This window comes from Cellulophaga sp. BC115SP, from assembly GCF_009905545.1.
Classification (GTDB): Bacteria; Bacteroidota; Bacteroidia; order Cytophagales; family Spirosomataceae; genus Flectobacillus; species Flectobacillus rivi.
Window position 1 is genome coordinate 57,672 of the sequence record NZ_JAAALB010000015.1, and the last position, 57,671, is coordinate 115,342.

A 57,671-nucleotide genomic window follows, 5' to 3' on the forward strand; every position below is an offset into this window, starting at 1 on the left:
TATTCACAAAACTCAATGATTATGAGGAAACAAACATTTACAAAAGCTAAAAAACAAAACTGGAAACCACTAAAAAGTGTAACGCCAGTTCAAATTTCTGCTAAAAATATAGAAGGGGTGAAGGTAATGGCTGCCAATACTGACTCTAAAAAATTAGTCATTGCCTAACAAAATATCTAATCTACCCTAATGTGTATTAATACAAAATAAAAATGCATTCATACACATACATTAGGCTGTAAGCCGTAAGCATTAGGCAAAAAAGGTTTACTTATTTCGTGAGAAATACTTTTTGACTTTTAGCCTAATGCATAAAGCCTAAAGCTTAATGCGGGTAAAATTATTTTAATTTTGCCCACTAACTTACTTCCCTAAATACCTCACTACAATTTGTTCCATATCCTCAATCGCCAAATTTCCCTTGCCTACCACCCTTTTCTCTTTATCCAAAATATATATTGTTGGAGTATATTGAGCATCAAACTCTTGGAAAAAATTGACATTTCCTGTTTGGTCAATCACATTTACAAAATCTTGCGTTTGATAATGTTTGATAAATTCACCCCAAGTATCCAAATCATTGCCAAAAATTGGCGCAAAAACTAGTAACCCTTTGTCGGCATATCTTCTGTGTAATTGTACTAATTGAGGAGTGAAGTTTTTACAATGCCCGCAATCTGCTGCATAAATATATAATATCGTACAATCCGCATTTTGAGCATGTAAAGTCTGTTCTTTTCCTGCTAAATCTGTCAACTTCACATCTGGTATTTTACTTCCAATCAAGAGCTTTTCTAGATAAAATACTCTTTCCTTTACTAGTTTAATAGTGTTTTCATCCCATAGTTGCGGTTCCTGCAGATAATACTTTTTCATCATGTAGACAAAAACTGCATCATGCCCCATAGTTTTGCTTGTCTCGAAAAAACCTGTTGTTTTAGTAATCAAATACTTTCGCATAGCCGTATTCCGTCCTGCTTTTTCAACAATTTTACGAGATAAACTTATCAGAGAATCAATAGGTAAATACGTGAGAGGCTCGAAATAGCTTGCTACATTTTGATGAATATAGGGTGTGCGAATCATTCGGTCATCGGTCAAGTCAAAATTGTCGAAAAAATGATTGACAAAAAACTTATTAGACCAAAGCGGGTCTTCTTGTCCATTGGATAACTTTGGGGCTGGTGGTAAATCCATTGGCATAGTTGCTTTGATTAGCTTTGAGGCAAATGTACCCGCAAATGCCGTAACAAACTTTTTACGATATTGCTCTAATTCGTATTGGATTGCATACTTTTTATTTATCGAAACCGAATCTGTTTTAGCTTCTAACAGGGCTATTTTAGCACCCTCTCTCACTATTTTCTGTTGATAGCTGTAAAACAGGTCATTTTCTCTTGAGCCTGTAAACTTAATCGAATTCACCAAGTCTTTGGCGTCTGCTTCAAACGAAAACTGCTGCTCCACAACCAGAATATCAATACTTTTCCAACCTCCAATCATCAAATTATAGAGCCCTGGCTCTAAGTTCTGTTTTGCTTGAAATACGACTACTCCATTAGCATTCACTTTCGCAGAATCTTGAACATAGTTTACATCTTCGTAATAGTACGTCAAATAGCAAACAGAATCGCGAAGGTTTTTAAATTTTGCCTCAATACGATATTGAGCAAAAAGCTGGCTAGATAAACAAACGAATGAAATGGTTAGTAGGTAAAAATATTTCATATAACTAGTGATAAGTATGGTTGAAAAGGTGGTGCTAGTACTACAGCATCCAAAAATAACAAATGGCACAGCTTGGTAGGCTGTGCCATTCGAATTATTTTTTAATATTTTGTTTTTTATGAAAATCTATAAAATCTTCAATTTGTTCAAGTGGTAGTCGCTTGGCTATAATTTTTTTGTCTTTGTCCAGCACATAAATCACTGGAGTAGCGTACACATCAAAAAGATTTTTAAAATCGGTATAGTATTCTTCCTTGCCTGTCTGAGGATTTTTATGAATATCTACTCCATTGATCATTGGTTCAAATTTAAACTCCTTGATGAACTTCTTCCATTTAGGAGCACTACGATCAATAGATGCTGCTAATACTCTGATATTTTTCTGTTTGAGAGCAGGATACATTTTGGCCAATTTTGGTGCAGATTCTCTGCAATGGCTACATTCTGGGTCATAAATAAATACCACAGTATAATCAGCAGGAATACGACGAATATCAATTTCTCTTCCGAGGGTATCTGTCAAATACATATCAGGGAAAGGCTTCCCATTTAATAATGGTTTTAATATGGTAATTCTCTCCTTCATTTTGCGTACCGTACTGGTATCCCAAAGTGCTGGTTCGCCGATATAGTATTTTTCAGCCATGTGGACAAAGGCACCATCTACACCCAAAATTTTAGGGTTTTCATACGAGCTAGTGATTTTATAAATCGTGTAGCGACGAATATCTCTTCCTTTTACCTTAGCTAAGATTTTATCTGCTTCAAGCGAAATTGAATCAGCATGTTGAACCGTCAAATCTTCAAAATACCTTTCTAATTTCTTTTGATAAAATGGTGTTCTCATCAAACGTTCATCACCTAAATCGAAATTATCCCAAAAATGCGATTTGTAATAAGAGAACTGAAACTGATACATGGCGGCAGAGTCTGCTTTTGTAACAATAGGTTTGCCATAAGCTGGCACTTCTGGTTCTTGAGCAGCTTTAATCAATTTTACGACAAAAGAACCCTTGTTTTGCTCCAACCAAGTTTTTTGAAAGGTCTCAATATCGGCTTGTTGCTTTTTGAATGCAGCTTCAGATACAGCATCTTTCTTTTGGCGACGCATAGCGTCTAATTGTTTGAGTTTTTCAAACTTTGAAGACATTTCTTGTTGAAAGCCAAAAAATAATTCATTTTCTTTCGAGCCAGTTACTTTCATCTTTCCAATCAGGTTGGTTGTATCTGTTTCAAAAGAAAAATTGGTATTACCAATCACCACGTCCAAGTATTTGCCTTTGGGTAAAGCAATCAAATACAAACCTTCTGGTAATTCTTTCGTGCCTTTAAACTGAAATTGTCCGTAACTATCTACTTTTGCCGTATCTTTTATTACTTGTTGATTATACCCAAAATAGTGCGCAAGAAATACCGTGGTATCTTTAAGTCCTGCAATTTTTCCTTTTATTGAAAAACTGCTTGGTGTTTGTGCAAAGCTTTGCGTACCAAACACTAACACAAGAAGGAATAGAAAAATTTGTTTAGAATAATGCTTCATTGTATGTAATTAAGGTTGAAACAACAATTTATGTAAGTTAAGATTGAGTGTCGGGTCTAATGTGAATTTTAATTTAAATCCTGTTTACCAAACTCTCGTACAGTAATATAGAATTATGACTTGTGAGCTATCGTTCTATTACTAGGTTCTGGACTTTAGTCCTTATCATTATGGTGAAAATCTAGTCAAATGCTTTTTATGGAATATATTACCATCTTAAAAGGTATTTTTATAATATGACAAAAGCAACTAATCATTCTTTCTATTTCGCATTTGAATTTACAAATTTATCTAAACTTCCTTTCCGATGGCTAGGATATACATCAAATACTTTCAAATTTATCTGTAAGACACTTTTATCCCTATCAAACGATGTTTTTTGTCCTCTCCAAACTCTTATTTTATATATTCATGCCTATCAGTTTGATAACGATAACGCTTGTCTGGGGCATTGTCACTAAATCTTTAAAGCTTAAGAAGCTACTACTTTTGACAAGCTTGGGAATTATCCTCATTTTGGGAAACAGTACGCTCGTCAATTGGGGGTATCATTTATGGGAAACACCTCCTCCAGCTAGTCCATTCGCACAACGATATGATGTTGGAATTATTATTTCAGGCGGTATGATGATGAATCGAACAAGTACCAAAGAGCAGATTTTTACAGGAAAAACGGCCGATAGGTTTCTTCAACCTTTAAGAATGTATAAAAAAGGGCTTTTGAAAAAGATTATTATTTCGGGCGGAGATGTCAGTATTAATCCATTAAGCGATGAACATGATTCTGAGACCGCTAAAACACAACAAATCTTAATTGAATTAGGGGTAAAACCTGAAGATATTTTACTGGAAACAAAAGCGCGTAATACACGAGAAAACGCCCTTAACTGCGCACAAATTCTGCGTTCTTTTCCAGAACTCAAAACAAGTGTATTATTCACCTCTGCCTTTCATGGACGAAGAGCAATTGGTTGTTTCCGAAAAGCAGGCTTAAACACCACTCTATTCAGTTGTGCTGTGCGTGCTGTAGACATAGGATATACACCCGACACACTTATCATACCAAGTGAACAAGCCTTAGCAGAGGCTTATCAGTTAATCCATGAAATAATAGGGTTCTGTGTTTATAAGGCAATGGGGTATTGCTAAAAGAGAGGGTAAAAGTAATGCTGATCACTATCAACTTTTGAGTGAAAAGTATATAGTGAAAAACTCACTACCACTCTTCACCCGAAAAATTTTATTTTACAGAAAATCCGTAAAACTTTATTTCAGTATTGCTTGGCTAGAGCTTTGGCACAATGCCATGAGCTCTAGTTTTTGATTTAGAATCTTATCGAAGAATCGATGCCATTCTCAACAAATCACTATTGATTAATTTTTTCTTGGTAATAGTGTCGTGAAAAGGTGTGTAAATCAACTCATCATTTACGATACCAGCCATTACATTTTTCTGTCCATTCAACAACCCTTCTAACGCACCAAGACCCAAACGGCTTGATAAAATACGGTCATAGGCAGTTGGGCTTCCGCCACGTTGAATGTGACCTAAATTGGTTACGCGAATATCAACAGGCACATCGATGGTTGCCTTGATTTTGTCTGCAACCTCAGCCGCATGACCTTCTTCGTCACCCTCTGCTACAATTACAATAGAAGAAGACTTCTTTCTATCAAAACCAGCTTTCAAAACAGATACCACATCGTCGATAGTTTGTCTTTCTTCAGGAATCAAGATAGACTCAGCACCACCAGAGATACCAGACTGCATCGCAATATAACCAGAGTCACGACCCATTACTTCGATAAAGAAGATACGATCATGTGAGTCGGCTGTATCACGGATTTTATCAATAGCGTCCAAAGCTGTATTTACAGCAGTATCAAAACCGATTGTATAATCGGTACCATACAAATCGTTATCGATAGTTCCTGGCGCACCAACAGTCGGAATTTGGAATTCGTTGAAGAAAATCTCAGCTCCAGTAAAAGTACCGTTACCACCAATAGCAATCAAACCGTCGATACCATGTGCTTTTAGCTGATCATAGCCTTTTTTACGACCTTCGGGAGTCATAAACTCTTTTGAACGAGCTGATTTCAATATTGTACCACCACGTTGTACGATATTACTTACTGATTGAGAATTAAGAGGAATGATATCACCTTTGATCATTCCGTTGTAGCCTCGGATAATTCCGAACATCTCTAGGCCATAATGTAAACCTCCACGTACAACAGCTCTAATACAAGCGTTCATGCCTGGAGCATCACCCCCAGAGGTAAATACTGCGACTCTTTTCATATAGACAATTTATTATTTTTAGTCGGTTAAGCTAAATCCCAAATATTATTTGCTTTTTATGCAAATCACTGCAAATTTATTGCTTAAAAATGACGTTTCGAATCATTTTCGCAAAAAAATAGCGCAAACAGTTGCAAAAGCTCTAATTATATTATTTTTCCAATTTTTTGTATAATTTTTTCACTCCAAAAATAATACGCTTAGAAATATCCAAGACCTCACTTAAAATTATACAACAATTTTACGAGTATTTTTTGACTCTAAAAAAAATCTCTTCATTTATCCCAAATCATTATTCGATTTGTACAAGACTTCTTACATTTAGAAATTCTTCGAATTTTCGCTTAAGTTTTGGGTAGAAAATGAAAGATTTTACATACCTAAGTACCAATATTTAATCGTTTAATCAAAACGTTCTTGCAAAGTAACGGACTAATTAACGAATTTTGTCTTGAATTGGGGGTTAGAATAAAATTAAATTATCAAAAAGAAATGAAAATGCTTTATAAAATCGCCGTACAATAATGAATCCATATTTGGAGTTTAATAAACAGTTCAGCAGCATTAAAGCTCTTTCGAAAATATTAAACCAACCTTATTAAATTTGCACCCACAACTAAGTATTATATTTTTATACTCCTCACACCTACCCGTTACCCATACATAATCAAACAATAAAACAACTCATAGGCTTTATAATACATGTTTAAAAGAATAATTACCCTTCTAAGTATTTGCTTCTTGCCAATTATCTCACAAGCGCAGCAATGGTTGGGTATTGCTAATAGTAACTATGCAGGCACAAATGCAATCTATGTGAATCCAGCTAATGTTACAGATTCTCGATATAAATTTTATTTGAATATCGCAGCAAACGATGCTTTTGCCACCAATAGCTATTTTGGGTGGAATGCTCCGTATTCATATTTATCGCTATTTACTAATAGCGTTTCTAACACCTATCGTAATGCCAAAGGTGTGATTGTCTATAAAGATGAATACTTGAGTCCCAATTCCAGTCGCTCATTTGAGTCGGTGTACGCACTCACCGACACCCGTGGACCTTCGGCACTTTATACTATCAATGACACTCGTTCGGTGGCATTGACAACACGTGTGCGAGCAGGTATGAGCGCCACCAATGTAGATAGTGATTTTGCACAGGCCATGTATTATGGCATTGACAACATCCAACCAAGTATCACAGCTTACGACCTCAAAAACATGATGGTGAATCTTAATAGCTATGCAGAAGTTGGAATTACCTATGGACAAACGTTAGTCGACAATGATGAAGAATATATCAAAGTTGGTATTACGGCCAAGAGACTAGCAGGAATGTATGCGGCTTATGCCCTTATCAATGAAGCCAATTATCAAATTATTCCTGACTTCAGCAATCCAGCTAATAATATGCTATTAATCAATTCTCTAAAGCTTCAATACGGTTATACCGATGAAGATGCCCTAAAAAGTGCTAATCCATCATTAGGTTGGTTATTGGGAGGTAATTCCGCTGGTGGTGGTTGGGGTTTAGACCTCGGATTTGTGTATGAATATCGTCCAGATATCAACAAATATACCTACCGAGAAAAAGGAAAGCGAAAACTTGATGCAAGCAAAAACAAGTATAAATACAAATTGGGCGTATCCCTCAATGATATTGGTTATCTCAATTACAATAATCAATTCTACGCCAACAGTTGGGATTTAGCGATAAACAATACTGCTTTTACTCGAGATGATTTTAGAGGTTCTCGCGGATTTGATGCCTTGTTTAACCAGATCAATAACAAATTAGGAGCTGGTCCAGGCAATAATGAGCAACAATTTATGACCATTTTGCCAGCTACCTTACAAGTAACAGCAGATTATCAAGTAAAACCTCACGTATATGTGGCGGGGTATTGGGTGCAGAATCTCACAAATAGTAAAACCAGAGGTCTGCGCACACCATCTTTGCTAAGTGTGACGCCACGATATGAACGAAAATGGATAGAAGTAAGCATGCCATTGGTGTTATTTGACAATTATACCAAATTTGGTTTTGGTCTAGCAACAAGATTAGGCCCCGTATTTGTAGGCACTGATAATCTCGGTTCTTTGTTAAATTTAGGAAAACCTAAAGGATTTGATGCTTACTTTGGTGTAAATTTACCCATATTCAATGCAGGACCAACATTACCTAATTCATGCTGGTATGAAGACGAAGGTAAAAAGTCATTTTTACAAAAATTGATGTTTTGGAAGAGGTAGACAATATATTCATTAGAAAACCAAGTCCTATTTTGTAGTAAAACTACGTATGATTATGGCAACTGATACTTTCAATCAACAGGGCTTTGATTTTATTCCTCCTTTATATTCAGAGGATGAAATTCTCGAAATTGTAAATACTATTGAGGTCAATACAAAAGATAAAGCCAATTTTAGAAGGACAAATAACCTATTTGCTATTCGTAGATTTTTGTTAGAAGTACCTGAAATTCTCCCATTGGTGTTTACTCAAAAACTCAAATCTATTCTTACAGAGTTACTTGGAGAAAATTATTTTCTTGTCAAAAGTATCTATTTCGACAAGCCTGTCGATTCAAATTGGTATGTTGCCTATCATCAAGATTTGACTATTTCTGTCAATCAAAAAATAGATACCGAAGGTTTCGGACCATGGACGGTCAAACCCGATAACTATGCCGTACAACCGCCCTTAGCTATCTTAGAGCAAATGGTGACGTTGAGAATTCATTTGGATGATACTTCTGCCGAAAATGGTGCTTTATACATAATTCCAGAGTCACACAATAAGGGTATCTTAAGACCAGAGTTAATTGATTGGAGTAATACCACTGAAAAGGTTTGTCCTGTAGAAAAAGGCGGCATTATGCTCATGAAACCTTTACTACTCCATAGCTCCAAGCGAACCACCAATCTCCAACCAAGAAAAGTCATACATTTGGAATTTGCCAATGCTGAATTACCCAATGGTCTGGAATGGGCTGAAAGATGGAATTGGAAGGCATAAAAAGGTGTTAGTTTTCACTAACACCTTTTTATCTTATATACAGTAAGCTAAAATTCTAAATATGTTTTTGAATAAATAAAGGAAACAATTTACCGAAAGCTCAATGCCGACCGCCTAATCATTAAAAACCTGTTCCAAGCGCAAAGGCTTTCACGTTCACTGGCAAGTCTGCTACTTTGGTTGCTGCACCAGTTGTTAGATTGATTGTATAAAGTGCCGATGTGCTACCCACTCTCAATGCTGCATAAGCTGTGCCACTTCTACTACCAATATCAAAACCACTAGCTGATTCAACATTGATTCCCAATGCTCCAACTTCTACTTGAGTTCCGTTGTTAGGTGGATCTTGTTTCGTCAATTTGTCAGTATTTACATCAATGTTGTATAAAATTGTGGTGGTTGCCCCTGCAAAGTTATTAGTGTAAGCCGATGCTGTAATTGAAGGAGTTCCAGGGTTCAACGCGCCATCTACCGCTGCTATTGCACCCGTTTCAGGATGTAATCTCAAATTTTGACCTGTATTACTTATGCATCTGATTCTGTCCACAGTTGGGTTAAAATCAAATCCAAACGATGTACCAGAGAGTAAAGTACCAAACGGTGCTGTTCCTACGACTGTAGCCGCTCCCGACGAGGTATTGAGCACATAGAGCCTACTAGTGCTACCCAATGCATACAATTGACCATTGATTGGACGAAAATCTATACCTAATATCGACTCTCCTGTTTGCAAACCAGTAATAGCTTTTGAAACTGGCGTTCCGATATTACTTGGATTAAAGATTACTAAATTATTTGATTCATCAACAGCGTAAGCAACAGGATTGGTTGGAATAGCTAAGCCAGTAATATTACCAGATGGCAGATTGCCAATTTTAGTTAATTTCCCTGTCATCAAATCTACTTGATGCAATTCCCAAACATTATTTACTTTTACAGCTGTTAACGCTTTTGTACCGTCAGGGTTAATATCGAATCCACCAGAAGCTGATATATCAATACCTAAGGCGCCAACTTCTACCAAAGTACCATTGTTAGGTGGATCTTGCTTGTACAATTTATCTGTTTTTGAATCGATATCATACAAAATTGTTGTACTCGAACCAGCCATGTTTCCAGTATAAGCTACAGATTCAATCGTTGGACTCATTCCTCCATTAATAACACCGTCTGTAGCGGCAACAGCGCCCGTCTCAGGGTGAATACGAAGGTTCTGACCTGTGTTAGTTACCAAACGAATTCTATCCACTGTAGGGTTAAAGTCTAGGCCAACTGCTGTTCCACTGATTGTTGGGTTGAGAGCAGTTGCACCAATCACTCTTGCCATACCTGTTTCCTGATTGATTACATAGAGGCGATTCATGGTACTTACGCCATACAATTCGCCAGTGGCAGGACGAAAGTCGATAGAAGTTAGTGCATCGCCTGACATCAAGCCTGTAATTGTTACATTTGCGGTAGTCATATCTGACTGCATTGCATTGATTTTGGCTAGTTTGGTTCCGTCAACAAGAAGATAGAGGTTAACGTCAGGTTTAGGAGCTGACTCCATTTCGGTTTGTTTACACGAGGACACAAAAAATCCTGTTGACAAGCTTAGAGCCGTCAATGAAATAAGAACTGATTTTTTCATTGTTAGTAAGACAAAGTAAAGTTTGTATGTTTTGTATTAGATACGAGAGATAAGTTGTTTTGGATTTAGAAGGAATGTTTAAATTGATTAAACGGTCATGAAGAATAGAAAAGTTTACCTCCTCAGTGGATTAGGAGTTGATGGTAGAGTATTCAATAACATTGATTTGAAAGAGTACCAGCCACAGTTAGTTGAATGGATTCCTCCTCGTAATCATGAAGGTATTTCTGATTATGCTCAGCGTTTATCAGCTCGAATAGAGCCAAATTCTATCCTTATTGGGCTTTCATTTGGAGGTATGGTAGCTATTGAAATTGCTAAATATATTCCCATCCAAAAACTCATTTTAATTTCTTCTGCCTCTTATTTTAGACAAATTCCTTGGTTATTTCGACTATGGGACTGGAGCAAAATTATCAAAATTCTTCCCAAAAGCTTCATTCTCAAAGCTAACCCTGTAACATTTTGGCTATTTGGCATTACTAGACGACATGAAAAAATACTATTAAGTCAAATTTTAGCCGATACAGACTATCATTTTCTCATTTGGGCGGTTTGACAAATTACACAATGGAAAAATACTGAGGTAAACACAGAGGTTGTTCATTTGCATGGTACTAAAGACAGGCTGCTACTGAAACCTACAGAGATTTCATCTATTGCTATGTTAAAATATGGGATAGAAAATGGTGGGCATTTTATGATAATTACTCATTCCGAAGAAATAACGAGTATCATTAAGAAAGAATTAAACCAATAACAGCTAAAAACAAAAAACGGAACAAATTGCTTTGTTCCGTTTGGTACCCAGAGCCGGAGTCGAACCGGCATGCCAATGAAGGCATTGGTGTTTGAGACCAACGCGTCTACCAATTCCGCCATCTGGGCTCAATTCACATCATTTTCTGTGTGATTGTGATGCAAATTTAGAGGATTAAAATTTACTGTGCAAACGCAAAATTTAAAAAAAATAAAACTTTTTCGTAACATCTACCATAATCTTCTGATTACTATAGCCTTTATAAAACCATTATTTTTTTAAATAATTTTACATTTATACGTGTTTCAAAAAAGTGCTTGTATGGCTGGTTCATTTTATTCATATCTCAAAGATTCAATAGGATCTAATTTCGAGGCTTTACTAGCTGGGTAAAAACCTGAAAGGATTCCTACGAAGACACAGACAGCGATACCGAGGAACATCCACAACCAAGGAACAATAAAACTTGATGTTCCAGACATGATACCGCTAGCAATTACGTTTCCGATTGGGATAGCCAAAATCAAACCTGCCAAACCTCCCAAAACACATATCACAATTGCTTCAATCAAAAATTGTAAACGAATTACTCTTGGTGTTGCCCCTAATGATTTTCTGATACCGATTTCTCTTGTACGTTCAGTTACCGACACCATCATAATGTTCATCAAGGCAATTGCCGCACCAAGTAAGGTAATAAATCCGATACCAAACCCTCCTATTCGTAATACACCTGTTATACTTTCTGATTGTTTTACCAATGAATCTGAACGTTCGATACTGAAAGAATCTTCTCTACCTAACTCATCCTGACGAACGATACGCATGGCTCCACGAGCTTCCTCCATAATATTTTCAACATCTTTGATATTAGGAGCAGAAGTCACAATATCAAATGTCAGATTACGTCCTTGCGACAGTTTGCGACCCGTTTCGAGTGGCACAAAAACTACACGGTCGTCACCCCCACCCATAAAACTTCCTTTTTTCTCTAGTAAACCTACAATTTTATATTTTCCACCAGAAATCGTAATTTCTTGATTTAGTGGGTTACTATTTTTTTCAAAAAGTTGACTAATTACATCTACTCCAACAATACAAACATTGGCCGCACGCTCCAAATCACTACTTGAAAAATCACGACCACTCGCAATTTTATATCCTTTCATATCCAAGTAATTTTCGTCAGTACCGATAATTCTGGAGTTAGGATTTGTCTTTTTTGATTCGTGTTTAATTTCTGAATTGAATGTAACGTTGGTCTTCATCCCAATAATAGCCTGCTTGCCAAACAATGCTTTATACATTTTTGCCTGACGGTAGTTGATGGGTGGATAATTACGTTCTTTTTCTCCTTCTTTTCTAATTCTAAAAACATCTCTATTGCGAATATCGAATGAGTTGGCACCCAATCCCGAAAAGCTATTATCTACCGAGCTTTGAATCCCGTCTATGGCTGTCAAAATACCCACTAAAGAGGTAATGCCTATGGCAATAATCAGCGCTGTTAAGACCGTTCTCAGCATATTACCTTTGATAGAACGTAGGGCTTCTCGTATATTTTCAATAAAGTTCATATAATTGAAATTTAAGTTTTGTGCAATAATGATAATTTGTCACTATTATTTTCTGAACTAAAATTTTGTAAAACAATCCTTTATCATGTCGATGTTTGTTAAAGATTATTCTGTACAAAACAACTTCCTTTACGAATCATATTATGTGCTTTGGTGATTAGCACTATATTTGTGGTAAGGAATCCTTGCAGAGATATACATTCCACGGTAACATTTTCGTTGAAATATCAACTGTATTTATCCGCTTAGTAGCTTTTTGTACTTCTCTGGAGTAGTTTGGCTATAATAGTTTTATGACGTAACAAATTTAGGTCTTGTCAGACAAAATTCTCAAACCAATGAAGCGCCTTATATTTCCGTTTATCATATTTTTTCTTTTTTGCACCCGTGCATGGGCCTCGTACATCCTTATTCCGATGGATGATACCCAAAAAAATCACCTCAAAGCCTATGGCTTGGCCTATTGGGTTTTGAAAAACCACGAAACTGAAGTTGAATGGTTATTGAATTATCGTGGTGGTGCTTTTATGGTTCAGCAAGCACAAAAGTTTGAAAACGAATTGGTGATTCGTGGTATTAGCTATGAAGTTATTTCGGATGGTGATGCTGCTCAAATTCGTACAGAATTGAGTAGTCCTGATGTCAATATGGATGTTGTAAAATTACAAAAACCTCCAAAAGTTGCCGTTTATTCTCCCAAAACAGCCCAACCTTGGGACGATGCAGTAACCTTGGCAATGACCTACGCTGAAATTCCTTATGATTTAATTTTTGATGAGGATGTGCTAAATAACAAACTACCAGAATATGACTGGTTGCACTTACACCATGAAGATTTTACAGGTCAAATGGGTAAATTCTGGAACCAGAGTAGTCAACCTTGGTATCAGGCGCAGTTGCGTGAGGATAAGAAAAATGCGGCGAAATATGGCTTTAGCAAAGTATCTCAGTTAAAATTAGGAGTGGTCAAAAAAATTAGAGACTTTGTTGCAGGAGGAGGCTATATGTTTGCCATGTGTACTGCAACAGATACCTATGATATCGCTTTGGCAGCCGAAGGGCTTGATATCGTCGACGCCTTTTATGATGGCGATGGTTATGACCCCAATGCTGACAAAAAATTGAATTATGCCAATTCATTTGCCTTTCAAAACTTTGGGTTAGTATATCATCCTCAGGTAATCGAATTCTCTACAATCGAGGCGTATCCTAACAACGAGCGTCCAGTAAGAGAAGATAATGACTATTTTAACTTATTTCAATTTTCAGCGAAGTGGGATCCTATTCCTACGATGTTGACACAAAATCATGAAACAACCATTCATGGTTTTATGGGGCAAACAACTTCTTACAAAAAATCATTGATTAAACCAGAAGTAACGATTTTAGGGGAAAATCGCTCACTAAATGAAGCTCGTTATATTCATGGAACTTTCTTGAAAGGCTTTTGGACATTTTATGGTGGTCACGACCCTGAAGATTATCAGCACTTTGTCAACGAAGAACCTACAGATTTGAATCTTCACCCTAACTCAGCAGGTTATCGTTTGATTTTGAATAACGTTTTGTTTCCTGCAGCAAAGAAAAAGAAACAAAAGACTTAATTTAATTTGAAAATGTGCGAATTTGAAAATTTAGGGATTTGAAAATGGGAAGATTTAGAAATGCTTTAATCTGCTTTTGTAAATCTCCCCATTCCTGAATTTTTAGACATTTTTCATTTTCAAATCTTCAAATCCCCAAATCTTCAAATCACCTAATTATCTAATTTTCATAGTAAAGGCATATTTTCCAGAACCAAAGGTTTTAGAAATCCATTTACCATCTTGCTTCAAATCAGTCAAAGCTACTCCGTTATTTTTTATAGAGCTTATATCCGAAGTCGGGAAATAGACTGTTGATTCGGTATTGGCTGGTACTTCTATTTCTAGGGTCAGCAAATCCCCCTCTATTTTCCAGTTGGAAGCAATTTTACCATAAGGCGTCAAATAACTACCTTTTGCAAAAGTCAATCCTCCTCCTAGTTCAGGTTTGATAACGCTCAACTTATAGCCAGCTCCATCTGCTTCCTTGGTATCTATTCCTGCAATGGTGCGATACATCCAATCGCCAACGGCACCATAGGCATAATGATTGAAAGAGGTCATACCAGGGTCTTGGAAAGTACTATCTGGTTTCATCGAATCCCAGCGTTCCCAAATGGTAGTTGCACCATGCGACTTGATAGGATATAACCACGAAGGATAGGTATCTTGTAAAAGTAGTTTGTAGGCTATATCATTTTGCCCATAACGTGTCAAAACAGGATTTAGAAATGGCGTTCCTAAAAAGCCCGTAGTTAGATGATACTCGTAAGATTTGATATTTTCAACAAGGCGATTTACAGCGTTTTGGCGCAGTGACTCTGGTAACATATCAAACTGCAATGCCAAAATATAGGCGGTTTGCGTTTCTGAAATCAATCTTCCAGAAGCCGTCATAAATTCTTGCTGAAATGCTTTTTTGACTCTTTGTAATAAAGCCTCATAGTCTGCAACCTCCTCATTTTTCTGCAATACCTTAGCTGCTTTTATCATCAACTCAATATTATACGCATAAAAACATTGAGCTACCAAATACACATCTGTCACGGCTGATTTTTGTCCGATAGCACTTTTCGAATCATCAACTCTATACGACAACCAATCGGCAAATTGAAATCCCATATTCCAGAGGTCATTTTTTGCTAAACCTCTCACATGGTTCAAATATGCCTTCATGCTCGCATATTGGTCTTGCAAGATTTGTTTGTCGCCATAAACTACATACATGTTGTAAGGAATAATAATACCAGCATCAGACCAACCCGCAGCTCCTGTTACCTTGCCCAACACATTAGGAATCACAAATGGGATAGCGCCGTCTGGTTCTTGGTCAGCAGTTACGTCTTTGAGCCATTTAGCAAAAAATTGATTTACATTAAAATTATAGGCTGCTGTTCTTGAAAATACCTCTGCATCACCCGTCCAACCTAAGCGTTCGTCACGTTGTGGGCAATCGGTAGGAACATCCAAGAAATTGCCTCTTTGTCCCCACTGAATATTTTTTTGTAGTTGGTTCACCATTGGATTTGAGCACTCAAAACTACCCAGCGGTTTCATGTCAGAATAGAGGGTAACAGCCGTAAAATCTTCGGGATTAATTTTACCTTCTACCCCTTCTACTTTTACATATCTAAATCCAAAAAAGGTAAAATGTGGCTCAATCGTTTGATTCGGCTCGCCACTCAACACATAATGTGCCTGTGCTTTGGCTGAACGTAGGTTTTCAAAATATGGAACGCCATGTTTATCTAACATTTCGACATGATATAGCTTAATCATCTGACCTGCTTTTCCCGAAATCTTAAACTTTACCCACCCCACTACATTTTGTCCAAAATCTAAAATTGTTTCTCCTTTCGGTGAAGTCAGTACTTTGACAGGTTTAAATGTTTCATGCTTTTTGATAGGCTCATTTACGGAAGCATTCAAATAATCTGTCGCAAATGAAGCTACTTTTACATTTTGCCATTTAGAATCATCAAAATTTGCTAAATCCCAACCCTTAATTTCCTTTCTTAAATCCTGACGCTCGCCATCATATATTTCAGAAAATAAAATATGACTGGTCGTTGATTTCCAAGAATTATCAGAAACTATCCAATCCTCTGAACCATCGGCATATTTGATATGTAACTGAAATAATAAAGCGGTTTCTTTTCCATATAGGTTTTTATGATTTTCCCAAGCTAATTTCGTTCTGTACCAGCCACTCCCCAATGTAACACCAACAGCATTTTTTCCTGTACTCAATTGTTTGGTAACATCATAAGTCTGGTACTGCAAATGCTTATTATAACTTGTCCAGCCTGGTGTCAGAAAGGCATCGCCTACTCTTTTACCATTCAAACTTGCTTCATACAAACCTCTGGAGGTTACAAAAACTGTTGCGGATGCAATGGGCTTTTTTACCTCAAAAGTTTTTCTTAAATGTGGCACAATTCCATTGACTGAATCCGCCTCAATGCCCGAATTAATCCATTGCGCTTTCCATTCGTCATGACGCATCATGGCTGTTTGAAAATTGGCGGTTGCCAAGGCAGGAGTTTTCGTTTGGCTATCCCACACTTTTACTTGCCAAGTGTACTTACTATCTGACTCAAGATTTGCGCCACCATAAGGAATTTTAAGAGAATTATCGGAAGAGATCTTGCCTGTTGACCAAACCAATTTCTTTCCAGAACGAACACTAATTTCGTAGGCTGTTTGCTTAACATTTTGTTTGTCCGAATTGAGTTGCCAACTAAAGCGTGGCTGCGCTCTATCAATTCCAATTGGATTGGAGAGATTTTCTACTGTTAAATTCTGAACTGAAAGCTGTGCCCAACTACTAAAGCTCAAGAGTGAGGCAATTAAAAATGGAGGTAAATGATATTTCATAGTTTATTTTTCGACAATAAAATTTGGTTTTATTGAAAAATATAAAATATTTTTTGGTAATCTGTCTTGGTCTAGCGTATAGGGTCAGGAAAATCTAACGAGGTAAGGTTTTAACTTTTCATTGATTTCACGTATTCCTAACCCTTGTTTAAGCGCACTATAACTTGAATTGATTTTGTCCTTTTTTAAGAATCATCGTTTTCCCTTTCCAAACAAAAGTACCCTCGACTGGACTTTCTATCTGTATTTTCCATTGATTTCCTATCTGAGAATAATCACAAATTATTTTGCCTTGAGGATGTGGCATTTCTCCTTTAATTTGAGTTAAATTACCCAAATGAGGTTCTATTTTTACTTTAGAAAAACCTTGGGCGTCAGAATCAATTCCTAATATCACTCGATAAAATTCAATATTAGGACTGGCCCCCCAAGCATGACAGTCTGAACGAGCGTGTTCTATTTCTGAAATTTCTGCCCATGTAGTTAACCCTAGTTCTATATTACGTTTCCAATCGCTCAACCAAGCAATATATTCATCCCCTTTTCCCGCTTTTACCAAAGCTTGGTGCAAATAGTATTTAAAGTAAATTGAGGCTGGAGCTAAAGATTTATCATTGAGAAGTTTATTACTTACTTGTGCATAATTATTTGGAGAAATTACCTCTGTCAAAATACCAAGGCTATTAGCATGTTGAGAAAATACATCTTTATCCTCGGTATCAGCCAATATCCCTTTTGAAGCATCCCAATATTTTTGTAAAATCATTTTTTTCAATTGCAAAGCCTTCTGCGAATACATCTCAGCATAAGCTTTCATGCCCAACTGACTTTCTAGGTCGGCCGCCACTTGATACCCCCAAAGCAATTGCAAGTCTAATACAGCTGAAGAGCCATTTTTGCCATAAGGAGCTTCACCGTTACTCCATCCTTTACGGTTTTCGACCCAGTCTGTAAATATCCAGTAAGGAACCTTACGCAATGAGCCTTCAGGATTTTGGTATTTTTCAAAAAACCACAAGATGTTTCTCACACCTTGCAATTTCTCTTTGATAAAATTGGCATCTCCACGATATTTTAAATAATCCTGAAGCATACCAATATACCATAATGAAAAAGTAGGTATTTGTTGGGGAGAAAAAGAAGGGTGACGGCTCAGGGTAATTCCCTCTGCCATACGAGAATGTTCCATTTGATTCAAGGCATTGCGAGCCAAACGATCATCACCAGCATTGAAATACGACACTAACGCTTGGATACGAGCGTCGCCAATATATTGTAGCTGTTCATAATACGGACAATCCATATAAGTATCTACTGCACAAAGCCTTGCTGTACGCCAACCAATAGACAAGTAAGGTTGAAAGTCAATAGTTGCACTTTGTAATTGTGCTTTTTGGGTAAAAGGAAATCCTACAAAAGTGCTTGATATTTCCTTTATAGTAAGCGGCTCTGCTCCTGTCTGAATCTCTAATTGGACATATCTGAATGTTCGGTAAGTCAAAGATTCGAATACCTCAGAATCTTTTCCAGAAAGTAAAAGGCTATCTTTTCGACCTACGATAATTTTACCCTCAATTTCATTACGATTATTTTTCAAAATCTGTCTCTTCTTCAGTGCTTCGGCATCCATCAATGCTTCGGCATAAGTCAAACCTACTTTAGTATCTTTTCCTTTTTGAAAAATAATTTTAGGAAAAGCATTGGTCAAAAAACCTTGATCAAGCAAGATTTTCACATGTGTAATAGCAGGTATTTCCCAAGATACATTTTCAAGATTAGGGTTCGTAAGTGTCACTCCTTCAACTTTTCTAATTGCACTGAAATATTGTTTTTTATATTCCATTGCAGGCAAAGCAGAGGGTACTAACATCCAGTTATTAATATCTGATATTCCTTTGGGACAAGCGCCTCTCCAGCCAACTCGTTCAGCAGTAACCCATTGATTATCGTCAAAGTTTTCTGAATTCCAGTTGGATGGCAATGTTTTAGTGAAATCCAATAATTCACCAGCACCTGCCACATAATAGGCAGGATGACCAACGCCTTTGGACAATGGCTGATAGGCTTGATTCGAAAAGCTCTTCCAAGTTGGATTGGTATCTATAATCTTCTCGGCTGAGGTATTGCCTGTCAACACAAATGCGGTGCGGTGCGAAATTTGTCCTTCTGCCCTAAAATTCCCTTCGTTCCACACAATGGCAGCGATGGTATTTTTACCTTTTTTAAGATAAGGAGCAATATTTACGGTTTCGAAATTCCAGTAAGATAAATCTCCTCTGGCAGGTCCTTGCGAAATGACGTTACCATTGACAAACAGCTTATATCGGTTGTCCGCCGACACATGAATAATAAAATCTGAAGGTTGTTGAGGTAGCTCGAAGTTTTTCCGAAAATGATACACACCATACGCTTGCGGAACCGTTTGCGGAGCTGCAATCCAATAGGCGGGCCATATCTTGTTGAGTATATCTGGATGAATTGTTTGGGCAGTGGTAGCCAAACTCACACCAAGAAGTAAGAGGAGAAGTTTTAAGGATTGTGTTTTCATTGGATAGTTTATTTATATTTTATCATAATTATAAAACAACATGGTAAAATTCTATTTTATATTAGATTTATTCATAAATGTAAAAATCCTATTCATTCCAACTATCATTGTCAGTCCTTATTCCTTAGAGCCAAAATCAAAAAAGGCTAGAAATATCACGATAGAGGTGATTTCTAGCCTTTTTTTAAAAGAGAAAATAATTAAATTTAATTAGCTTTTCCTACTATTTTCATCAGTTGCCACTTTACATTGGCATATATACCCATGATGCTATGAGGAATCACATAGCTCATTATTACCTTTTTCAAATGCTCTGGTTTATTTGGTCTAGAAAGAACCAGTGACTTCAACGCGTAGTAACGTGATAAAATAGGGTTGTTACCATATTGAATTGAATTTGCCAACATCAAGTAATACCTAGCAATATTCTTGCGTACTCTTGTATGAAAACGATAGTCTAATTCTTGATCTATACCCTTATACATACCAATACGATTGAACAAAAATTCTGCATCCTGCTTACCATCTGTAAAACTCATACCTCCTCCATTTTTACGATAAACAGACATGACATCGTTCATGTAGTAAAATTTACCATGTTTTCCGAGCAAAATATATCTTGGGATATCGCCACTTTTAGACTCATGAAACCACTGAGGGTAAGTTTTCATGATTCCATGACGAAACATCACCGCCGAGGTTGCCATATACCAAACCTCGTCTTCGCCTACTAAATCATCAAGCGTTGTAACAACCTTCTGATCAGGCGTATTGACATATTCATCAGGATGAGAACCATCTTCAAAATGAATTAAAGCATTGTGAAAACAAGCGACAAAGTCAGGGTTAGCATCCAAAAAATCAACCTGTTTTTGTAATTTATGAGGACTTGTCCAATAATCATCGCCATCCATTGGTGCAATATACTGCCCTTTTGCTTCAGCAAGCGTTGCCATTGTATTGTTTTTCCCAAAACCACCCAAGTTTACAGGATGTAACAATGGCTTGATTAAGTGAGGATATTTTTGCTGATATTCTCTAATAATATCAGGAGTGCTATCGGGCGATGCGTCATCGCCGACAATTACTTCGTAATCAAAATTAACTTGCTGATTAACAATGCTATCGAGCGTTTGACGTATGTAATTTTCGTGCTTATATGTATGGACAATTACGCTTACTTTAATCATTGAAATGGGTATTAGGTAGCAATATCTAGAAAAGAAGAAAATACATTAACTTCTTCGAAAACTAGTACTGATTTAATTTCTATTACTTAAGTGGAAAGAATAATCGATAAAACCTTTTGTTCAAAAACAAAAGACCTGTGAGGGATGCTCACAGGTCTGCAAAGATACAAGGAATATTGTTAGGCAAAAAGTTGCTCTAATTGTTCTTTCTTAGGAAAATCTGGCGTTACCAAATTTTCTTCGGGTTTGTAAATATATGGCATTGGAAATCCTCTTTCTTGGAAAGTTGGCTCAGCCATATTATTGTAACGCAATTGGATAGACCAGCGAATGTTTTGTGTGATATTATCGCCAGAACGGTGTACCAAGAATGCTGAGAAAATCAATAAATCGCCTACTTCAAAGGAAGTTTGTACATAATCTTCTTCAGGTAATGCGTCTTGAATAGACCCTGTATAGCCAGAAGTATCAGCTTGTAACAAACCAACTGTATGACTTGCAGGAATGATTTGTAATGCACCCAAATCTGCATCGCAATCGACTAATGGGAACCACAAAACTACGCTGTCTAAAGATCCTTGACCTGTACGCCAGTCTTGGTGAGCGCCCAATTTCCAGTGACTACCACCTTTTGATAGATATCGGCTATTGAATTGCATCGCAGGACGAACAGCAATGGTCGGAAACTCATACCCAATTTCTTTCAATAGGTTTACAATACGCTCGTCTGTACCCAGACGGTGCATCGAAATCAAGTGTTGTACTTGTTTACCTGTATTGACAAAAGAAGTGAAATCGGCCTGAAAATAATCAAACATAGCTTTTTCGAAAGTATCACGGTCATTAATATCCACATCGATACCTAGAACACGCTTGATTTGAATCGCAAAAAGCTGTCTTGCTTCTGTATAAATTTTATTGATTTCTTCTTTTGAAAAGAAGTTTTTCAAAATCAAAAATCCGTCTTTATTGAATTGTTCTTTTGAGGCTGCCATAGCTTTGTGAAATGTTTGGCTAATTGCTTAGCAATGGGTTCAACAATGGCTCAAAATTATAGTACAGGATTTGGGATTTTTATGACAAATATCAAAAGCCTGAGTGACTATTTTTCTGAAACTGCATAGGCAAAACCTGATGCACCAAAGCCATTGCCATTGTACAACAAATATTTTTTGTCATTATGTTCATAATAGTGCGCATAATTTATCATGTTGTAGTCAAAATCTGCTGGATTTTCAGATTTTGCAATACCCACTAAATTATCTTTACGCTCCCATTTGATACCATCTAACGACTCTGCATAACCCATTCGATAACTTTGATCACGATTCGTACGATAGTCAACCGTATGACGATATGAGTAATACATTTTGTAAATACCATCTTCCTTGAACACACTCGGACGACCAACTGCATGTAGAAAATCGTCAAAAGCCAGTACTACATCGCCAGTTGAAGTCCAGTGAATACCATCTTTTGATTCTGCATAACGACAGTCATAGAACGGTTCTGGATACCCGTGAATATACTCACATTTTTGACCTGAAATATGCCACATTCTCCAAACCCCGTTGTCATACATTACCGAAGGCTGAGCTGCCCAGATTGGATTATGAATCGAACGATCCATGATTGGTCCACGAAACATTTTCTTGAATGACAATCCTCCGTCATGACTTATCGCCAAGCCCATCGACAAGCGATAAGAGTTATGCGTACGGTTCCAACCTGTATAATACAACCAAATATCGCCATTAGGCATATCGACAAACCAAGAAGGCATAGCTCCTGTTTCGTCGTATTCGCCAGGGCCACCCAGTTCTAAGATAGGCTTATCGTGGATATAGCGAATCTGAGTTGGGTCATCATATTCAACATCGATAAATGTAGGACGTGATTGACCTTGAGAATCTCTAGTTGAGAAATATATTCTTAAAAAATCTTCGTGTTTGTATGCAAATGGCACTTGAGCGTGCGATTGACTATGCGCCAACGAACCATCTGGTTTATAAACTACTCCTTTTTTAACCCACATAGTACTTTGATTTTGAATGATAAACGGAGAGTTGTGAACTCAAAATTTTCTACAATAAAATTCCAAACTCCAACTCTAAACTCAACACTTTTTTACGCTTTCTTTTGTGCGTTTCTCTCTGCACGAATTCTCCAGTTATCTTCAAAATCTTTTCCTGGAATTTGAAGATTTACATTTACTTCTGGAGTTTTGTCAGTTTTCTCAAACGCCAATACGTAGTATCCAAAACCAAAAATCCAATGTAACTCAAAATTATCAATATTTTTAGGAAGGTCTTCCAAAGGTACTTGATCTGCAAACATTGGGTTGGCAGACATCAACGTTTGGTAACTTGATTGGTCACGCAACCATGGCGCAACGCTTTCGTCACCTACTACTACACGACCACCAACTTTTACCACACGATTAAACTCTTCGAACGCCTCTTTACGCTCTGAGAAGGTATTGATACCTCCAAAGTGGAAAACTGCATCAAAAGTATTGTCTTCGAAAGGCAAATACGTACCGTTGGCAATAAAATAATTTACATCTACTCCTTCTGGTTGAAGACGTTGTTTTGCTAAACGTAACATATTTGGAGACAAATCCGACAAAAATGCTTGACCTCCAGGTGCAATGGCCTTGATAATCAACTCAGAATCTTTGCCTGTACCAGCACCCACTTCCAAGACTTTCATTCCAGGCTTTAGACCAAGAAGGTTCGTCATTTTTTGGCGAACAGTCGCTTCGTCAGAATTCAATGACTCAAAAACCCAAGTCACACCACGATCATAACGCTGATAAGCATCATTATAAGCTAATTGTTCTTTACGATCTTGCTCAAATAATTCCTTAGGATATGTCAAGTCAACGATGTCGTTGATTTCATAAGAAATGGGTTCTTCTGTCGAAGTATTATGTAATGTATTGCCGTCTTCTGCCAAAACCAAAGCTGTTTTAGTTTTAGGGCAAATAAATTTTTGTTCGTAGTTACTCATTGCGTTGCACGAATTTTTTCGTGATATGAATTATAAATTAATGTCTTTACTAGAAATTTTTGCTTTTTCAGCAGGATTGCCTTTATAAATACTCCAAGGCTCTGTTTTCTTTCCTGTGAAGTTAGTTCCCATAGCAAACAACGTTCCTTCTGCGATATGTACTCCATCGCGAATGGTAGCGTTTACTCCAAAAAAGCAATAAGGCTCAACCACACAACGACCCGAAAGTACCACATGAGAGGTAAAATACACATGGTCTTTAATTGTGCCATGATGCCCAATATGATTACCGCTCCAAAGCACGACATTGTTACCAATTGTCACAAAAGGTTGGATGGTATTGTCTTCGAGAATAAAGCAGTTTTCACCAATTTTGTCTGTCAGCACTGTAGCTCTTGAGCTGATATACGATATAAATTCATATCCTAAATCTTTGGCTTCTTGATAAACCTTGGCACGAACTTGGTTCATTTTTCTTTCTGACAGGGGAGCAAAAAACTTGTATTCGTTGGTCGGATACAAAGTCGTTACCTCTTCGAAAGGTACTACTGGCAAGCCACAAAAGGTTGGCTCTTTAATATACTCTTGATTTACGGTAAAGGCCACAATTTCATGGTCTGTATCAGTAGTCAAATAATAGTGGGCGAGTTCGGCCACCAGCTCTGTTCCAAAAACAACAACTTTTGCCATAGTTCGTTTAGTTTATTAGGTCAAAAAAGCTCAACCAGTCTGGTTAGTGTAAATTCATATAGATTTTTACCTTAGCAGTTATACCAATTCATACGAATCTAAAAATGTTTGTATTTGCTCGACAGAATTGAACATCAAAACATCAATAATGGATAACCAAGGAACAAAATCATTCTTTAATTGCGGATATTGAACGGGTTTACTTTTAATAAAATTTAATTGCATTCCCTTTTCTTCGAACACCTCTTTTTGATACAACTCGATACCTCCAATTGGGTTGATATAATGATTAGCCTTTTCTTGTAGACATATATCCAAGATACGAGTTTGCGCTTTCAATTCGATATTTTGGTAAATCGCCGAGCTAGGAATTATCTCCGTTGTGATGCCCAAATAAGCATTGATAAGCTTTAGATTTTCAACAATAATTTCAGAAAAAATTGTTTTTTCTTGTCCTAATGTTTGCTCTATGATTGGCCTAACCTGCTGAAAATATGGTGCTTTTTTATAGCTCTGTTCCAGCGTTTTTAACCATTTTGATTTCCAAGCATCATCCCAATTTACTTCTATTTCATTGATTAACTTATTCTGACTTGCTTCTTTCAAGGGGATAGTAAAAAGACTATCCTTGCCATTTACCAGAATTCTATTGCGATTAATCCAGCCTCTGTTGATAAAATTTACATCATCATAAATGACAAATTTATCTACTGCTTTAATCAATTGGAAATACCCTATATATGGAAAAATATAGGGTTGCATAATCGCTAGTTTCATATCGTAAGCTTCTCCAACAACCGAAGAACTTTATTTTAACTTTCTTAAATAATAATCTTCTCCTCTAGTAATCATATTCTTCATGGTCGTATCTGTTCCCAATCGAATATCCCCAGGCTGAGGTTTAATGACCTTTTTGGCGAAGAATAAATATTGTGCTTCCTTCGGAATTGGTTGAACACCTTTTTCGAAAGGATTTATAACGATCAAAGTACGGGTCAATTTTTTGCCCCATAGTGGATACTCAAAGTCATCGTTAATAGTAGCCAGCGCAACGGTGGCATCTTGAGGTACCAACTCGTCAAACTTATGATAGGCAGGCGTTATGTCAGGACGAGCCCATGTTTGAAGGTCAATTCTATCAGTATCAAAAGCAGAAGGACGCCCCAAGGCTGCAATTGGCAAACAGCGTTCATTCAAATACACAACCAAAATGGCTGATGCCGATGCCACTAATACAACAATTGCTGTATAGAATTTCAATAGTATAAACGACCCGCTTTGTAACCTCCATTTATTGCCTTCATGAAATAACAATGTCACCAATGGAACCGCATACACGGCAGTACTAATCATATAACGACCTTTCCAAGCGTCGTAAGGTGCCGTAAAACTCAGAGCTGCAAAATGCAAACAAAAGGCAACTGCCAATACATAAAACGCAATTCCTCTACGAATCAAACCAATCAACACCAATACTACCAGCGGTAAAACAATGGCAAAGCCAAATATTCCCCAGTGAGGGTTTGCATTAAAAAACTCAAACCTTACATTATACGAAAAAGGGTTAATGGTAAAGTCCGTTTCTTCTTCGAGGCGAAGATGAAGCTTTTTCTCAACTTTCTCGATAGGTTTTCTTATTAATTGATTGACCGTTTCAAATTGTTCAACATTTCTCAATCCATCCAAATTCACCATATCAATCGAATATCTCACAACATTACGAGAGCCTTGTTTGATAAGGTTTTTCAATGTTCCTGCACGTTCCACAGATTGGTGTTTTAATGCAGTAGGTGGTCCAATCGGGTGACCAAACAATTGGATATTTCTCAAATAACCTGTTGGTAAAGTAAACAGTACAATCCCAACCGTTAAGCCAACAACTAAGTGAGTCAATCTACCAAAGGTTCTTGACCAGAAATGTTGATAAGAGTCACCGAATTTATCAATAAATTTCGCTCTTAAATCTTCGCCAAAAACTGTATAAATAATAATCAAAAACAGCGGAGGGAAAGAAAAAACGAAAGTAATCTTATGTCCTAAAGCTATTCCAAAAGTCAATCCAGCAAGATATAAATAGCGTCTCCAATGTTTTTCTCTGTAAGTAAAAAGAAAATACACCAAACAAGCCAAATACGAACCTAACACGATATCGGTTTCAGTTGAAATTGACTGCATCATAACATCGGGCAATAGCCACATTACTAGAGCAGCAAAAACACTCGCCGTAAAATTTTTGGTTAATCTTTCGGCAATACCAAATACGCCAAAACCAATAATGATATAAGCGGTATGGTGAATCACCTTAAACCAATTTTCTATACGACCACTCATGAGATAATTGTAGATTTGAATCGTACAAACACTACGAGGATACGTATCAATATTCCAGTTTGTTCCTCCAAAATGAGCCATAGAACCATGACGCATATAATACATCAACCTGTTCAAATGTCCAGTCATGCTGTCCCACTCGTTTGGAACAGTATAAAAAATCAGGAAAAGATTGGTGATTTCTGTAATAATAAATGCGCCAAAAAGTAGTCCAAAAGACCATTTTAACCACACAGGAAGGTTTCCAAACCAATTCCAAACCAGTTGAGTTCGACTTCCGATTAGTTCAAAAAATGTAAACCGTTCACGTTGATCTCGACCAAATAATTTGGTGAATTGTACGTAGAATACAAAAGCTGGGATAAAAACTGACAATGCCCAAAAGCGACGATCATCGATTTTACCTATTTCAGAAAGCGCAAATCCTGTCAAAATAACACTACCACAAAACGTAATGTATGCCGTAAGTACAATATCCACCAAAGATTTCATGCAAACCCTAGAGGCTATTCTCAACACAAAGCCTATAAAACTGGCAAACAGGATTGGATAGATAAAATTCATATCAATAATTTTAGTCAATAGAAGTATTAGAGATTTTCGTTTACGATACGTGCAATTCTATACACATCTTCATGCGCCAAATCATAATATAACGGCAAAGCCAAAGCTCTTAAGGCAAAATCGTCGGAAATAGGACAAGTACTTTCTTCTGTTACGAATTTGAGTGTACTCAATGATGGGTAAAAGTAACGACGAGGCATAATCTGATTTTCAGACAAAGCATCTCTTACCTTCAGCAAAGCTGCTTCAGATTCGAAGAAAACAGGATAATACGCATAATTTTTCACCGTGTTTAGTGAAAGCTCTGGTCGACCAAGTTTCTCCCAATTTAATTCCTGATCATATATATCGAAAATTGCCTTACGAGCGGCAATAATTTCTGGCACTTTAGGAAGATTTACCAAGCCCATAGCAGCATGGAACTCAGAGTTTTTCCCATTAATTCCAATCGTAAGATAATCGTCGCCAATATGTCCAAAGCTTCTATATCTATCTAGAAGCCAAGCGTATTCGTCATTATTGGTAATCACTGCTCCACCCTCAACCGTATGGAATACTTTCGTAGCATGAAAACTACAAGTGCTAATATCACCAAAAGAAAGAAGTGATTTATCATCTACGGACGCTCCGAAAGCATGCGCTGCATCGTAAATAAGCTTAACATTATGTTTGTCAGCTATTTTCTGCAACTCATAAACTTCACAAGGATTGCCATATACGTGAGTAGCTAAAATTGCTTGTGTATTTTCGGTAATCGCAGCTTCAACCTTTTGTGGATCAATACACAAATCTGAACGCAGAATATCGGCAAAAACAGGGGTACAGCCCTCCCAAACTACAGAATGGGAAGTTGCACAGTAAGAAAATGGTGTAGTAATAACTTCTTTGGTTACTCCTAATACTTTAAGTGCTAACTGAATAGCAATAGTACCATTTGATACAAACAAGCAATGCTTTACGCCTAAATAATCCTTAATTTTTTGTTCTAATTCACGTACTAGCGGGCCATTGTTCGTGAGTTGATTTCGCTCCCAAATGCCCTTTAGGTAGGCTTCATATTCCTCATAAGGAGGTAAATATGTTTTAGTTACATTAATCATTTAGCGTAATCTGGATATAAGTTTCAATTTCGAAGTTTCTCTTTTCTAGCAAAAAGCAGAAAGCTTTAGTTAATTCAATATTAAATAGCGTTTTCGTATTCCAACTGCATAATTGGAAACTCAATTTTCGGACGTACATATCCTGGCCATTTACCATACCACACTGTTCCTTCACGATAGTCCTCAATCTCGAAAATCAACGCTTCTTCAAAATTATAAATCACAGAGGCAGTGTCTTTCACAATCATAAAAGAGAGTGAATAAGAACCATCATTTAAGAAATCACTAGGAATTTCACATTCTGCGGAGATAATACCTTTTTCAAATTTGATAGAAGGTGTACCAATATTAAAAATACACTCACCTGTCAACGAATTCACATGGAGACTAATATTCAAGTTAGCTTGATCCATGAAATTCCAAAACTCAATTTGGATTTTGAATGAAGTACGAACATCCAAATGGTTTTGGTTATCCAAATAATTAGGTACAAGTTTAACACTTTTCAAACGAACTCGGTCGTTGCCAGGTGCTTCATTCTGATTAGAATAGGTAACTTGTAAATCTGTTTTTTGAATTTGACTCAAATAGTTTGACATAATGAGATTAGTCTCTCCCATTTGAATCAATTGTCCTTTTTGCATGTACATAGCTTTATTACACAGACCTTGTACTGCTGTTAGGTTATGACTTACAAATAAAATAGTACGTCCTGAAGTCGAGGCATCCTTCATTTTGCCAAGACATTTACGCTGGAAGTCTGCATCTCCTACAGCCAACACCTCATCAACAATCATGATTTCTGGCTCCAAGTGTGCAGAAATAGCAAAACCTAATCGAACGTACATCCCTGACGAATAACGTTTTACAGGAGTGTCAAGAAATTTTTCAACACCTGCAAAATCAACGATTGCATCAAAATGCTTCTTGATTTCATCACGCTTCATGCCAAGAATAGCACCATTCAAAAAGATATTCTCACGACCTGATAATTCAGGGTGAAAGCCTGTACCAACCTCCAATAAACTGGCAACACGACCTTTGATGGTGATCTTGCCTTGAGTAGGTTCTGTGATACGGCTTAATACTTTCAAAAGTGTTGATTTTCCAGCACCATTTGAGCCTACTACCCCAACTCTATCACCTTGCTCTATTTTAAAACTTACATCTTTAAGGGCCCAGAAGTCTTCATGTTCAACTTCATCTTCTTCCCCTTTAGTAAACATATTTCTAAACGTATTGGTAATCACCTCACGAAAGGTATCTGACTTTGCATTACCTTTTTTGTGATCAATGATGTATCTCTTACTAACGTTTTGTGCCTCAATAACAGTCATTCTACTTCAATATTTTAAATGTAATCAACAAACGAGTTTTCTCTTTTTCTAAAGAAAATAATCGCAATAATTGTGGTTAGACAAACAAAAATAATGGTTGGCAAAAAGCTATCCCATGTAAAATATGGATAGTTTGGAATCAAACACCAACGGAAACCTTCAATAATACCAGCTAATGGATTCAACCAAGTATAGAAAGGATACCAAGATAGTTCTTTTATAGAGGAAGTAGAATATGCTACAGGACAAATAAAGAAACCATATTGAACAATCAATGGAACAATTTGTTGAAAATCACGGTATTGTACATTAAGAGAAGCAAAAATAATCCCCAAACTTAATGCTGCCATAAAGGCAAAAAATAGAAACACTGGCACAAAAAACAAGTGATAGTCTACCGAAATACCGCTATAAATCAAAAATGGTACTAATACAATAAAACCTACAAAAAAGTCTAACAACGGAACTGCCACTGAGCTTAAAGGCATTAGCAATCGAGGGAAATATACCTTCGAAACGAGATTGGCATTACCTGTAATACTATTACTTACTTGCTGAAAAGCAGTAGCAAAAAAGTTCCAAAAAATTACCCCAGTGAATACGATGATTTTAAAATCAACGCCTGAAGTATCTTCAATTTTGGCAACCTTATGAAAAGCAAATACAAACACCAATACCGTCATAATTGGCCTGACAACTGCCCATGCCACTCCAATCATAGTTTGTTTATAACGCACTGTGATATCACGAACTGCTAAAATCCATAGCAATTCTCTAAATCTAATAATGTCAGCCCAATAATGCTTTTCAGACCTTCCTGCCTCAATGACTGTTTCTTGCATTGTTTAATTAACTATTTATTTTTCTTATCTTTTAACTTCTGAATTACGTCGCGGCCAGCAACAAATAATAGCGCTAATACTAAACCAATGGTTCCACCGAGTTTAATTCCTTTACCTTTGAGGGTAACATCGGCGCCAATTGGCAATTCTGAATCATCGATTCTTGTAAACAGAGGAGATTCTTTCACCATCGAAAATCTCAAGTTATCAAGGTTTCTAACTGCTTCTTGATACATCCCTTGTAATTGTGCAGAATTAGTATTTAATCTTTGTTGTTCAATCATCCCTTGCTGCATAATCACTTGTTGATTTTGGTCAACAACCTGTGCATATCTTCTTTGAGTACCATATAACTGACTTTTCAACGAGTCTACACGGCGTTCCATAATACCTAGCAACTCACGTGTTTTCTTTGTCTTTGTTTCAATATAAAAGTCAGTGACTGTTTTCAAAAATAAATTTGTCCAAACATGAGACAAAGTATCGTTTCGAGTTGTCGCAGCCATTGTCATCAAAGAGGATTTCTTATTATCATTAGAAATTGATGTTAGAGGTTCTAAAAATGCTTGTAACATTCTGATTTTAGAACGCTCATTAGCTGTGAGCTTTTCGTAATTAGTTTCTTTAAATCGAAAACGCTTCATCTCTTCATTATCTTTCCACTCATCTTGCAAGCCTCCTGACTTCTCAATTAAAAAGTTACCAAAAATGACAGACTTTCCATTGACTTCAACTTTAGAGAGTATCGCTCTATTATAGATATTTTTAGTTTTCAATAATTCAAAGAAATTTTCTCCACTAAATAGGCTACTACTAGGACTAGACCCTCCACCAATACCGAAGGCACTTGCCAAATCTGAAAGCCCACCACCACCGCTCGTTCCATTATCCATATTAAATAGAATTCTAGATGTATATGTTGATGGTTTCTTTGTTAAAATATCTATCGTATATCCAATAGCCAAACCTAGTAAAGTTATCACTAAGATAGTTTTCCAATTGGCCACGATTAAATCTTTGAAAACAATGATTTTTCTTACTATATCTTCAAAAGAAAATTGATCCTCTGGTAATACATTTTGAATTTGGGACATATATCTCTTCTTATAAATGCTAAAATTTAAAAAATTATTGGATTGTTCGGATTAATAAAACAATGGTAGTTATTCCTGATAATGAAGCAGTAATTGTTGAAATAGTACTCAACAATTGTTGGGTAACAAGCTGCTTTTGATTGATTCTAGGAACTACAATTTCTGCGCCTGGGTTAACTTTAGGATAAATATTCACTAAGCCTAATAACTTACGAGTACGATCTACAGAGCCATTTGCGTAAATAACATAGGAGCGTTTACGTGCAGAAAGAGACGTAAAGCCACCTGCTTCAGAAATATAATGTTTGAATGAAGCTCCACTAATGAATCTAGTAGAAGTAGGATATAGGATTTCACCTTGCATTCTTACAGTTTGAGGCTCCTTAGGAATTCTAATAATATCACCATCTTGTAACAATAAATTCGATTTTGAACTTTCATCAGACAACACATCTACTAGGTCTATCCCAATAGATTCTTCATAAACTTGCTTGACAGGTTCTACTCTTAAAGTTGCATCAGTATTATTATCATTTAATTCTTGTAGCTGTTTTGACTTTCTTTCTACCTCTTGATCTGTAAGTCTTACCTTTCTAATCAAAGTAGCACCGGCTGGGTATGCTTGAGCGTTTAGTCCCCCAGCACGTTTGACAACATCATATAATTTTTCGTCTTTTCTCTCCAAGGCATAAACTCCTGGAAAAATTACTTGCCCCTCAATTGATACAAATTGCTGTCTTTCGTAATTAGGAGAAGAACGTACAAATACCTCGTCAAATGGCTCTAATATAAATTTAGATGCTGAAGGGCTTATCGACAAATCTGGATTAATTCCAAATTGAAATTTCTCGCCAATGGTAGGAGTAATTTGAGACGGGTCATCTTTCCAAATATTCTTTTTTCTTCTAATTACTTCTACTCTACCTGTTGCAGCAGATTCCTTTAACCCACCAGCTTTAACAATCAAATCTTCAACAGTCATATTTTTAACATATGGGAATGTCCCAACAGAAGGTGTTTCTGTATTCGATGGTAACGCTCCCACTGATGTAGATCCAGAAGCAAACCTTTCTGCTAATTTCTCTCTCGCAATCAAATTAATTTCACCTTGTATCCTTACAGTATAGGTTTCCATCATTTCGATCCCAGAGTATACTGTAATCTCATCCTCTCTTTTAAGAGTAACATCTGGAATGACTCCTGATAAAATGTCTCGGTAATTAATAGCAATATTTTCTTTTGTTAAATCATCTTTAAGACGGACTAACGTAATACGATCTAGAAAAGCATCCTCTTTAAAACCATCAGCTCGTTTAATCAACTTAGTTAACGTTGGATTATCATTTAATGAATAACGCCCAGGTCGGAAAATAGCGCCTTTCAAATTAATAGCATTCTCGTATCTATTGAAGAGAATTTGGTCTATTGTGATAAAATCACCTGATTTTGGAAAGAATGAAGCAAGTATATCTCCACTAAGATCTATTAGTTTTCTTTCTTTATCAGTAAATCTAGTAACTTTAAACACACCCTTATATGCTTCAGGTAAAAATCCACCAGCATAATCATTGATTATCATTTCTAAATTTTCACCAGGTAGAACCTCAAAAATTGCAGGTTTCTTTACTTTCCCAACAATTTCAATACGTGACTTATATGGTGTAACTTGAATAATGTCTTGATCTTGTAATGCTATATCTTGACGTAAATTTCCAGTTGTTAATAAATCATACAAATCCACACGAGCTACTAGCTTTTTACCCCTAATTACTTTGATTTCACGGAATGTACCATTTTCGTTAGGTCCTCCTGCTTGATATAGTACATTAAACACTTTAGCCAATGATGGAACAGCATATGTACCAGGAGCAATAACCTCACCTATAACCGTTACACGTATTGTTCTAATATTGCCTAGAGAGATAGTAGCAGTAGTATTTGCGGGAGCTCCTCCACTTGCTTTTAATCCAACATAAATTTGAGACAATCTACTTACAATCCTTTTTTTGGCTTCTTCAATAGTTAATCCACTAACAAAAATATTACCTACACGGTCTACCTTAATATTACCATCAGGTGATACAGGCAACGTAGCATGGCTCTCAGAATAGCCATTAATATCAATAATTATTTCATCGTCTGGTCCCAATATATAATTTTTTGGGGTTGCCATACGTGCATAAGAATCAAATGTTATTTTCGAATTGTTAAAGATTGAATAACCAAAAATCTTCTTTCTTAGATTAACTATGTTAGAATCTACCTCATTTAAAGCTAATTCTTTCTTTCTTTTCAAAGAATCTACTTCGTTTTTCTCAGCAGCGATTTCAGTGACCTTTCTTGAACTAGAATTTTTGGTACCAGTTGAAGTGGTGGTTGGGCGTCCAACAGATGTAGGAAATGACATATTTGCAGGTATGCCAGGGATTTGTGCAAAAGAATTCAAACTCCATAAAGCAATCATCAATAAAGATATAGAGCGTAAGTTAACCGCAGACATAAATGAATGACGTGATTTTATAGTCTTCAAAACAAGATTACTGGGTTTTTTGAGTTGTAGCATGATTTTTAATTTTGTTCTTGGTTTGATTTGAGAATGATTTTTTCAAAATAATCCAAAAAACGGTACTTTTATTATTAAGATAAGTTTGAATTAAATTGCAAAGTAAATGAACTTTTGGCTAAATCTCGACAATCTTACGCAGATTAATTAGGGAGTGGACAATTAAATTAATATAGGCGTACGATTTTTAATGCTTTTTTGTAGATTTGCTAACTTCTTAATCCAAAACTATATTTCTGAGTCATATCGATTAGATTTCAGCTCAAAAACATAGCCAATATGTATTTTTTTAACTTGTTTTGATGAAACATCAATAAACCATTCTTTCTCTAGCAGTATGTCAACAATTCCAAATAATGAGGTTCAATATACCGAAGACAGTATTCGGTCACTAGATTGGAAAGAACATATCCGCCTTCGCCCTGGTATGTATATTGGTAAGCTCGGCGACGGTTCTTCGTCCGACGATGGAATATATGTATTAGTAAAAGAAATCGTCGATAACTCTATCGATGAGCACATGATGGGACATGGAAAAGCCATCGATGTGAAAATTTCAGACCACCGTGTAGAGGTTCGTGATTATGGACGTGGTATTCCACTAGGAAAAGTAATCGACTGTGTATCTAAAATCAATACTGGTGGTAAATATGATTCGGGTGCTTTCCAAAAGTCTGTCGGTTTGAACGGTGTCGGTACAAAAGCAACCAACGCGTTATCAAGCTTTTTTAGAGTACAGTCGTTTCGTGAAGGCAAAACAAAATGGGCTGAATTTAGCAAAGGAGAAATGCTTTCTGAATCAGATGGCGAACCAGAAAGTAACGCTAAAAATGGTACACAAACAATTTTTGAACCTGATAACACTATCTTCAAAAATTACCATTTTATCCCTCAATATCTAGATAATCTTTTCTGGAATTATGCTTATTTGAATGCTGGTTTGTCTATCAATTTTAATGGACAGAAGTATTTTTCTCAAAAAGGTCTTTTTGATTTATTAAGTAAAAAAACCAACGAAGAGGAAAATCGTTATCCCATTATTCATCTGAAAGGAAATGATATTGAAATTGCTATGACGCATGGCAACCAATATGGAGAAGAGTACTATTCGTTTGTAAACGGTCAGAACACCACTCAAGGTGGTACACACTTGCAAGCTTTTCGTGAAGCAGTGGTTCGTACAGTACGTGATTTCTATAAAAAAGATTACGCTCCCGAAGATATCCGTGCCAGTATTGTTGCTGCTGTAGCTGTACGTGTTCAAGAACCAGTTTTTGAATCTCAAACAAAAACCAAATTAGGGTCAATCACCATGTCCCCAGATTCTAGCTCTCAAACCGTTAGAAGTTTTGTAGGAGATTTTATCAAGACAGAGTTGGATAACTTTTTGCACAAAAATCCAACAACTGCTGAGGCCCTTAAAAAACGTATCGAGCAATCTGAGCGTGAGCGTAAAGATATTGCTGGTATCAAAAAATTGGCGAATGAACGTGCGAAAAAAGCCAATTTACACAACAAAAAATTACGTGATTGTCGTGTGCATTTATCTAACGAAAAGTCCGATAATCGTTATGATTCAATGTTGTTCATTACCGAAGGTGACTCAGCTAGTGGTTCAATTACCAAATCTAGAAATGTGCAAACTCAAGCAGTGTTTAGCTTGAGAGGTAAGCCACTTAACTGCTTTGGATTGACCAAAAAGATTGTTTACGAAAACGAAGAATTCAACCTACTCCAGCATGCCTTAAATATCGAAGATGGCTTGGAGGGGCTTCGTTATAACAAAATCATTATTGCAACCGATGCCGACGTAGATGGTATGCACATTCGTTTGCTGATGATGACATTTTTCTTGCAATTTTTCCCAGATTTGGTACGCAATGGTCATTTGTATATTTTGGAAACACCTTTATTCCGTGTTCGAAATAAAAAAGAAACGATCTATTGCTATTCCGACGAAGAGCGTCTGAATGCCATTCAAAAATTGGGTCCAAAACCAGAAATTACACGTTTCAAAGGTTTAGGTGAGATTTCTCCAGAAGAATTTGGTAAATTTATAGGCGATAATATTCGTTTAGAACCTGTAATTTTAGAAAAGGATACAACCATCCCTAAAATTCTAACATATTTCATGGGTAAAAATACCCCTGACCGTCAGAGGTTTATTATCGACAATCTCATTATTGAAAAAGACCCTGCCGAGGCAGCAGCATAGGATATAGGTTAGAACTCAACAATTGTTGAGTTCTAATTCAACTATCTCTTTTCCTGCTCATTCGCAGAAATATCCTGTTAACCATAATATGACCCTAGAACAATTACGACAACAGATTGATGAGCTTGACAACGAAATGCTTGAGATACTTAACAAGCGTATGGAAGTTGTAAAGCATGTTGGAGAGCTTAAAAAAACGACTCAGACCGTTATTTATCGTCCTGAGCGTGAGAAACAAATCATCGACCGTCTTGCAGAAATGAGCCAAGGTCTATTGACTCGTCCTGCGATTGAGGCTATTTACCTCGAAATTTTTGCAGTATCTCGTAATCTCGAATTGCCAGAACGCATTGCTTATTTGGGTCCTGAAGGAAGCTTTACTCACCAAGCAGCCGAAAGCCGCTTTGGCGCTATGAGTGACTACTTGCCTTTGCCAAGCATTCGCTCTGTTTTTGAAAGCGTTGATACAGGTCGTGCAAGATTCGGTGTTGTTCCTATCGAAAATAACCTAGAAGGTATCGTAAAGGAAACGATTGATTTGCTAAACGAAACAGATTTGAAAATTGTAGCTGAAGTGGTTATTCCTGTTCACTTTACGTTTGCTACCAAATCTGAAAAATTATCTGATATCAAACGTATTTATTCAAAAGACATTGCTTTTGGACAATGTGAAAAATTCTTGAATGAGTATTTTAATGGTAAAGATGAAGAGTTTTTTGTACAAGTAGATTCAACTTCAAAAGCGGCTAAATTAGCCTCTCAAGATGAGCAATCTGCCGCTGTTTGTTCTCATATTGCTGCCAAATTGTTTGATGTTCCTATCTTGTTTGACAATATTCAAGATTCGTCTCAGAACAGAACAAGATTTTTTATTATTGGAAAAGATTTTGTCAACCAAAAGAGTGAAAAAGACAAAACCACCATTATTGCTAAACTCCCAGACGATGGTAAGCCAGGAACACTGGTAAGATTCTTACAGGAGTTTGAAAATCGTGGTATTAACCTTGTAAAAATTGAATCAAGACCTGTAAAAGAAGGTGAAACGTTCAACTTCTGGTTCTTGATGGAATTTGATGGGTATTTCTTAGATGAGAATGTTCAACATATCATGAAAAAACATGAATCCGACATCAAGTGGTTAGGTAGTTATGTAAAAATGGTATAAAAATAAAAGCCGTTAGCGACAAACTAACGGCTTTCTTTTTATCTTAAAACTGATTCTTCTTGAAATATTTCACCTATATGCTTTTGAATATTTTTACACATCTGTGCTAATGGTAAGTCGTTAGCATCTGTCCCAAATGGATTTTCAATTTCTTCTGCAATCAGCTCTAAACTTGCCAACACATAAAACACAAAAACTACCACAGGAATCACTATATAACCTAGCGTAAAAACATAACCAAAGGGCAAGGTCATTACATAAAAGAAGATAAATTTTTTCAAAAAGACCGTATAGGAAAAAGGAATTGGCGTATTTTTGATACGTTCGCAAGCTCCACAAATATCCGTAAAAGTTCGAATTTCTTCATTAATAAAGAGCAGTTGCTCGCCAGAAATGATATTTTTCGCGTACAATGCCTGTATTTGATCCACAAGCAATTTGGCAATATAATTAGGTTTATGATATTCAGACTTTACTTTATATTCAGAAATAAACAACTCGCTATCATTCTGATGACCACGCAAATGGCGTTTTAAAGCAAAAGCATATTCTACGATAAGCTTTTCAATTAAGGCTCTTTCTACTACCAGCTCTTTGGGCACTATCGCCTGAATTTTAATGGCAAAATTGCGTGAGGCATTTGTCAAAGCACCCCAGTTACGTCTCCCCTCCCACCAGCGGTCATAGGCAGTGTTTGTTCTAAATACCAACAACATCGAAATCACAAAACCTAGCATTCCATGCATAGCTGGAATATTTTTGATATGCGAATTTTCACTTAATTTAAAAACATCTACTTCCAAATAAGCAATCAAGCCAGAATAAGCCCCTATGGCTATCAACATAGGAAACAATTTTCTGAAAGTATCGGCTTTGTGAAAGCGAAAAATAAAGGTGAACCATTCTTTAGGATTATAATTGATCATAGAGATAAGAATAATTTAGTAACAGTTTGAATGTGAAGATAAATTTAATACACGACGATACAAACAAAAACAGCTTCTATCGAAAATAGAAGCTGTTTTTATATCTATCAGAATAAAACTCGATTCATTAACCTACTGAACCTTCCAATGAGATAGCGAGAAGTTTTTGTGCCTCTACTGCAAATTCCATTGGTAATTGATTCAAGACTTCTTTAGCATATCCATTCACAATCAAAGCAATAGCTGCTTCTGTAGAAATACCACGTTGATTACAATAGAAAATTTGATCTTCACCAATCTTCGAAGTAGTCGCTTCGTGCTCTACAGTGGCAGTGTTATTTTTTACTTCAATGTACGGGAAAGTATGAGCACCACAACGGTCACCCATCAATAATGAGTCACATTGCGAGAAGTTACGAGCATTTTCGGCACGTTTCATCACTTCAACTAAACCTCTGTAAGAGTTTTGAGAACGGCCAGCAGAAATACCTTTAGAAACGATACGTGACTTAGTATTTTTACCAATATGTACCATTTTCGTACCTGTATCTGCCTGTTGCATATTATTAGTAACAGCTACAGAATAAAACTCACCGATAGAGTTATCACCTTTCAAAATCACAGAAGGGTATTTCCAAGTAATTGCCGAACCTGTTTCTACTTGAGTCCAAGAGATTTTTGAGTTAGCACCATCACAAATACCACGTTTTGTTACGAAGTTATAAATACCCCCTTTACCATCCTTATCACCAGGATACCAGTTTTGAACTGTTGAGTACTTAACTTCTGCATTTTCATGTGCTACGATTTCTACTACAGCTGCGTGCAATTGATTTTCATCACGCATTGGAGCAGTACAACCTTCTAGGTAACTTACGTAAGAAGATTCGTCAGCAACAATCAAAGTACGTTCGAACTGTCCAGTACCAGCCGCATTGATACGGAAATACGTAGATAATTCCATTGGACATCTTACTCCTTTTGGAATATAACAGAATGAACCATCAGAGAATACCGCAGCGTTCAATGCCGAAAAGAAGTTATCTTTTACGGGAACAACTGAACCCAAGTATTTTTTGATTAATTCAGGATGTTCTTTAATTGCTTCAGACATTGAACTAAAAATAATACCTTTTTCAGCCAAAGTCTTTTTAAATGTAGTAGCAACTGAAACGGAGTCAATTACAGCATCTACCGCAACTCCAGAAAGGCGCTTCTGCTCATCAAGAGAGATACCTAATTTCTCGAAAGTACGACGTAACTCAGGATCAATTTCATCCAATGAATTAACAACTTTCGTTTGTTTTGGAGCTGAATAATATTTGATTGCTTGGTAGTCAACTTTTTTATAGTCAACATTAGCCCATTCTGGTTCTTGCATATCCAACCAAGTACGGTATGCGCTCAAACGCCATTCCAACATCCATTCTGGCTCGTCTTTCTTAGCCGAGATTTGACGGATAACGTCTTCATTCAAACCTGCAGGTACTTCATCTGTTTCGAAGTGACTTTCGAAACCATATTTATACTCAGAGGAGGTGATTTCTTCGAGAATGTCTATTTCTTCTTTTGCCATTGTATTTAATCTGTTACAGCAATTGGTATATCAGTGATTTTGTGCTAGACAATGAAGTAATTTTAAAGCATGTTAAAAAATCATTCTAAAAAATGATTTTTGTTAGCTTTTCAACTAATTATTGACCTTTGAATTCATTCACTGAAATAATTGGTCTACAAAAATAAACCAAAAAGCGCAAGAAAAGTTCTGTTGTTTAGAATTTTTCTAAGATGTCCCCTAATTATTCCTAATTTTTGAAGAAAAGACCACCTAAACACTCCTTTTAAGTCGGATTAGCAAACGGAACCGAACGATTTACAGACTCCTCCAATGATATAAATGTTTCAGTTCTCTGAATTCCTGCCACTTTTTGTATTTTATCGTGCAGTACTTCTCTTAGGTGAACGGTATCGCGACAAACAATTTTGGCAAAAATAGAATAGATACCTGTGGTGTAATTAATACTTACCACTTCGGGAATCTGCATAAGTTGGTCTGCTACCTCAGCATACAGCGAACTTTTATCCAGATAAATACCTAGAAAAGCCGAAATATCCCAACCAAGCCTAGTATGGTCAACAATCAATTGAGAACCTTTAACAATTCCCATTTCTTCCATTTTTGCCATCCGAACATGGACTGTACCACTCGAAACATGGATTTTTTTAGCAATTTCAGTATAGGGCATAGTAGCATCGCTCATCAAAAGCCCTAATATTTTTAAATCAACTTGGTCAATTCCTGGTACTTTTTCCATAGGTATTAATACAGTCTAAAGTTTTTATTAACAATTTCGCAAAAAATGAGGCTTTGAGAATTATCATTTTTAACGATTCGTTAACAAAAATAGTGAATTTTTGAAAATACTATAAATTTTAACATTTTTTTCTAAAATATTTGCAAAATATCAGAACACCTGTTAACTTTGCATTGTCAAGTTAAAAGAACAACGACACACACAATGTAGGGTGATGAAATTTGGCAGACGTGCCCTCCTGTCTCGGGGGTGGTGATTACGGGATAAAGTTAGTATAATGCCTATCGCAAGATAGACTGGGGTTGACCACCAGATTTTGTACTATACCTAACTACGCCGTGGAGGTTCGAGTCCTTCTCCTACAGCAATTATCTGAAATTTTGGGGATATACGATTTGGCAAAATAAAATTTCCTGATTACCTTTATTCCCAGATTATCAGATTGACTACGAATATAAAAAAGTAGTTTTATTTGGTTTTTAGTTTGTTGATGAAGTGTAATTCAAAAAAGCAGTCTTACTGAGTCTGCTTTTTTTGTTTTTATAGCCTTTAGAACTTCATAAAACTCCCCTATTGAGCACATTCAGCTCTTTTTCCATTTTATCTTCTTTGGTTAAGCCTCGTATTGGTTTGCTTATTTTACAAATTTCCCAAATAATATTTCAATTTAGCAAAGCAGTACTTTCATTTCGATTTTATCCTTTTTGATAACAAAAAGAAAGAAAAGTTCTTTTGTTCCTACCGATTACTCAAATATCCCTATCTCAAAATAGAAAAACCTCAACCCAAAAGAGCCGAGGTTTTATTAAATATTCACGATGCGAGGAATTACTGGACTTTAAATTCCCAAATACCCGCAACTCCTTTCAAGAACTTAATTCTTAGATATTGAAATTTCTTGTTCAAAATATCTGTATGTGGGGATTTGATTTGAATATCATCATGTCCTCCACATTTTACCCAAGTTTTACCATCTTGCGAGCCTTCCAAAATGTATGCATGACCAGCAGTTGGTTTCACAAAGTATGTCTCTACTTTCTTAATGGTTTGTGATTTAGAAAGTTTTGCCGTAAAAGTGGCTAAAGAGTCATTGGCTTCTGCCATCCAACGAGTACCATTTGACCAATCCGTTGCGTTGGCAGGATTGTAGTATTCGGTGCGTTTGAGTGTTGCATCATAAATATGTGGCACTTTGTATTCTGGCTTAGTTGAAGAAGCACTTGTTTCCTCAATTTTCAATCCTTTATCTTTTACATTCAATGGATTTACACCTTTATTCGTCAATTTTACGGGTTTGATAGTACCATCTTCATTAAACTCCATTTTATTAATCCAAACCTGACGATTGGTACCTGAGCGACCAAATTCGAGATAAGTGAAATAATAATCGTCGCCGATATTAAAAACATTACCGTGTCCAGGACCATAGATTTTTTCAGTAGTATCAGTTTTAGCGATAATTTCTTCCTTAGGGAATTCGTAAGGACCAAAAGGAGACACCTTGCTGTATTGATACGCATAGGCATAATGCTCATGACCACTCAAGGTGTACATATAATAGTAAATACCTTTTCGTTTAAAAAAGATTGGTCCTTCAGAGTAGCCATTTCTCTTAGTTTGAATCACCTGAATATCGCCATCCAATTCGGTCATATTAGGCTTTAACTTAGCAGCCCCACGTTGTGCCCAAAACAAATATGGTGTTTTATCATCATCGATAAAGATTTCAGCATCAATCCCTTTGGTCTTTTTAGGACCATCCATTAGTACAAGCGGAGCTGGAGCTTTACCTTTTTCGAAAGTATCTTCTCCTACTAATTTGAAAGGTCCCTTCGGCGAAGAAGCTTTTGCTACATAAATATGAGTGTTTACTGTAGGGTAAAAGAAATAATCATTTCCTACTTTTTGGGCATAACTTGGAGCCCAAAAAAGTTGCTTGGCTGCCGATGGAAAGAATATTCCGTCAAAAGACCAATTCACCAAATCTTTAGATTGCCAAAGGACTGGAGGACCCGAAGTTGCCAAACCTTTATCATAACCATCTGTGGTGGCATAACAATAAAAAGTATCTCCAAATTTCACAATACTTGGGTCTGCAACTAAGTCAGGAATAATTGGATTATAATTTCGAGTGGTTTGTGCGACAGTAGCTTCTGCTATTGACAAGCACAGACCAATTCCTAGAAGAGATTTGAATAATTTCATGGTTTGTTTATTAAAGGGATTACATAACTTTTAGAGATTGACTTGTAGTGATAAGTGTCAATTACACACAATTATACTCAAGCCATTATATAAAAGGATTTATTGGGTGAAATTTCAATTAAAATTATCTGATTGAAGCACTAAAAGTCATTTAATCAATGGCATGATCTGGTGGAACTGGCAATCCTTGCCAAATTCGTTGTGATGTCCAAGGTTGTGGGCTTGAACTCCAAAACTCGTCCGTTTCTGGCAAGCCTAATGGAAGCAGAATAAAAGAACATAAATATAAACTTCCCGTTGTGATATATGAATCTGCGATTTCGGGTTGAGCGCCATAAAATCCGATTTTTAACCAACCTTTTTCGTCAAAAGTTGATTTTGATTCTGTTGTTTTCTTTAAAATTGCCGTTAAAGCTTCACGAGTTTGCGCAACACTAATTTCCTTTGGAAGATTATGAACCAGAGCCATATCAGCTAAATGATGGAAAGCACCTCCTCTATATACCAACGACCTGCCTATGGCAGGAAATGTACCATCGGGGTTCACTAATTTTTCCTGAATATGTGCGTAACGTTGTGCACGCTCCATAATTTTTTTCCCAGCCCAATTAAAAGAAGGATTTTTTGCACTTACCACTTGATGAATATTTACCAGAAAAGGCTGAATAACATAGCTGTTGTAGTAGTCATAATGAAACTTTTCGCCATCGCCATAGATACCATCACCCAAATACCATTGTTCAAACTGGCGATAACAATACTCTATACGAAGTATATCCCATGAATAGCCATATTTACAGAAAAAGGCTTCAATCATACCTGAAAATAATATCCAGTTACTAAAACCAGGTTTTATATCTCTTGTTTTCACAAAAGAGTTTACCACATTTTGCTTAGTTGTAGCATCCAAATGCTCCCAAAGCCAAGGAGAGCGCACAAAAGCCAAAGCCAAAAATGCCGCATCGACCAAAGGCTGCCCAGCCCCCTCGAATTTCATATAATCTTTTGCCTGAGGATTTACGGCATTAGCAACAGCTTTTACAGCCCATTGTCTGTAAGTATCTCTTAGCGCAACCTCAGCGGGATTACCACCTTCAGCATTGAGCCATGGCGCTATACCACATAACAAACGACCGAAAGCTTCGAGATACGCCACTTGCGAACGGCTTGCTTTGTTATCTATATGAACAGATAACTCGACAGGCATTTTAATTTTGAGGCTATCATTTGCTAAACTTTGCAAGACAGGTCGTGACAACTGATCGAGATGTGCGAGCCATATCTCACGTGTAGTAAGCGCAGGCACTTCGATAGCCATTTCTTTTTTCTTTTTCGTTTTCTGTGCGGTAGCTTGATAGCTTAAAGCACAAGCCATAAGAGAGGCAAGGATAAGTTTTTTCATAGGTTTGTAATGTGAAAAATCAATTTGGCTCAAAGCATTTTATCTAAGCCTTGAACCAAATTGAGAGAGATCTTACTTTGATAATTCTTATTTTTTCAATTCTTGATAGCGCTTCATAGCTTCCAAGAAATAGTAATCTGCATACGTTAAAGGCACATCCACTTCTGTATTTTGAGGAATATGACCAACACAATGCTTGATGAGAAAGCCACCATTTTTGCCATAAGCAGCTTTGTATGGAGCGTTTGATAAACTCCAAAGCATTTTCTCCGCTGAAGACACATAAGTTTTAGCCAAAGGAGCCTTTACATATCCTTGTAATTCCAATAGTGCCGAAGCTACAACTGAAGCTGCTGAAGCATCACGCAAGGCTTCTGGTTGATTTGGCGCATTGAAGTCCCAAAAAGGAATTTTATCTGCTGGAAGGTTTGGATTGTTTAAATAAAAATTAGCAATCTTATTTGCCTGTTCTAAGTAAATCGGATTTTTAGTCACGCGATACATTACTGTATATCCATACAAACCCCAAGCCTGACCACGTGCCCAAGCCGATTCATTGGCAAATCCTTGTGCCGTTTTCTTCTGTTTTACCTCACCAGTGTTAGCGTCATAATTAATCACATGATATGAACTATAATCAGGACGGAAATGGTGTTTCATCGTTGTATTCGCATGGGTTACCGCAATCTTATAATAGCTAGAATCTCCCGTTACTTCGGTTGCCCAAAACAACAATTCTAGGTTCATCATATTGTCGATAATCACCAAAAAATCATCAGGCTTTGAATCCCATGATTTAATACAGCCTACTTTTGGGTTAAAACGAGTAGCAAGAGACTTGGCAGAAGTCAGCAAAATTTCTTTATATGCTGGTTTTGGAGCAATACGATTAGCATTACCAAAACTACAAAACATCATAAAACCCAAATCGTGGGTAGTGGTATTATACTTTTCCTTTTCTAGGTCTTTCAAAATACGTTCTGCTTCCTGATACGTAGCTTGGTCTTTGGTTTGTTCATAAATATAAAGCAAAGAGCCAGGGTAAAAGCCACTACACCACCAATCAGAGTTGCTAAACTCATAGCGGTCTGTGTTGGGAAAATACGTTTTAGGAAATTTACCAGCGGGAAGATGTTGAGCCAAAAACTGATATTGTTTTTGTGCATCGGAAAAATTTTGTTTGAATTGCTTCAACAAAAGAGGTCTTGAAATAGCTTGAGAGGCTTTTTGTGCCATACTCGTAAAACCTAACAAGCAGCAAAGGAATAAAAGAAGACTGTAGTTTTTAATAAATTGGGATTTCATGACATAAAGTTTTAAAATGTTAGAGGCTTATGCCCGAAACAATAAAGCTCAGAATAGGTAATACTTTACTCAAAGCATGAAAAAGTTTTTCAAAACTACAGAATTAAAAAGAACGTCTATCCTTGGTTGGGGAGAGCGTATGCATACATTTGATTGATTTGGGGAGCTAATATTTATGATTTACTATCAAGTTTAGCGTGTTCAGCTATAAGTTAATTTGATACTGTATTCTCTTATTTCGAATAATGAGTTCTAGTTCCTTAATAGTTAGTAAAGCGAAGGAAGAGCCTTTTTCATGTAAGCTCACAAAGCAAAATCTAAATTTTTCTCCCAATATTTCTCCAAAATTAAATTCGTTCTCCGTGGCGCCAAAAAAGAAACCTTTGGGATTATTGGGTAAATATTTCTTGGTTGTCTTTAGTTCAACCAGTACCATATCTTCCAAATAGGTCTCTATTTTATCTCCATTAATCTCCTTCCCAACAAAATCTGGGATGTATATCATATCAAAGGATTGAAGGAAACGATGTTCAATCTGTAGCAAATCCAGAATTTTCTTTTTGGCTGGTAAGTCCATTTTGAAGAAGCCTGTATGATTTTCTATTAGGTAATTTACTCCCTCTTTCTCTGTGACATTGTTGTATAATGTTAACGTAAAAGAATGTTTTCCTGACATTAATTTTAAGGTTTTGGTGATAACTATCTTTATTGTCCTTTATAAAAAACAAAGTCAATTTGTAAAATATTTAAATTTAGGATGTTTTGTTGCGCTCTCTCATAGGTTTCACTAGAAGATATTCAACTAACGCCTGTCTAAGTTCTTCGTTAAACATTTCTTTAATGCTCACTTTAAAATCTTCACAACAGGCTGTAATCTCCAAGTTATCCTCCTCATAAGTTACCTTAGGATTTTTTCCATGCACAGGACAAACCTGCTGCTCACAATTGTGAATAATTACTTGAATATCAATCATATTAAAAGATGTTTGTTATAGGGTTTGATAATATCTAATGAATAATTTATTAATACAAGCCAAGAATAAATGGAAACTTGATGCTCTTACACAGAAGTATGAACAACAACGCTTTATTACAATAGCTAGATCAGAAGGTATTTGGATATTGACAAGGTTAAAATTAATATATGGACGAGATATTGGGAGGATAAAAACTAAAAAGGCATCTACAAAAACTTGCAAATGCCTTAAAATCAAAGTGGAGAAGATGGGGCTCGAACCCACGACCTCTTGACTGCCAGTCAAGCACTCTAGCCAACTGAGCTACATCCCCATTGGAATTGGTACTGCAAAGTTATCATTTCAAAATACTTTTGCAAGTACCAATTCTATTTTTAAAAATTAAGTCTTGCTCCTATACCTGCTTGTGGGTGGAAATAAAATACTGAAGGTACTAGCTCTACATACGCTCCAACTTCCATGAAGATAGAAAGTGGCGAGTCTGGAGAAAAATATTCTAATCCTGCCGAACCTACGCCTCCTAATCCTGTCGCTGGAATTTCTTTTTTGTAGGCAACTCCGTTGAAAGTGTCATCTACAAAATACTTTCTCGAAGTGATTTGTCCACCAAAACCATAGTAGTTTTTAAATCGACTGCTTCCCATTTCGTTATGCCATAGATACAATCCGCTTACAGCAATACCAGAACCGTTGAATGCACCATCTTTGTAGCTGTCTTTTACGCCCCAGATACCTCCATAAATTCCAAAATTAATTTCGATAGCATTTTTGTCATTTCTTAGGTAGTTGCGTAGACTTAGTCCCGATGGTTCTCCAATTTTACCGCCTATCGCCCAGTCTTTGTTTTGAGCAAATGCACCTACAGATGCTACCAAGAGTAGAAGAAACAATACTGATTTTTTCATAACATTGTTATTTAATTGATTTATGCCTCATAAGAACGAAGATAACCCATTAAAATGGAATTTTCGTCTTTTGTTCCGACGGAGATACGCAAACAGTTGTCACATAAAATCACCTTTGAACGGTCACGAACGATTGTTTTGTTCTCAATTAAGTAATCAAATACAGCTTTTGCTTCTTTGAAACGAACCAATAAGAAATTCGCATCTGAAGGGTAGATATGTTCAACATTTGGCAATTCGCTTAACTCTTTTTCAAGTTGAGCTCTATTTTTGTTGAGTGTAGCTACCGATTTTTTTACAAAATCTGTATTGTCTATATTCTCAATTAATAACTTTTGCGTCAAACCATTAATATTATAAGGGTATTTAATTTTGTTCAAAAGTGTAATTAATTCTTCTTGTGCAAAGGCCATTCCTAAGCGTAATGAAGCTAATCCCCAAGCTTTTGAAAAAGTCTGAAGTACCATCACGTTAGGGTATTCGTCTAAGCTTGGAATGAATGACGGCTCATCAGAAAAATCATTATAGGCTTCATCGATAATAACGATACCTTGTTGGAAGTTTTCGATGATTTGTAAAATTGCCTCACGATTAATCAAGTTACCTGTTGGATTATTCGGAGAACAAATAAATATCAATTTTGTTTTTGAATTTATCGCCTCCAAAATCGCATCAATGTTCAATTGATAATCAGGCGTAAGCGGTATTTTCTGAATTGCCACATTATTTACTGAAGCACTCACTTCGTACATTCCGTAAGTTGGTGGTAAGATAATAATATTATCAACTTTTGGTTCACAAGTCAATCGAATAATTAAATCGATAGGTTCATCAGAACCGTTTCCTAAGAAAATTTGTGTTGGACGACAGCCTTTGATAGGAGCTAATTTTTCCTTAATCGCAAATTGATAGGGATCTGGATAACGATTCCAGTTTTCGGGCGTTGCCGAACCAATTGGATTTTCGTTTGCATCTAAAAAAACACCTTCTTTACCTGTATATTCATCACGTGCAGAAGAGTATGGAGCAAGATTTAAGATGTGCGGACGCACGACTGAGTGTATGTCAAATTTCATAAGTTTGTTTCTTGGATTTAGTGAAATAAGTAAATTTTAGCGATTGCCTCAGTTTACGGACTGTTGACAATACTGCCCCATTTAACAACAAAAGGTGACGCATCTCAACCGAATGAGGAGCTATCACCTAGTTTGTTGGTTCTATGACAAAAAATTATGCCAATCTTACACGAACCGCATTGGCATGGGCACGTAAAGATTCGGCTTCGGCCATTTCAATAATGGTATTACCCAACTGTTGAATGCCTTCTTTCGTAATTTTCTGAATCGTTATTTTTTTGACGAAGCTGTCCAAACTTACCCCTGAATAGGCTTTAGCAAAACCGTTGGTTGGCAAAGTATGGTTGGTTCCTGAAGCATAATCTCCTGCTGATTCTGGTGTGTAATTTCCTAAGAAAATAGAACCTGCATTAAAGATTTGCTCAGATAATTCTTCTGCATTTTCGACAGACATAATCAAGTGCTCGGCAGCGTACTGGTTGAGCATATCAATCGCAATATCTTGATTTTCAACTAATACTGCTTGACTGTTTTCTAAAGCTTTAGCTGCAAACTCTGCACGAGGTAATACCGCCAATTGTTTTTCTAATTCTTGGTTTACAGCCTCTATTATTTCCTCTGAAGTGGATACCAACAAAACTTGTGAGTCGATACCATGCTCTGCTTGTGATAATAAATCAGCCGCTACAAAAGCAGGGTTAGCCGAATTGTCTGCCCAAACTGCTACCTCTGAGGGACCAGCAGGCATATCGATGGCTACACCTTCTTTGTTTACCAACATTTTGGCTGCGGTAACATATTGATTACCTGGTCCAAAAATTTTATAAACCTGAGGAATAGATTCTGTTCCATAAGCCATAGCAGCAACTGCTTGCGCGCCACCAACTCGGAAGATTTTAGAAATACCGCAAAGTTTAGCCGCATACAAAATCGCAGGGTGATCAGAAGGTGTACATAAGACTACTTCTTTGCAACCAGCTATTTGCGCAGGTACACCAAGCATCAACACCGTAGAAAATAATGGTGCTGTTCCTCCGGGAATATATACTCCAACTTTTTCGATACCAACCGACTTGCGCCAACAAGTAACACCAGTGGTAGTTTCGATTTTTTCAGGAGCTTGTTTCTGCGCTTCGTGGAATTTATAAATATTTTGATACGCTGCATGAATAGCAGTTTTAAGCTCTTCGCTCAATAATCCTGCTGCTGCTTCTAATTTTGAAGCATCCATTTCAAGCGTTTCTAATGTTACTTTATCAAATTGTAATGCCAATTCAAAAAGTGCCTTGTCACCTTCCTTCTTTACTTTTTCAAGAATAGGGATGACTCTTTGTTCAATCACTGACATATCCTGTACTGGGCGAGTAAGAATCGCTTGGTATTCGGATGGTGATGGATATTTTATAATTTTCATGCAAAAGGAATACTTTTTGCATTCAGCCTTTGGCATTCGGCTTGGGAAATTTTGAACCCATTGAGATTATTTTCAAATCTCGAAATGTCATTTGCTGAAAGCAATTATTAAAAAATCATTTTCTCGATTGGCAATACCAAAATCCCTTCAGCACCTGCATCACGAAGTTTTTCGATATTTTGCCAAAAATCCTGCTCCTCAATTACTGAATGCATCGACACCCAACCTTCGTCTGCTAATGGCAAAATTGAAGGGGCTTTCATACCTGGAAGCAATTGGCGAATCAAAGCAATATTTTCTTGTTTGGTATTTAGCACAACATATTTGCGGTTTTTAGCACGTTGTACTGAGTCTATTCTAAACAAGATTTGATTCAGAATGTTTTGTTTTTCTGGCGAAAGGTTTGGATAGCCGATCATAATGGCTTCCGAACGGAAAATAACTTCCACCTCTTTCAATCCATTACTCAACAAAGTACCTCCTGAGCTTACAATATCACAAACAGCATGTGCCAATCCAATACTTGGAGCGATTTCTACTGAACCAGATATTTCATGAATATGGGCAGTTACACCATTATCTTTCAAGAAGTTACCTAAAATCACTGGATAAGAAGTAGCAATACTTTTGCCTTCTAACTCTTTTACGCTGCCATAAGTTTCGCTGCGAGGAATTGCAATTGAAAGGCGACATTTTGAGAATCCAAGTAATTTAACTTCGTTTACATGCTTGCTTGTTTCGACATGAACGTTTTGTCCAACAATTCCGATATCCGCTACTCCATCTTCTACATAACCAGGAATATCGTCGTCTCTGAGAAACAAAAATTCTGCGGGAAAGTTTGAAGATGTCGCTTTTAATTTACCAGCACCATTATCAAATTTGATTCCGCACTCCTTGAAAAGATTTAGTGAATCTTCACTAAGGCGACCCGATTTTTGGACCGCAATTCTTAATACTTCGTTCATTTTCAGCATTTGAGGCTGTCCTAATAGATTGTTTTTTGGTACATACGGCGTACTCGGGACAACTTCGGGTGCAAAATTACGGAATCGTACGTAGCTTTCGACCTGTTTTGGATAAATTATGGTAAAAAATATAGATGAGGGATCAGGTATTGAGGGATTAGGCACAAAGTGACTAGTTTATTTTGTCAAGAAATAGACAAACTTCAAAAGTTGAGCATTGCTGATTTCTGTGAATGTTATGGCTTTTTACAGATAGAAAAAATGGTTTTGACACCTCTCTTGACCATTTACTCACTGTAAGCCTCTATCCTTGTTCAACTTTGTGCCTTTTCTCTTTTTCTCCTAACTTTGAAAAATACTTTGTAACGCTACTTAATGATATGCTTATGAGAAATTCACTTATCTACCTCTTTTGCTTTTTATCTTTTTTTGTAAAAGCACAATCAACCTATCAATACTCTGTTGCTCAGGATTCGGCGTATATTCGAAATAATTACGTCAAATCTGAATTCATGGTCAAAATGCGTGATGGTGTTCAGCTTTTCACACAGGTGTATGCACCCAAAGACAAATCAAAGCTGCACCCTATTATCATGCAAAGAACACCCTATTCTTGCAATCCTTATGGTACTGACAAATACAAAAAGAGAATAGGACCTAATCCGTTTATGATTCGTGAAAATTATATTGTGGTTTATCAAGATGTACGTGGTCGTTGGGCTTCGGAAGGAAAATTTATTGAAATGACGCCACATCTTGATAAAAAATTGTCAGAGAAAGATATTGATGAATCCACGGATACGTATGATACCATCGACTGGTTAACCAAAAATATTCCAAGCAATAATGGCAAAGTTGGTCAATGGGGTATCTCCTACCCAGGCTTTTTTACTTCGGCTGGTTCGGTTTCGCAACATCCTGCCTTAAAGGCCTCCTCACCACAAGCGCCAATGGCAGATTTGTGGCGTGATGATGCCTTTCATTTAGGCGCTTTTATGCTGGGAGCTAATTTTGGTTTTTATAACTTTTTCCAAGCCCAAACACAACCGACTAAAAATCGTCCTGCACCCTATTTCTCGTTTGACAGTCCAGATGGTTATGATTTTTACCTGAAAATGGGTCCGACTCGTAATGCAGAAGATCAATATTACAAAAAGCGTAATGAGTACTTTCATGAAAATTTTGACCACCCTAATTTTGATGAGCATTGGCAAAAACGTAATATTTTGCCCCATTTACAGAATATCAAACATGCCGTATTGGTAGTTGGAGGTTGGTATGATGAGCAAGATTTGTACGGAACATTCAAGACTTATCAAGCCATGGAGAAACAATCTCCTAACAATGATATTCGCTTTGTGGTGGGTCCTTGGGTTCATGGAGGATGGGCAGGTGCTTCAGGACAATCATTGGCAGATGTTGAATTTGGGTCAAAAACGTCTTTATATTATCAGGAAAAAATTGAAAGCCCTTTCTTCAATCATTACCTTATAGACGAATCTTTACCTTTGAGTTTAGCTGAGGCTACATTGTTCGAAACAGGTAGTAATCAATGGAAAAGCTTTGATACATATCCTGCAAAAAATGCACAAGAAACGGTCTTGTATTTACAAAATGGTGGAAAATTAGGTTTTACGAAACCTCAAAACGAAAACGGCGTAACTAGCTATATATCTGACCCTAGTCGTCCTGTGCCATTTTCTGGAAAAATCAATGATGGCTTTTCTGCTGAATACATGGTGGAAGACCAACGATTTGCCTATCAGCGTCCAGATGTGATTAGTTTTGAAACCGATACGCTCAAAGACGATTTGACAATGGTGGGTAATATCCTAGCAAATCTGAAGGTTTCAACATCAGGAACTGATGCCGACTGGGTAGTTAAAGTTATTGACGTATATCCAAACGATACACCCAATGACCCAGCGCATCCTGATGTGGTATATGGTGGTTACCAACAACTGATTCGTAGTGAGATTATTAGAGGAAAGTATCGCAACGACTTTACAAAACCAGAAGCATTTGTCCCAGGTAAACCAACGGAAGTAAAATTAGAGCTTCAAGATGTATTACATACGTTCAAAAAGGGTCATAAAATAATGGTGCAAATTCAGAGTTCATGTTTTCCTTGGGCTGATAGAAATCCTCAGAAATTTATAAATATTTTCGAAGCAAAAGAAAGTGATTATCAAAAAGCCACACAAAAAGTGTATCACCAAAAAGCTTATCCTTCATTTATAACTTTTGGTGTTTTGAAGAATTAAAAACCCATCTCTAATATGGATTATGCTAAGCGTCACAAGCTGGTCTAAACTTCCAATATGGATTTTATACCAATTTGTGACGCTTTTTTATTTGATTGTTAATCTATCATTCAAGCTTATTTCAGCTAAAAAACACATTGTCTTCTCATGAAAACCGATTCTTTGTTTTAATTTTAACAAAAAACAAATCTGAATCAACACTCCTAAAGCATGAAAAAACTCTTCCTTTTATTGAGCTTGTTGGTAGGTATGACTAAAATTTCAGCACAATCATTGTCCGTTGCTCAACAAGACTCGGCTTTTGTGCGTGAAAACTATGTGAAATACCAATACCAAATCTCCATGCGTGATGGCGTTAAGCTTTTCACCAATGTATATGTTCCCAAAGATGCTTCTGCAAACAATAAGTATCCTATCGTCATGCAACGTACTTGTTATGATGTAGCTCCTTACGGCAAAGATGACTATCCACAAATGCTATATTATTCTCGCCACATGATGCGTGAAAAATTCATTTTTGTAGAGCAAGATGTACGTGGTCGTTGGATGTCAGAGGGGACTTGGACCAATATGACACCTCATATTGCCAACAAAAAAGCCAAAACAGACGTAGATGAGGCTTCGGATACCTATGATACGATTGATTGGTTGGTCAAGAATATTCCTAACAACAATGGTCGTGTAGGGCAATATGGTATCTCCTACCCAGGTTTTTACACTATTGCAGGTGCTCTTTGTGGTCACCCAGCGCTTAAGGCTTCTTCACCACAAGCGCCAGTTTCAGATTTCTTCTTTGATGATTTCCATCACAACGGGGCATTTACGATTGGTTATGGATTGACGTTCCCTGTGTTTGGTGTTCAGCATCCAAAACCAACCACCGAATCTTGGTACGATAATTTGTTTCCAAAAAGAAATACACAGGACGGATTTGATTGGTACAGAACTCAAACACCTTTAAAAAATCTTGGGGCAAATTACAAGGATAACTTTTTCTGGCAAGAGCACGTAGACCATCCAAACTATGATGAGTTTTGGCAAAAGCGTAGTATCATTCCTCATCTGAAAAACATCAAAAACGCTCCTGCGATCATGGTTGTTGGTGGCTGGTATGATGCTGAAGATTTGTACGGACCTTTGACAATTTATAAAAACGTAGAAAAAAACAACCAGAACATCTACAATACCATCGTAATGGGTCCATTCGGACATGGTGATTGGGCTAGAGAAAGAGGTCATCACATGCACTCAAATGTATATTTTGGGGATAGTGTAGCTACATTTTTCCAAAGAAATATTGAGTTGAAATTCTTCAAGCATTTCTTGAAAGGTGCAGGCGATGGTAAATCAGATTTGCCAGAAGCGTATTTGTTTGACACGGGTAAAAAACAATGGCAAGAATTTAAAGAATGGCCTGCAAAAACAGCTCAGAAAGTGAATTTCTACTTGAGTAATTCTGGAAAACTGACTGACAAAATCACTTCAGACGGGTATTCTGAATTTGTGTCTGACCCAAATAAACCTGTGCCATACACAGAAGACAACAAGCAACTTTTTGGTTTTACCCCGCGTGCGTACATGAGCGAAGACCAACGTTTTGCAGGTCGTAGAACAGACGTATTGACTTTTGAAACAGATATTTTGACAGAAGATGTTACATTAGGTGGCGAGATTTTAGCAAAACTCAAAGTGGCCACAACTGGCACGGATGCTGACTGGTTTGTGAAGTTGGTGGATGTATATCCTGGCGATGAGCAGAATACGCCATTTACTCCTAAACATATTACTCTGGCAGGCTACCAACAAATGGTGAGAAGTGAGATTATGCGTAGCCGTTTCAGAAATAGTTTCTCAAAACCAGAGCCATTAGTTCCTAACCAAATTACTGATGTGACTTTCCGTTTGCAAGATGTATTGCATACTTTCAAAAAAGGTCATAAAATCATGATTCAGGTACAATCTACAGTTTTCCCTTTGTTTGATATTAATCCTCAAAAATTCGTTGACAATATCTACAAAGCAGATGCTTCAGATTTTATCAAAGCTACTCACAAAGTGTACAACAGCAGTGCGATAGAAGTTGAGATATTGAAGTAATAATGTTGAATTTTGAGTCGTGAATTAGTGGTGCTTAAAGTATTATGAGAAGCCATCTATTTCAGATAGCGGATTGGGGATTGCGGAAGTGTAACATATTTTTTTGAATCCTATTTTGTATTTAATAAAGGCATATTTCCGAAATCAGAAATCCCCAATCCACAATTGTATCATAGCTCTCAATTTAGCATTTATTTTTACAGAGGAGACTCCACTCTCCTCTGTGATTACTTGAACCACCCTTACCCTTGATTTATGAAACTACTTGCCTTACTACTAACTCATTGGTTATTACCTTTACAAAGCTCTGATAGTCTAACGCTCAAATGGCAAACCCAAGTCAATCGCAGATTGGATAGTTTGAGTAACTCCCCTTTTTTACAGACAGGTATGGTTGGAATGAGTGTAAAATCTGCCAAAACGGGGAAAAACGTTATTTCTTTTCAAGCTAAAAAAAGCCTTGCTCCTGCCTCCACGATGAAGTTGCTTTCTACAGCAACTGCCTTAATGACTTTGGGTGATTCTTTTATGTACCAAACCACCTTGGAATATAGTGGAAGTATTGTCGACAGTGTACTGAATGGCAACGTCTACATCAAAGGCAATGGCGACCCTTCACTGGGTAGTTGGAGATTCAAAAATCAGCCAGATTACAAACAACTATTAGATGCATGGGCAAGTAAAGTAAAAGCTTTGGGTATCAAAAAAATCAATGGCAGAATCATGGGAGATGCGAGTTTCTTCAACGCCAACGTGATTCCTAGCACTTGGATTTGGGGCGATATGGGTAATTATTATGGTGCAGGCTGTTATGGATTGAATATCAATGAAAACCTATTTTGGGTGACCTTTCAACCAAAAGGTTATATGGAATCGGCAGGATTCGTCAAAACTGCCCCTGATTTACCTTATTTAACCAAAATCAACAAAGTCCTAACAGACCGAGCTGGTACGGGCGACCAAGTCATGATTTATTCTACGCCCTATCAAGATGCGGTATTGATGGAAGGTTTTGTGCCTCAAGGCAACAGTTTTTCAGTAAAAGGATCTATTCCTGACCCTGCCTTTTATATGGCTTTTGCATTGGGCAAAAAATGTGAGGAGTTGGGTATTCAAATTCAGGAAGGACCAACCTCTACATTGGAATTAGACAAACGTTATTTAACACATAGCAAACCCAATGGTACGATGACTATTGCTACACAAAACTCTCCTAGTTTAAAAGAATTAGTGAAAGCTTGTAATTATCAAAGCATCAACCTGTATGCTGAGGCTTTTTTGAAAACACCTTCGGTTCTGCTCAATATGGGAAATGGCACGAGCGATGCGGTAAAAGGTTTTGAACAAATTTGGCGAGCCAAAGGGTTGAATATGCAAGGATTGAAAATGAAAGATGGCAGTGGCTTATCTCCAAGCAATGCCGTTACTACCGATATTATGACCGATGTTCTGTCAATTATGACTACCGAAAAAAGCTTCAATTCTTATTATGAGTCTATTCCAGTAGTTGGGGTATCGGGCACGGTTGCCAACCTTGCCAAGAAAAGTAAAGCTGCTGGAAATATCCATGCCAAAAGTGGTTCTATTGAAGGCGTAAGAGCGTATGGAGGCTATTTTACGGCTTCTAATGGTGAGTTGTACTGTTTTTCTATCATCTTTAATAAATATGATTCTAACTATGGCAACGCTACCAAGGAGCTAGAAAAACTCATGATTATGTTGACCGACCTATAAAAGAAAAAGTTTGTGCCAGAGACATTGCTCGCACAAACTTTTTGCTAATCACGTATAGTCCGTTTACTACAATTTTAACTTGTAAGTTAACCCAATGGTATAAACATCGAGGTCGGTAGGCACGAGAGCATAGTCTCTAAAAAATGTGAGTCCCACACTATTGCGTTTGTTTATGGTATAATCAACGCCTGCCTTATATCTTATTTGGTCAAAGTCCTCTCCAATTTTGTAAAAAAAGTCTGCCGAAATAGACGGTGTAAACCTTGTTTTATTTGGATAGGCTAACTCAATTTTGTTTCTTAAATAACTCTTTGTTTCTTCCAACCCTGTATCTGTATCCTTAAATTGGTCTTGATAACGAAGTCGGTAACTCAATTTGAAAATGGAGATTTTTCTATCATAATCAA

43 protein-coding genes and 2 tRNA genes (1 of these 45 only partly in view) are annotated in these 57,671 nt (G+C 36.8%); 11 read left to right on the top strand and 34 right to left on the bottom strand.

The window, feature by feature from the left end:
* The first annotated feature begins 21 nt into the window (after positions 1-21).
* Positions 22-168: a hypothetical protein gene (locus GVN22_RS13140; protein WP_166551486.1), complete on the top strand. Its 147-nt coding sequence runs from the start codon at positions 22-24 to the stop codon at positions 166-168.
* A gap of 195 nt (positions 169-363) precedes the next feature.
* Here GVN22_RS13140 and GVN22_RS13145 read toward each other — a convergent pair whose 3' ends face one another.
* Together GVN22_RS13145 and GVN22_RS13150 are read right to left on the bottom strand one after the other, a co-directional pair.
* Complete coding sequence (locus GVN22_RS13145) at positions 364-1,728, bottom strand: TlpA family protein disulfide reductase (protein ID WP_166551487.1); 1,365 nt, start codon at positions 1,726-1,728, stop codon at positions 364-366.
* 94 nt (positions 1,729-1,822) lie between these two features.
* The gene (locus GVN22_RS13150) at positions 1,823-3,268 is read right to left on the bottom strand and encodes a DUF4369 domain-containing protein (protein ID WP_166551488.1); all 1,446 of its coding nucleotides are present in this window, start codon (positions 3,266-3,268) and stop codon (positions 1,823-1,825) included.
* Between the two features lie 372 nt (positions 3,269-3,640).
* On the opposite strand from GVN22_RS13150, the gene GVN22_RS13155 reads away from it, so the two are divergent.
* Complete coding sequence (locus tag GVN22_RS13155) at positions 3,641-4,417, top strand: YdcF family protein (protein WP_166551489.1); 777 nt, start codon at positions 3,641-3,643, stop codon at positions 4,415-4,417.
* A 184-nt stretch (positions 4,418-4,601) separates the two neighbouring features.
* On the opposite strand, the gene pfkA is transcribed toward GVN22_RS13155, so the two are convergent.
* The gene (pfkA, locus tag GVN22_RS13160) at positions 4,602-5,573 is read right to left on the bottom strand and encodes a 6-phosphofructokinase (RefSeq protein ID WP_166551490.1); all 972 of its coding nucleotides are present in this window, start codon (positions 5,571-5,573) and stop codon (positions 4,602-4,604) included.
* Positions 5,574-6,275: 702 nt separating this feature from the next.
* Here pfkA and GVN22_RS13165 point away from each other — a divergent pair.
* Complete coding sequence (locus GVN22_RS13165) at positions 6,276-7,829, top strand: DUF5723 family protein (RefSeq protein ID WP_166551491.1); 1,554 nt, start codon at positions 6,276-6,278, stop codon at positions 7,827-7,829.
* A 55-nt stretch (positions 7,830-7,884) separates the two neighbouring features.
* A complete protein-coding gene (locus GVN22_RS13170) occupies positions 7,885-8,595 on the top strand; it encodes a phytanoyl-CoA dioxygenase family protein (protein WP_166551492.1) in 711 nt (236 codons plus the stop codon).
* Between the two features lie 121 nt (positions 8,596-8,716).
* On the opposite strand, the gene GVN22_RS13175 is transcribed toward GVN22_RS13170, so the two are convergent.
* Entirely contained in the window at positions 8,717-10,228 is a 1,512-nt protein-coding gene (locus GVN22_RS13175) for a DUF4394 domain-containing protein (protein WP_166551493.1), read from the bottom strand.
* Between the two features lie 97 nt (positions 10,229-10,325).
* Between GVN22_RS13175 and GVN22_RS13180 the strand changes: the two genes are divergently transcribed.
* A complete protein-coding gene (locus tag GVN22_RS13180; RefSeq protein WP_166551494.1) occupies positions 10,326-10,787 on the top strand; it encodes an alpha/beta hydrolase in 462 nt (153 codons plus the stop codon).
* A gap of 242 nt (positions 10,788-11,029) precedes the next feature.
* Here GVN22_RS13180 and GVN22_RS13185 read toward each other — a convergent pair.
* Both GVN22_RS13185 and GVN22_RS13190 read right to left on the bottom strand, forming a co-directional pair.
* A tRNA-Leu gene (locus GVN22_RS13185) sits at positions 11,030-11,116 on the bottom strand.
* A gap of 207 nt (positions 11,117-11,323) precedes the next feature.
* The gene (locus tag GVN22_RS13190) at positions 11,324-12,565 is read right to left on the bottom strand and encodes an ABC transporter permease (protein WP_166551495.1); all 1,242 of its coding nucleotides are present in this window, start codon (positions 12,563-12,565) and stop codon (positions 11,324-11,326) included.
* 338 nt (positions 12,566-12,903) lie between these two features.
* Here GVN22_RS13190 and GVN22_RS13195 point away from each other — a divergent pair, with 338 nt between their 5' ends.
* The gene (locus GVN22_RS13195) at positions 12,904-14,169 is read left to right on the top strand and encodes an asparagine synthetase B (RefSeq protein ID WP_166551496.1); all 1,266 of its coding nucleotides are present in this window, start codon (positions 12,904-12,906) and stop codon (positions 14,167-14,169) included.
* A gap of 156 nt (positions 14,170-14,325) precedes the next feature.
* On the opposite strand, the gene GVN22_RS13200 is transcribed toward GVN22_RS13195, so the two are convergent.
* The 14 genes from GVN22_RS13200 to GVN22_RS13265 form a co-directional block, all read right to left on the bottom strand.
* Positions 14,326-17,025: an alpha-L-rhamnosidase gene (locus GVN22_RS13200; protein ID WP_166551497.1), complete on the bottom strand. Its 2,700-nt coding sequence runs from the start codon at positions 17,023-17,025 to the stop codon at positions 14,326-14,328.
* Positions 17,026-17,182: 157 nt separating this feature from the next.
* Positions 17,183-19,573 (bottom strand): family 78 glycoside hydrolase catalytic domain, encoded by a 2,391-nt coding sequence (locus tag GVN22_RS13205; RefSeq protein WP_166551498.1) that lies wholly within the window; start codon positions 19,571-19,573, stop codon positions 17,183-17,185.
* A 206-nt stretch (positions 19,574-19,779) separates the two neighbouring features.
* Complete coding sequence (locus GVN22_RS13210) at positions 19,780-20,763, bottom strand: glycosyltransferase family 2 protein (RefSeq protein ID WP_166551499.1); 984 nt, start codon at positions 20,761-20,763, stop codon at positions 19,780-19,782.
* Between the two features lie 179 nt (positions 20,764-20,942).
* On the bottom strand, positions 20,943-21,758 hold the full coding sequence (locus GVN22_RS13215) for a phytanoyl-CoA dioxygenase family protein (RefSeq protein WP_166551500.1): 816 nt from the start codon (positions 21,756-21,758) through the stop codon (positions 20,943-20,945).
* 107 nt (positions 21,759-21,865) lie between these two features.
* Positions 21,866-22,798: a hypothetical protein gene (locus GVN22_RS13220; protein ID WP_166551501.1), complete on the bottom strand. Its 933-nt coding sequence runs from the start codon at positions 22,796-22,798 to the stop codon at positions 21,866-21,868.
* A 92-nt stretch (positions 22,799-22,890) separates the two neighbouring features.
* A complete protein-coding gene (locus tag GVN22_RS13225; RefSeq protein ID WP_166551502.1) occupies positions 22,891-23,775 on the bottom strand; it encodes a class I SAM-dependent methyltransferase in 885 nt (294 codons plus the stop codon).
* Between the two features lie 30 nt (positions 23,776-23,805).
* Positions 23,806-24,465 (bottom strand): acetyltransferase, encoded by a 660-nt coding sequence (locus GVN22_RS13230; protein ID WP_095163074.1) that lies wholly within the window; start codon positions 24,463-24,465, stop codon positions 23,806-23,808.
* Between the two features lie 78 nt (positions 24,466-24,543).
* Complete coding sequence (locus GVN22_RS13235; protein WP_240915643.1) at positions 24,544-25,227, bottom strand: WbqC family protein; 684 nt, start codon at positions 25,225-25,227, stop codon at positions 24,544-24,546.
* A gap of 45 nt (positions 25,228-25,272) precedes the next feature.
* On the bottom strand, positions 25,273-27,360 hold the full coding sequence (locus GVN22_RS13240) for a glycosyltransferase family 39 protein (RefSeq protein ID WP_166551504.1): 2,088 nt from the start codon (positions 27,358-27,360) through the stop codon (positions 25,273-25,275).
* Positions 27,361-27,386: 26 nt separating this feature from the next.
* Positions 27,387-28,460: a DegT/DnrJ/EryC1/StrS aminotransferase family protein gene (locus GVN22_RS13245; RefSeq protein WP_166551505.1), complete on the bottom strand. Its 1,074-nt coding sequence runs from the start codon at positions 28,458-28,460 to the stop codon at positions 27,387-27,389.
* Between the two features lie 80 nt (positions 28,461-28,540).
* Positions 28,541-29,797 carry an ABC transporter ATP-binding protein gene (locus tag GVN22_RS13250; RefSeq protein ID WP_166551506.1) on the bottom strand — a complete coding sequence of 419 codons (1,257 nt, stop codon included), beginning with the start codon at positions 29,795-29,797 and terminating at the stop codon, positions 28,541-28,543.
* A 14-nt stretch (positions 29,798-29,811) separates the two neighbouring features.
* Positions 29,812-30,639, bottom strand: a complete 828-nt coding sequence (locus GVN22_RS13255) for an ABC transporter permease (RefSeq protein WP_166551507.1) — start codon at positions 30,637-30,639, stop codon at positions 29,812-29,814.
* Between the two features lie 11 nt (positions 30,640-30,650).
* The gene (locus tag GVN22_RS13260; RefSeq protein ID WP_166551508.1) at positions 30,651-31,733 is read right to left on the bottom strand and encodes a hypothetical protein; all 1,083 of its coding nucleotides are present in this window, start codon (positions 31,731-31,733) and stop codon (positions 30,651-30,653) included.
* 34 nt (positions 31,734-31,767) lie between these two features.
* Positions 31,768-34,296, bottom strand: coding sequence for an SLBB domain-containing protein (locus GVN22_RS13265; protein ID WP_166551509.1), 2,529 nt, complete (start codon positions 34,294-34,296; stop codon positions 31,768-31,770).
* A gap of 337 nt (positions 34,297-34,633) precedes the next feature.
* Here GVN22_RS13265 and GVN22_RS13270 point away from each other — a divergent pair, with 337 nt between their 5' ends.
* Both GVN22_RS13270 and pheA read left to right on the top strand, forming a co-directional pair.
* Positions 34,634-36,511, top strand: coding sequence for a DNA topoisomerase IV subunit B (locus tag GVN22_RS13270; RefSeq protein ID WP_205690885.1), 1,878 nt, complete (start codon positions 34,634-34,636; stop codon positions 36,509-36,511).
* Positions 36,512-36,599: 88 nt separating this feature from the next.
* Complete coding sequence (gene pheA / locus GVN22_RS13275) at positions 36,600-37,676, top strand: prephenate dehydratase (RefSeq protein ID WP_095163027.1); 1,077 nt, start codon at positions 36,600-36,602, stop codon at positions 37,674-37,676.
* Between the two features lie 38 nt (positions 37,677-37,714).
* Here pheA and GVN22_RS13280 read toward each other — a convergent pair whose 3' ends face one another.
* From GVN22_RS13280 to hisG, 13 genes are all read right to left on the bottom strand, one after another.
* On the bottom strand, positions 37,715-38,602 hold the full coding sequence (locus GVN22_RS13280) for a bestrophin family protein (RefSeq protein ID WP_166551510.1): 888 nt from the start codon (positions 38,600-38,602) through the stop codon (positions 37,715-37,717).
* A 127-nt stretch (positions 38,603-38,729) separates the two neighbouring features.
* A complete protein-coding gene (gene sufB, locus GVN22_RS13285; protein WP_166551511.1) occupies positions 38,730-40,178 on the bottom strand; it encodes a Fe-S cluster assembly protein SufB in 1,449 nt (482 codons plus the stop codon).
* A 265-nt stretch (positions 40,179-40,443) separates the two neighbouring features.
* The gene (locus tag GVN22_RS13290) at positions 40,444-40,917 is read right to left on the bottom strand and encodes an Lrp/AsnC ligand binding domain-containing protein (protein ID WP_166551512.1); all 474 of its coding nucleotides are present in this window, start codon (positions 40,915-40,917) and stop codon (positions 40,444-40,446) included.
* Positions 40,918-41,745: 828 nt separating this feature from the next.
* Positions 41,746-43,122 (bottom strand): family 43 glycosylhydrolase, encoded by a 1,377-nt coding sequence (locus tag GVN22_RS13295; RefSeq protein WP_166551513.1) that lies wholly within the window; start codon positions 43,120-43,122, stop codon positions 41,746-41,748.
* A 151-nt stretch (positions 43,123-43,273) separates the two neighbouring features.
* A complete protein-coding gene (locus GVN22_RS13300; protein WP_166551514.1) occupies positions 43,274-44,524 on the bottom strand; it encodes a DUF2264 domain-containing protein in 1,251 nt (416 codons plus the stop codon).
* Between the two features lie 87 nt (positions 44,525-44,611).
* Entirely contained in the window at positions 44,612-45,829 is a 1,218-nt protein-coding gene (locus GVN22_RS13305) for a glycoside hydrolase family 88 protein (RefSeq protein ID WP_166551515.1), read from the bottom strand.
* Between the two features lie 205 nt (positions 45,830-46,034).
* A complete protein-coding gene (locus tag GVN22_RS13310; protein ID WP_166551516.1) occupies positions 46,035-46,505 on the bottom strand; it encodes a hypothetical protein in 471 nt (156 codons plus the stop codon).
* A gap of 76 nt (positions 46,506-46,581) precedes the next feature.
* Positions 46,582-46,803 (bottom strand): hypothetical protein, encoded by a 222-nt coding sequence (locus GVN22_RS13315; protein ID WP_166551517.1) that lies wholly within the window; start codon positions 46,801-46,803, stop codon positions 46,582-46,584.
* Positions 46,804-47,045: 242 nt separating this feature from the next.
* Positions 47,046-47,119, bottom strand: a tRNA-Ala gene (locus GVN22_RS13320).
* A gap of 61 nt (positions 47,120-47,180) precedes the next feature.
* A complete protein-coding gene (locus GVN22_RS13325) occupies positions 47,181-47,711 on the bottom strand; it encodes a hypothetical protein (RefSeq protein WP_166551518.1) in 531 nt (176 codons plus the stop codon).
* 20 nt (positions 47,712-47,731) lie between these two features.
* Entirely contained in the window at positions 47,732-48,787 is a 1,056-nt protein-coding gene (gene hisC, locus GVN22_RS13330) for a histidinol-phosphate transaminase (RefSeq protein WP_166551519.1), read from the bottom strand.
* A 154-nt stretch (positions 48,788-48,941) separates the two neighbouring features.
* Positions 48,942-50,201 carry a histidinol dehydrogenase gene (gene hisD / locus GVN22_RS13335; protein WP_166551520.1) on the bottom strand — a complete coding sequence of 420 codons (1,260 nt, stop codon included), beginning with the start codon at positions 50,199-50,201 and terminating at the stop codon, positions 48,942-48,944.
* Between the two features lie 107 nt (positions 50,202-50,308).
* On the bottom strand, positions 50,309-51,169 hold the full coding sequence (gene hisG / locus GVN22_RS13340; RefSeq protein ID WP_166551521.1) for an ATP phosphoribosyltransferase: 861 nt from the start codon (positions 51,167-51,169) through the stop codon (positions 50,309-50,311).
* A gap of 386 nt (positions 51,170-51,555) precedes the next feature.
* Between hisG and GVN22_RS13345 the strand changes: the two genes are divergently transcribed.
* From GVN22_RS13345 to dacB, 3 genes are all read left to right on the top strand, one after another.
* Positions 51,556-53,433: a CocE/NonD family hydrolase gene (locus tag GVN22_RS13345; RefSeq protein ID WP_166551522.1), complete on the top strand. Its 1,878-nt coding sequence runs from the start codon at positions 51,556-51,558 to the stop codon at positions 53,431-53,433.
* Positions 53,434-53,643: 210 nt separating this feature from the next.
* Positions 53,644-55,530, top strand: coding sequence for a CocE/NonD family hydrolase (locus GVN22_RS13350; RefSeq protein ID WP_166551523.1), 1,887 nt, complete (start codon positions 53,644-53,646; stop codon positions 55,528-55,530).
* A gap of 255 nt (positions 55,531-55,785) precedes the next feature.
* Positions 55,786-57,264 carry a D-alanyl-D-alanine carboxypeptidase/D-alanyl-D-alanine-endopeptidase gene (gene dacB / locus GVN22_RS13355; protein WP_166551524.1) on the top strand — a complete coding sequence of 493 codons (1,479 nt, stop codon included), beginning with the start codon at positions 55,786-55,788 and terminating at the stop codon, positions 57,262-57,264.
* Positions 57,265-57,330: 66 nt separating this feature from the next.
* On the opposite strand, the gene GVN22_RS13360 is transcribed toward dacB, so the two are convergent.
* Positions 57,331-57,671, bottom strand: the 3' portion of a protein-coding gene (locus tag GVN22_RS13360) for a DUF2490 domain-containing protein (RefSeq protein WP_166551525.1). Its footprint extends 313 nt past the window's final position; 341 of the gene's 654 nt are visible here — the last part of the coding sequence; its start codon lies off the right edge, out of view — the gene reads right to left on this strand; the stop codon is at positions 57,331-57,333.

Bases quoted from the DNA above. Each gene is read 5' to 3' on its own strand.
- GVN22_RS13290 (WP_166551512.1), bottom strand. From the start codon at position 40,917: ATGGAAAAAGTACCAGGAATTGACCAAGTTGATTTAAAAATATTAGGG.
- dacB (WP_166551524.1), top strand. From the start codon at position 55,786: ATGAAACTACTTGCCTTACTACTAACTCATTGGTTATTACCTTTACAA.
- GVN22_RS13150 (WP_166551488.1), bottom strand. From the start codon at position 3,268: ATGAAGCATTATTCTAAACAAATTTTTCTATTCCTTCTTGTGTTAGTG.
- pheA (WP_095163027.1), top strand. From the start codon at position 36,600: ATGACCCTAGAACAATTACGACAACAGATTGATGAGCTTGACAACGAA.
- GVN22_RS13140 (WP_166551486.1), top strand. From the start codon at position 22: ATGAGGAAACAAACATTTACAAAAGCTAAAAAACAAAACTGGAAACCA.
- GVN22_RS13210 (WP_166551499.1), bottom strand. From the start codon at position 20,763: ATGATTAAAGTAAGCGTAATTGTCCATACATATAAGCACGAAAATTAC.
- GVN22_RS13350 (WP_166551523.1), top strand. From the start codon at position 53,644: ATGAAAAAACTCTTCCTTTTATTGAGCTTGTTGGTAGGTATGACTAAA.
- GVN22_RS13155 (WP_166551489.1), top strand. From the start codon at position 3,641: ATGTTTTTTGTCCTCTCCAAACTCTTATTTTATATATTCATGCCTATC.
- hisD (WP_166551520.1), bottom strand. From the start codon at position 50,201: ATGAAAATTATAAAATATCCATCACCATCCGAATACCAAGCGATTCTT.
- GVN22_RS13200 (WP_166551497.1), bottom strand. From the start codon at position 17,025: ATGAAATATCATTTACCTCCATTTTTAATTGCCTCACTCTTGAGCTTT.
- GVN22_RS13235 (WP_240915643.1), bottom strand. From the start codon at position 25,227: ATGCAACCCTATATTTTTCCATATATAGGGTATTTCCAATTGATTAAA.
- sufB (WP_166551511.1), bottom strand. From the start codon at position 40,178: ATGGCAAAAGAAGAAATAGACATTCTCGAAGAAATCACCTCCTCTGAG.
- GVN22_RS13220 (WP_166551501.1), bottom strand. From the start codon at position 22,798: ATGTGGGTTAAAAAAGGAGTAGTTTATAAACCAGATGGTTCGTTGGCG.
- GVN22_RS13170 (WP_166551492.1), top strand. From the start codon at position 7,885: ATGGCAACTGATACTTTCAATCAACAGGGCTTTGATTTTATTCCTCCT.
- GVN22_RS13215 (WP_166551500.1), bottom strand. From the start codon at position 21,758: ATGGCAGCCTCAAAAGAACAATTCAATAAAGACGGATTTTTGATTTTG.
- GVN22_RS13205 (WP_166551498.1), bottom strand. From the start codon at position 19,573: ATGAAAACACAATCCTTAAAACTTCTCCTCTTACTTCTTGGTGTGAGT.
- GVN22_RS13310 (WP_166551516.1), bottom strand. From the start codon at position 46,505: ATGTCAGGAAAACATTCTTTTACGTTAACATTATACAACAATGTCACA.
- GVN22_RS13280 (WP_166551510.1), bottom strand. From the start codon at position 38,602: ATGATCAATTATAATCCTAAAGAATGGTTCACCTTTATTTTTCGCTTT.
- GVN22_RS13245 (WP_166551505.1), bottom strand. From the start codon at position 28,460: ATGATTAATGTAACTAAAACATATTTACCTCCTTATGAGGAATATGAA.
- hisG (WP_166551521.1), bottom strand. From the start codon at position 51,169: ATGAACGAAGTATTAAGAATTGCGGTCCAAAAATCGGGTCGCCTTAGT.
- GVN22_RS13265 (WP_166551509.1), bottom strand. From the start codon at position 34,296: ATGCTACAACTCAAAAAACCCAGTAATCTTGTTTTGAAGACTATAAAA.
- GVN22_RS13255 (WP_166551507.1), bottom strand. From the start codon at position 30,639: ATGCAAGAAACAGTCATTGAGGCAGGAAGGTCTGAAAAGCATTATTGG.
- GVN22_RS13240 (WP_166551504.1), bottom strand. From the start codon at position 27,360: ATGAATTTTATCTATCCAATCCTGTTTGCCAGTTTTATAGGCTTTGTG.
- GVN22_RS13345 (WP_166551522.1), top strand. From the start codon at position 51,556: ATGAGAAATTCACTTATCTACCTCTTTTGCTTTTTATCTTTTTTTGTA.
- GVN22_RS13195 (WP_166551496.1), top strand. From the start codon at position 12,904: ATGAAGCGCCTTATATTTCCGTTTATCATATTTTTTCTTTTTTGCACC.
- GVN22_RS13300 (WP_166551514.1), bottom strand. From the start codon at position 44,524: ATGAAAAAACTTATCCTTGCCTCTCTTATGGCTTGTGCTTTAAGCTAT.
- GVN22_RS13180 (WP_166551494.1), top strand. From the start codon at position 10,326: ATGAAGAATAGAAAAGTTTACCTCCTCAGTGGATTAGGAGTTGATGGT.
- pfkA (WP_166551490.1), bottom strand. From the start codon at position 5,573: ATGAAAAGAGTCGCAGTATTTACCTCTGGGGGTGATGCTCCAGGCATG.
- GVN22_RS13165 (WP_166551491.1), top strand. From the start codon at position 6,276: ATGTTTAAAAGAATAATTACCCTTCTAAGTATTTGCTTCTTGCCAATT.
- GVN22_RS13270 (WP_205690885.1), top strand. From the start codon at position 34,634: ATGTCAACAATTCCAAATAATGAGGTTCAATATACCGAAGACAGTATT.
- GVN22_RS13295 (WP_166551513.1), bottom strand. From the start codon at position 43,122: ATGAAATTATTCAAATCTCTTCTAGGAATTGGTCTGTGCTTGTCAATA.
- GVN22_RS13190 (WP_166551495.1), bottom strand. From the start codon at position 12,565: ATGAACTTTATTGAAAATATACGAGAAGCCCTACGTTCTATCAAAGGT.
- hisC (WP_166551519.1), bottom strand. From the start codon at position 48,787: ATGAAATTTGACATACACTCAGTCGTGCGTCCGCACATCTTAAATCTT.
- GVN22_RS13260 (WP_166551508.1), bottom strand. From the start codon at position 31,733: ATGTCCCAAATTCAAAATGTATTACCAGAGGATCAATTTTCTTTTGAA.
- GVN22_RS13145 (WP_166551487.1), bottom strand. From the start codon at position 1,728: ATGAAATATTTTTACCTACTAACCATTTCATTCGTTTGTTTATCTAGC.
- GVN22_RS13250 (WP_166551506.1), bottom strand. From the start codon at position 29,797: ATGACTGTTATTGAGGCACAAAACGTTAGTAAGAGATACATCATTGAT.
- GVN22_RS13230 (WP_095163074.1), bottom strand. From the start codon at position 24,465: ATGGCAAAAGTTGTTGTTTTTGGAACAGAGCTGGTGGCCGAACTCGCC.
- GVN22_RS13175 (WP_166551493.1), bottom strand. From the start codon at position 10,228: ATGAAAAAATCAGTTCTTATTTCATTGACGGCTCTAAGCTTGTCAACA.
- GVN22_RS13325 (WP_166551518.1), bottom strand. From the start codon at position 47,711: ATGAAAAAATCAGTATTGTTTCTTCTACTCTTGGTAGCATCTGTAGGT.
- GVN22_RS13315 (WP_166551517.1), bottom strand. From the start codon at position 46,803: ATGATTGATATTCAAGTAATTATTCACAATTGTGAGCAGCAGGTTTGT.
- GVN22_RS13305 (WP_166551515.1), bottom strand. From the start codon at position 45,829: ATGAAATCCCAATTTATTAAAAACTACAGTCTTCTTTTATTCCTTTGC.
- GVN22_RS13225 (WP_166551502.1), bottom strand. From the start codon at position 23,775: ATGAGTAACTACGAACAAAAATTTATTTGCCCTAAAACTAAAACAGCT.